Origin of the sequence: Pseudomonas ulcerans, from assembly GCF_036324125.1 — a bacterium.
Lineage (GTDB): Bacteria > Pseudomonadota > Gammaproteobacteria > Pseudomonadales > Pseudomonadaceae > Aquipseudomonas > Aquipseudomonas ulcerans.
The window spans coordinates 225,742-270,748 of record NZ_JAZDQN010000004.1 but is presented as its reverse complement, the minus strand read 5'-3'; the positions used below and the strand labels follow the sequence as shown (position 1 = coordinate 270,748).

The window sequence follows — 45,007 nt, the reverse complement described above, 5'->3', positions numbered from 1 at the left end:
GGTTCACCCGCGATTGCAGTGGTGAACTCACCACCGTAATCGCGGGTGAACCCGCTCCCACAAGGTCCGCGTCGTTTTTCAGTGCTGGCTGAACTGCGAAGCCAGTTCGCGCAGCATCACTTCCGCTTCCAGCACCTTGTTCACCACGTCCTCGGCCTTTTCGCGGCTGATGTTCAGGCGCTCCAGCAATTCGTCCGGGATGGCCTCGTCCGGCCCCGAGCCGATGCCGCGGGCACGCAACAGGCGCACCGACAGGCACACCAGGTTGGCGAACGGCGAATGGTCGCGGGCATAGTAAGGGTCATTCTGGAAGCGCAGCGCAGTGGCCAGTTCGTCCGGCATGTCCCAGAAGCGCATCAGCCAGGCGCCGATCTGCTCGCGGCTGATGCCCAGCAGATGCTGCTCGACATAGCTGTGGCAGACGTGCGGGTTGACCTCCAGGTGGCGGCAGATCAGCGAGAAATGCGGCGGGAACACGTGGGCCAGCAGCAGGTAGCCGAAGTTGTGCAGCAGCCCCGCCAGGTAGGTCAGGCCGGCTTCCGGACGTTCGGCCCGCGGCATGGCGCGCGTCAGCCCTTCGATCACCGCGGCGGTGTAGATCGATTGCTGCCAGTACGGCGTGGTGTGTTGCGGATGGTCCTTCGGCAGGCTCAGGGTCTTGCCCAGGGCCAGGCCCAGCGCCAGGTTGATCACCAGGTCGAAACCCAGCACGCGGACGATGGCGTCTTCCACCGAGCGGATCTTGCCCGGCGAGGCGTAGTAGGGCGATGCCGCCCAGCTCACCACCTGGGCCGCCAGCGCCGGGTCGGTTTCCACCACGCCGGTGATGTCGTCGATGGTGGCGTTGGGATCGACCCGCAGCTTGATGATCTTCTGCGCGGTCTCGGCCAGCGGCGGAATCTCGATGGTCGACTCCAGGCGCTGCTGGATGCGTCGTGCGGTGAAGGCCTGGACCGCCTGGGTGATTTCCTCGCGGTCGTCCGCCGGGCGGTCGAGGTTGGGGTGGATCTGGCTCAGCAGCTCGCCGAACTTGCCGGCGCTGGCCTTGCTGAGCATCTTGCGGAAGTCGTCGCGCTCGATTTCCAGCAGCAGCCCGGCTTCACCCGAGTGCACCAGCAGGGCCGGCGGCTTGAGCACGCTTTCTTCGTACAGGCAGGGCGAGCTGGTCAGTGCCGGAATGCCCGGGAGGATCTTCAGCCCGTGCTTGTCGAGCATGTGCTGCAGACGCTCCAGTGGCACGGCGGCCAGCGTGCGCCCGGTCAGTTCGGTCAGGCGGCTGAGGTCGAGCAACTGGTTCTGCGGGAACAGCACCATCAAGGCACCCACCGAGTCGTCCAGCAGGACGGCCTGGATGCGGGTTTCAGGCGGCAACTGCGGGTGATCGGCCACTTCGCGGTAGGCGACACCCAGCTTGTCGAGCAGCAGCCGGATAACAGACGGAACCTGTGGGGTTGCGGTATCGAGGGCAACTTCAATCATGGTCTGTATCCAAATTCTTTACAGTGGCAAGAGTATAACCAGCCTGACCGGCAGGCTGGATCCAATTCCGCCGAAGACGTCACACTTGGCCGTATTGCTGGCCATGACGCAGCCAGCGTTCCAGTAGCGGGCTGACGTGATCGGGCCAGCGCGCCAGCAGGGCCTGGGCCGCGTCGCGCACGGCAGGCAGCAGGTCGGCGTCGCGCATCAGGTCGGCGACCTTGAACTGCAGCAGGCCGGTCTGGCGGGTGCCGAGCATTTCCCCGGGGCCGCGCAGCTCCAGGTCCTTTTCGGCGATGACGAAACCGTCATTGGTCTCGCGCATGATCCCCAGGCGTTCACGACCGATCTGCGACAGTGGCGGGTGGTACAGCAGCACGCAGTGACTCACTGCGCTGCCGCGCCCGACCCGGCCGCGCAACTGGTGCAACTGGGCCAGGCCCAGGCGCTCGGGGTTCTCGATGATCATCAGGCTGGCGTTGGGCACGTCGACGCCGACCTCGATCACCGTGGTCGCCACCAGCAATTGCAGGCGACCTTCCTTGAATTCAGCCATCACCGCGGCTTTTTCCGCGGGCTTCATGCGACCGTGGATCAGGCCGACGCGCAGCTCGCCAAGGGCGCTGGAAAGCTCCTCGAACGTGGTCTCGGCGGCCTGGCAGGTCAGTTCTTCGGATTCTTCGATCAGGGTGCACACCCAATACGCCTGGCGCCCCTCGGCGCAGGCGGCGCGGACCCGCTCGACCACCTCGAAGCGGCGACTGTCGGCCACCAGCACGGTATTGACCGGGGTACGTCCTGGCGGCAGTTCGTCGAGGATCGAGGTGTCGAGGTCGGCGTAGGCGCTCATCGCCAAGGTCCGCGGGATCGGCGTGGCGGTCATGATCAACTGGTGCGGGCAGAACTGGCCGCCGACACCCTTCTGGCGCAGGGCCAGGCGCTGCTGCACGCCAAAGCGGTGCTGTTCGTCGATGATCGCCAGGGCCAGGTTGTGAAACTTCACTTCTTCCTGGAACAGCGCGTGAGTGCCAACCACCATCGGCGTACCCGTGGCGATCTGCTCCAGCGCCGCGACGCGGGCCTTGCCCTTGAGCTTGCCGGCGAGCCAGGCGACTTCGATGCCCAGTGGCTCCAGCCAGCGCTTGAAGGTGATGAAGTGCTGTTCGGCGAGGATCTCGGTAGGCGCCATCAGCGCCACCTGGTAACCGGCCTCCAGGGCCTGCAGCGCGGCGAGGGCGGCGACCACGGTCTTGCCGGCGCCAACGTCACCCTGGACCAGGCGCAGCATGGGTTCCTGCTGGCTCAGGTCGTAGGCGATCTCGTTGCCGACCCTTTGCTGCGCGCCGGTCGGCGGGAAGCCCAGGTTGGCGAGGAACTGCCTGGGCAAGCGGCTGGCCTTCGGCAATACCGGCGCGCGCAGGGCCCGTAGGCTTTCCCGCAGGCGTTGCTGCGAGAGCTGGTGGGTCAGCAGTTCTTCGAAGGCCAGGCGATGCTGGGCCCAGTGCTGGCCCTCGGCAAGTTCGTCGACGTCGGCATCCGCCGGCGGCTGGTGCAGGTAGCGGATCGCCTCGTCCAGCGGACCAAGGTGATAGTCACGGGCCAGCTCGTCCGGCAGCCAATCCGGCAGGCTGCGCGGGCCGAGCAGCGCCAGGGTCTGCTGGCTCAGCTGGCGCAGGCGCTGCTGGGTCAGGCCCTCGGTGGTCGGGTAGATCGGCGTCAGGGTCTGGTCTACCGGAGGTGGCGGCTCGTTGCCGTTGAGCACGCGGTATTCCGGATGGTAGATCTCCAGGCCCGAAGCTCCGGGCCGGGCTTCGCCGTAGCAGCGCACATGGGTGCCGCGCTTGAGCGCGTCCTTCTGCGCCATGCTGAAGTGGTAGAAGCGCAGGCTGAGCACGCCGCTGCCGTCACCCAGGCGCACCACCAGGCTGCGGCGCTTGCCCATGACCACGTCGGCACCGCTGACCACCCCTTCGATCACCGCATCCTGGCCCGGACGCAGGGCGCCGATGGGCACCACGCGGGTGCGGTCCTGGTAGCGCAGCGGCAGGTGGAAGAGCACGTCCTGCAGGTTCTCCAGGCCGACCTTGGCCAGCTTTTCGGCCAGGGCTTCGCCAACGCCTTTCAGTGCCGTGACCGACACATGGGACAACTCGGTCATGACAACGACCTACTCGCCCGTGAGTGGCTTGGCCACGGAGCAGAGGCGGATCGAATCGGCGAGGATCTCGATGGCCTTGGGCCGCGGGAAGCTTGCGCGCCAGGCGATGGCCACGGTGCGGAATGGCGCCGGTGGGCTCAGCGGACGGACTTCGATCACCCCGGGTGCGTAATGATGGCTGTGCACCGCCGACAGCGGCAGGATCGACACGCCCAGGCCGGAGGCGACCATGTGCCGGATGGTTTCCAGCGAACTGGACTCTACCGTGGTGTGCTTGGCCCCGTCGTTGCCCTTGCCCAGGGTCGGGCAGGCTTCAAGGACCTGGTCGCGGAAGCAGTGGCCCTCGCCGAGCAGCAGCAGGCTCTTGTCGTTGAGCAGGCTGGCGTCGATGGTCGCCTGCTGGGTCCACGGATGGCCACTAGGCATCAGCACGTAGAACGGTTCGTCGTACAGCGGCAGGGTCAGCACGTCGGCTTCGTTGAACGGCAGGGCGATGATCACTGCGTCCAGTTCCCCGTTGCGCAGCTTGTCACGCAGCACGTGGGTGAAGTTTTCCTCGATGTACAACGGCATCTGCGGGGCGACCCGGTGCAACTGCGGAATCAGGTGCGGGAACAGGTAGGGACCGACGGTGTAGATCGCCCCGACCTTGAGCGGCGCGGTCAGCTGGTTCTTGCCGGCCTGGGCCAGTTCGCGAATACCCTGGGCCTGCTCGAGGACCTTCTGCGCCTGGGCGACGATGCTTTCGCCGACCGGGGTCAGGCGCACCGCGCTCTTGCTGCGCTCGAAGATCAGTACGCCCAGCTCGTCCTCCAGCTTTTTCACGCCCACCGACAGGGTCGGCTGGCTGACATGGCAGCGTTCGGCGGCATGGCCGAAGTGCTGTTCCTGGGCAAGAGTGACGATGTAGCGTAGTTCTGTGAGGGTCATAGCATGCGTCCATGAAGTAGCGGCCCCAGCATAGCGGCTGCAACCGATAGACGCACCTTATCAGACTTGGGTCAGTGCGACAGAAACGACGATCTTGGCCGAAAAAAAGCCGGCCGCATCAGCGGCCGGCTTTCAGTTGCGGGGCTCAGCGCTTGTCCAGCGAGTAGACGAACGGCGCAACCACTTCGATGCTGCCGTTGTTCAGCAGCTCCTTCGGTGGTGGCGGCACCGGCTGGGCCTTGCGGATCATCTCCAGTGTCGCGCGGTCCAGCGCGGCGCTGCCCGAACCACCGGCCAGCGAGTAGGAGAGGACCTTGCCTTCGGCATCGACCACGAAACGCAGGCGGTTGATACCTTGCAGGCCGCGACGACGGGCGTCTTCCGGGTAGCGCTTGAACTTGCCCAGGTGACGCAGCAGGTCGCTTTGCCAGGTCGGCAGGGCGTTGCTGTTGGTCGCGATGCTCGGTGCCGGGGCTGCCGATTTCTGCGCCGGAGCGGTGCTCGGCGGGGTGTCGGCGACTTCCTGCTCGACCGGTTTTTCCTTCGGTTCTTCCTTCTGCTCGGGCTTCGGCGGTTGTGGCTTGGCCTTCGGCTTGGCAGGTTTCGGAATGGCGATTTTCGGTTTCGGTGCCTCGACCAGCTTCGGCAGCGGCGGTTCTTCCACAGGTGCGGGCGGCTGTGGCGGGGTCACCACCTTGGGCGGTGGCGGCGGTGCCGGTTCCGGCAGCGGCGCCATCTCGATCATCATGGCCGCGGGCGGCAATTCGATAGCCTGTGGTGTCGACCAGTTCAAGGTCAGCACGATGGCAATGGCATGCACTGCCAGTACGAGTAACAGGCTACCGCCGTAACGCCCCAGCTTGTACCGGGTCTCGATCATTTCTTCGCTGCCGTCTCAAGCCCGACCAGGCCGACCTTGAGATAGCCGGCGGCGCGCAGAATGTTCATGACTTCCATCAGATCGCCGTAGTCCACGCCCTTGTCGGCCTGGAAGAAGATCGTGGTTTCCTTGTCGCCCTTGGTCTTGGCATCCAGCATCGCGCCGAGCTGGTCCTGCTGCTGGACCAGGTCTTCGCCCAGGTACAGCTTCTGGTCGGCCTTGACGCTGAGGAATACCGGTTTCTCCGGCCTCGGTGCGGGTTTCGCCGTCGAGGCAGGCAGGTCGACCTTGATGTCGACCGTCGCCAGCGGTGCCGCGACCATGAAGATGATCAGCAGCACCAGCATCACGTCGATGAACGGCGTTACGTTGATTTCGTGGTTCTCGGCGAGATCGTCGCCACCCTCGTTAAGATGCAGGCCCATGGCTTACCCCACTTTCACCATGTGCGGCTGAGCGGAACGCTCGCCTGGCTGGTGGTCCAGGTCACGGCTGACCAGCAGCAGGACCTGCGCCGAAGCGTCGGACACCTGCGCCTTGTAGCCGGCGATGGAGCGGGCGAAGACGTTGTAGATGACCACGGCCGGGATGGCTGCAACCAGGCCCAGGGCGGTGGCCAGCAGGGCTTCGGCGATACCCGGGGCGACCACAGCGAGGTTGGTGGTCTGGGTCTTGGCGATGCCGATGAAGCTGTTCATGATGCCCCACACGGTACCGAACAGACCGACGAACGGCGCGGTGGAACCGATGGTGGCGAGTACGCCGGTGCCGCTGGACATGTTGCGGCCGCTGGCGGCAACCAGGCGCTCCAGGCGGAAGCTCACGCGCTCCTTGATGCCTTCCTTCTCGCGGGCGTTGGCCGACAGGTGCATTTCTTCCAGGGCGTCATGCACCAGGACATGCGCCAGGGTGCCCGGCTGGTCGGTTTTCTCCGACGCGTCCTTGAGGGTGGCGGACTTCTTCAGCACTTCGATCTCGCGGCGCAGGCGGCGCTTGGCACCCAGCAGCTCGAAGCCTTTGGCGATCCAGATGGTCCAGGTGATGATCGAGGCGATGGCCAGGCCGATCATGACCGCCTTCACCACCACGTCGGCGTTCTGGTACATGCCCCATGGCGACAGGTCGTGGCCCATGCCCAGGGTGGTGTCTTCGGCCAGAGGCTCGCCGTCCGCATTCAGCGGCTGGTCGGCCGCGCCTTCCACCGGAGCGGCGGCCGGGTCGACCGGAGCAGTTGCGGCATGTTCGGCACCCGGCGCGACCGGAGCGGCACCTTCCGCTGCCGGAGTGGCTGGCGCAGCGGCAGCAGCAGGGGCTGCCTGGGCGGCGGTCGGCTCGTCGGCCATGGCGACTGGCGTCAGCATCAGGCTGAACATCAGCGCGGCGATGGCGCGCAGGGAGCGCGACGTGGTTGGCGAAGCGGAAGGTTGGATACGTGTCATGCTGGCCGGACCTGATGAAGATGAATGGGTGGATGGTCTTCAGGGCCTCGAAACAGGCCGAGAACAAAAAAAGGGTGGCCATTATTGCAAGTAATTCTTGTTAGCAGAAGTAATAAAGTAGCTTTTTTTACAGTGGTCGCTAGCCGCCTATCGATTTTGGCGGGATAGTGCGGGTCAATCGTTACGGGAGTTTCAGCATGTCTACCCCTTCAGTTCTGGTCGTCGGTTGTGGCGATGTAGGTGGTCGTCTGGCCAGGCAAATGCTGGCGGACGACTGGTCGGTGAGTGGCTTGCGGCGCAATGTCGGGGCGTTGCCGGAGGGTGTTGTCGCCATTGCCGCCGATCTGGAGCAGCGCCAGGTGCCGGCCGGCTGGCCGAGCGCCAGCCCGGATTACCTGGTCTATTGCGTGGCCGCGAGCCAGCATGACGAGGCCGGTTATCGCTCGGCCTATGTCGAGGGATTGCGCAATGTGCTGGCCTGGCTGGCCGAGCGTGGGCAGAAGCCGCGCCGGTTGCTGTTCGTCTCCAGCAGCAGTGTTTTCGCCCAGCAGGGTGGCGAATGGATCGATGAAACCGCAGAGACCGCGCCGCAGGAGTATTCCGGACGGGTGATGCTGGAGGCCGAGCGGCTGGCGCTGGACAGCGGCATCCCGGCCAGCGTGGTGCGGCTTACCGGGATCTACGGGCCGGGGCGTGAATGGCTGTTGAGCCAGGTACGCCAAGGCTATCGGGTCGCCGAGGAGCCGCCGCTGTACGGCAATCGCATCCATGCCGAGGACGCGGCGGGCCTGCTGGCGTTCCTGCTACGTGCGGATCATGCCGGGACGCCGCTGGACGATTGCTATATCGGTGTGGACGACGCACCCGCACCACTGGCCGAAGTGGTGGCCTGGTTACGCGAGTACATGGGGGTTACCGAGTGGTCGGAACAGCAGCGGGTGCGGCGTACCGGTAGCAAGCGCTGCAGCAATGCACGGGCCCGGGCGCTAGGCTGGGCGCCGGCTTATCCCAGCTATCGCGAAGGCTATGCGGCGATTCTGGAGGGCCGAGGCTAGCTGGTCGCGAGGTTGCTGGGGCGGGTCTACTTGCGCTCCAGCAACCAGCGCCGTGCACCCGGCCGCAGTTCCGGCATCTCGTCCGGCTGCGCTTCGTTGATGGCCTGGAAGATCTCCAGTTGCTTGCCATCGCGCTTGAAGATCCACGGGTTGCCCTGCTGGTTGCGCTCCAGCCAGAGGCTGTCGTACTTGCCGGTCATGGTCGCGCAGTCGCCCGAAAGGCACAGGGCATAGCGGTCGAGGTTGGGCAGGCCGTCGAGGCTGCCGTTGTCGCGGAAGCGCACGGTGCCGCCCTGGCCTGGACCTTCCAGAACACGCCAGTCGCCTTTCATGTAGGCACCGTAGAGGGCCTTCTCGAAGGTGGCGCCTGGCGGAATGTCGGGGTCGATCACGTTGGTGCTGCGCTGGAAGTGCTGCTCCGGGGCCCACTCACTGGTGGCCTGGACCAGTTCCTTGCCGTCCAGCGTGAGGTTTTCCACCTGGTCGCCGTCCAGTTCCACCTGCCAGTGGTTGTCGTCGACCGCCTTCAGGCGCCCCTCGACCAACTCGAAGCCATTGCTGTAGCTGGCCTGGTTCGCAGCAACGTTGACCTTCCACTCGAAGTTCGGACCGTTGCGCTCCAGCGCGTAGCGCAGGCCGGTGCCCTTGGAGGCAGCATCGATCGCGGCCTGGTTGATCCAGATGCCGTTGTAGTCTTCGGGTTTGTGGCTGGCACAGCCGCCGAGCAGTGCGGCAACCAGCGAAAGGGCAAGCGCGTGGCGCATGACGGGGTCCTTCAGGAAAAAAGCGCGGCGAGCCGGACGGCTCGCCGCAGGGGTATCACTCGAGAACCAGGATCGCGTCCATCTCGACCTGCGAGCCGCGTGGCAGGGCGGCGACACCGATGGCCGCGCGCGCCGGGTACGGCTGTTCGAAGTAACGGCCCATGACTTCGTTGACCTTGGCGAAGTGGCCCAGGTCGGTCAGGAAGATGTTCAGCTTGACGATGTCCTTGAACGAACCGCCAGCGGCCTCGGCCACGGCCTTCAGGTTCTCGAAGACCTGGACGGTCTGGGCCTCGAAGCCTTCGACCAGTTCCATGGTTTTCGGATCGAGTGGGATCTGGCCCGACATGTACACGGTGTTGCCGGCCTTGATCGCCTGGGAGTAGGTGCCGATGGCGGCAGGTGCCTTGTCGCTGTTGATGACGGTCTTGGTCATGGTGACTCCTTGCAAGGGAAGGGCTACGCGCGCATGCGGGTGATTCGGATGACGCCCGTCAGCGCGCGCAGTTTCTTGATCACGCGGGCCAGGTGCACGCGGTCGTGCACGCTGACCACCAACTGGACGACGCTGATGCGACCATCGCGCTCATCCATGCTGATTTTCTCGATATTGCCATCGGCAGCGTTGACGCTGCTGGCGAGCAGGGCGATCAGGCCGCGCTGGTGCTCCAGCTCGACGCGCAGCTCCACGTTGAATTCGCCGGTGACGTCCTTGGCCCAGGACAGCTGGATGCATTTTTCCGGGTTGTGGCGAATCTCGCTGATGTTGCGGCAGCTTTCCAGGTGCACCACCATGCCCTTGCCCGCCGACAGGTGACCGACGATCGGGTCGCCCGGGATCGGCGTGCAGCACTTGGCGTAGCTCAGCACCAGGCCTTCGGTACCGCGGATGGCCAGCGGACCCTCCGGGTTCGGCAACTGCTCTCCCTCGGTGGACAGCAGGCGTCGCGCCACCACGTAGGCCATGCGGTTGCCCAGGCCGATGTCTTCCAGCAGGTCCTCGATCAGCTCCAGGCGGTACTCGCCGAGCATGGCCTGGATGCGCTCCGGCGGGATCTTGTCGAGGGCGCTGTCGAAGCCGTTGAGCACCTTGTTCAGCAGGCGTTCGCCGAGGTTGATCGACTCGGAGCGACGCTGCAGCTTGAGGGCGTGACGGATGTGCGTGCGCGCCTTGCCGGTGACCACGAAGTTGAGCCAGGCCGGGTTGGGCCGGGCGCCCGGGGCGCTGACGATCTCGACGGTGGAGCCGCTTTGCAGCGGTTCCGACAGCGGCGCCAGGCGGCGGTTGATACGGCAGGCGATGCAGCTGTTGCCGACGTCGGTGTGCACCGCGTAGGCGAAGTCGACCGCAGTGGAGCCCTTTGGCAGCTCCATGATGCGGCCCTTGGGCGTGAACACGTAGACCTCGTCCGGGAACAGGTCGATCTTCACGCTCTCGATGAATTCGAGGGAGTTGCCCGCACGTTGCTGCAGTTCCAGCACGCCCTTGACCCACTGCCGCGCGCGGGCATGGGTGCCCTTGGGCTGCTCGTCGTCGCTCGACTTGTACAGCCAGTGCGCGGCAATGCCGTTGTTGGCCATCTCTTCCATCTCGCGCGTGCGGATCTGGATCTCGATGGGCACGCCGTGCATGCCGAACAGCGTGGTGTGCAACGACTGGTAGCCGTTGGCCTTGGGAATCGCGATGTAGTCCTTGAAGCGACCGGGCAGCGGCTTGTACAGGTTGTGTACGGCGCCGAGCACGCGGTAGCAGGTGTCGACCTTGTCGACGATGATGCGGAACGCGTAGACATCCATGATCTCGTTGAAGGCGCGGCGCTTGCCGCGCATCTTCTTGTAGATGCCGTAGATGTGCTTCTGCCGCCCGCTGACCTCGCCCTCGATGCCGTCGACGGCCAGGCAATGGCTCAGCGACTCTTCGATCTTGTTGACGATTTCCTTGCGGTTGCCGCGGGCGCGCTTGACTGCCTGGTAGATGCGCGCCGAGCGCATCGGGTACATCGCCTTGAAGCCCAGGTCCTCGAACTCGATGCGCACGCTGTGCATGCCGAGGCGATTGGCGATGGGGGCGTAGATTTCCAGGGTTTCCTTGGCGATGCGCCGGCGTTTCTCGCCGGACAGCACCTCAAGGGTACGCATGTTGTGCAGGCGGTCGGCCAGCTTGACCAGGATCACGCGGATATCGCGGGCCATGGCCATGGCCATCTTCTGGAAGTTTTCCGCCTGGGCCTCGGCCTTGGTCTCGAAGTTCATCTGAGTCAGCTTGCTGACGCCATCGACCAGCTCGGCGACGGTCTCGCCGAACTGCGAACTGAGGGCTTCCTTGGCGATGCCGGTGTCTTCGATCACGTCGTGCAGCATGGCTGCCATCAGACTCTGATGGTCCATGTGCATGTCGGCGAGGATGCTGGCGACGGCCAGCGGATGCGTGACGTACGCCTCGCCGCTGCGGCGGCGCTGGCCGTCGTGGGCCTGCTCGGCGTAGAAATAGGCCCGGCGGACCAGGTTGACCTGGTCGGGACCCAGGTAGGTCGACAGACGATCGGCGAGGGCATCTATGCTCGGCAAGATTCGACCTCCTGCCGAGGATTGGGGACCCGCGCCGTACAACGTCGACCAGGCATGGACTTAGACGGCCTCGTTGGCCTCGTCCTCGAACGCAGTGAAGACTGGGTCCTCAGTGACGATCTCTTCGGCGGCGATGAACTCGGGGGTCACGAAACCTTCGGCGATTTCGCGCAGTGCAACAACGGTAGGCTTGTCGTTTTCCCAGGCCACTTTCGGCTCTTTGCCGCCGGTAGCCAGTTGACGGGCACGCTTGGTGGACAGCATGACCAGCTCAAAGCGGTTATCAACGTGTTCCAGGCAGTCTTCAACGGTTACGCGGGCCATGGTGTTCCTCAAGTAGCAAATGCGGTGTACTGCCCGGATGGGCGAGCGGACTCGACAGTTTAAAAAATCACCAGCCTTTAGGGAAGCGCTGATTTCGGCGTCGAGCCCCGGATACGCTGACGATACCTACTTGTAAGCGTCTATTTCAATAGTCTTCGCCTATCGCTCAGATCAAGGCGTTGCGCAGGCGCGGTGTCAGCTCGTCGAACAGGGTCTGCACCGAGCGCAGGGCGCGGCAATCCGGGCGGGTCAGCAGCCACAACTGGGTGTCGCAGCCGGGCAGGGCGTCGCTCAGTTGCTCGACTCCCGGCAGGGTATGAGCCATGTAGTCCGGCAGCGCCGCCACGCCCATGCCGGCGGCGACCAGTTGGGCGATGGAGGCGATGCCGCTGCAGCGATAGCGCGGCAGCACGCCGGGGAATTTCTCGCTGCGCCAGACCACGGTGGGGTGGTCCTGCATGGAATCGTCGGGGGCGATCCACGGCACGTTGGCGGGGGATTCGTTCAGGCGTTCGCGAAACTCCTCGCGACCGCAGACGACATAGGACGCTGAACCCAGGCAGCGTCCTACAAGATGTTCCGGTGGCGTATTGGTCAGGCGCAATGCCAGGTCGGCGTCGCGGCGGCTGAGGTTGGCGAAGGTGTTGGAGGTCGCCAGTTCCAGGGTCAGTGCCGGGTAGGCCGGCATGAACTCGGCCAGTGCCGGCAGCAGCAGGCTGTGCAGCACCGCGTCGGTGCAGGTCAGGCGTACCGTGCCGCTGACCACCTGCTCGCCATGGGCCAGGGCCACCCGCGCCGCGTCCAGCGCCTGTTCCGCGCGCTCGGCCTGTTCGGCCAGGGCCTGGGCGGTGCCGGTGGGAATGTAGCCCTTGCGGCTTTTCACGAATAGCGCCGTGCCCAGCGCCGCCTCCATCCGCCGGATCGAGCGGAAGACCGTGGAAACGTCGACCTTGAGCAGTTCCGCCGCTTTCGCCAGGGAGCGTCCACGGACCAGGGCGAGAACCAGGGAGAGGTCGGCATGGCTGATCTGATATTGCATTGGTGCACTCTTCGCTTGCCTAAACGCCAATGTCTGTTTGCGTGACGGCCATTCTATAGTGCGAACGTGGCCGTCAAGCAAGGTTTGTCGCGCCCCCAGATCCTCGATGGACTACCGAGAACAAGACCAGCCATCGCCGCCCCGAATACCCGCGTTACCTCCCTACATCGCTGCCCCCAATAAAAACTCCAAAGGATGCCTAAGCCATGACGTCGGTCTCCCCGTGCGCCATCCCCGTTGACGAAATGGGCGAATTTCTCAAGGCCCACCCAGAGGTGCAGTTCGTCGATCTGCTGATCGCCGACATGAATGGCGTGGTGCGCGGCAAACGCATCGAGCGGGCGAGCCTGGTCAAGGTCTATGAGAAGGGCATCAACCTGCCCGCGTCGCTGTTCGCCCTGGATATCAATGGTTCGACCGTGGAAAGCACCGGCCTGGGCCTGGATATCGGCGACGCCGACCGCATCTGCCACCCGATTCCCGGCACCCTCAGCTTCGAACCGTGGCAGAAGCGCCCCACCGCGCAATTGCTGATGACCATGCACGAGCTGGACGGCACGCCGTTCTTCGCCGATCCGCGGGAAGTGCTGCGCCAGGTGGTGAGCAAGTTCGATGACATGGGCCTGACCATCTGCGCCGCGTTCGAGCTGGAGTTCTACCTGATCGACCAGGACAACCTGAACGGTCGCCCGCAGCCGCCGCGTTCGCCGATCTCCGGCAAGCGCCCGCAATCGACCCAGGTCTACCTGATCGACGACCTCGACGAATACGTCGACTGCCTGCAGGACATGCTCGAAGCCGCCAAGGAGCAGGGCATCCCGGCCGACGCCATCGTCAAGGAAAGTGCCCCGGCGCAGTTCGAAGTGAACATGCACCACGTCGCCGACCCGATGAAGGCTTGCGACTACGCCCTGCTGCTCAAGCGGGTGATCAAGAACATCGCCTACGACCATGAGATGGATTCCACCTTCATGGCCAAGCCCTACCCGGGCCAGGCTGGCAACGGCCTGCACGTGCACATCTCGCTGCTGGACAAGGCCACCGGCAAGAACATCTTCAGCAGCGACGACCCGGAGCAGAACGACGCCCTGCGCCACGCCATCGGTGGCGTGCTGGAAACCATGCCGGCGTCGATGGCCTTCCTCTGCCCGAACATCAACTCCTATCGCCGCTTCGGCGCGCAGTTCTATGTGCCCAATGCGCCGAGCTGGGGCCTGGACAACCGTACCGTGGCGGTCCGCGTTCCGACCGGCAGCAGCGATTCGGTGCGCATCGAACACCGCGTGGCCGGCGCCGACGCCAACCCCTACCTGATGATGGCCGCGATCCTCGCCGGCATTCACCACGGGCTGAGCAACAAGATCGAGCCGGGTGCGCCGGTCGAGGGCAATTCGTACGAGCAACTGGAACAGAGCCTGCCGAACAACCTGCGCGACGCCCTGCGCGAGCTGGACGACAGCGAAGTGCTCAACCAGTACATCAGCCCCGAATACATCGATATTTTCGTCGCCTGCAAGGAAAGCGAACTGGCGGAGTTCGAGGTGTCGATTTCCGACCTCGAATACAACTGGTACCTGCATACGGTCTGATGCCCGGAGAAGAACAATGACAATCCCCTCTCGCGAACACTGGGAAAGCCTCTCCCGGGACCTGCATATCGAAGGCCGCGCCTTCATCGACGGTGAATACCGCGACAGCGCCTCCGGCGCCACCTTCGACTGCACCAGCCCGGTGGATGGCCGTGCCCTGGCCGCCATCGCCAGTTGCGATGCCGCCGATGCCGACCTGGCCGTGGCCGCGGCTCGTCGCAGCTTCGACAGCGGCGTATGGGCCAACCAGGCCCCGGCGCAGCGCAAGCGCGTGCTGATCGCCTTCGCCGACCTGCTGCTGGCCAACGCCCAAGAGCTGGCGCTGCTGGAAACCCTCGACATGGGCAAGCCGATCGGCGACTCCCTGAGCATCGACATTCCCGCGGCGGCCAATTCGATCCGCTGGATGGCCGAGGCCATCGACAAGGTCTACGACGAAGTCGCGCCGACGCCCCATGACCAGCTTGGCCTGGTGACGCGCGAGGCCGTGGGCGTGGTCGCGGCCATCGTGCCGTGGAACTTCCCGCTGATGATGGCCTGCTGGAAGCTGGGGCCAGCCCTGGCCACCGGTAACTCGGTGATCCTCAAACCGTCCGAAAAATCCCCGCTGACCGCCATCCGCGTCGCGCAGCTTGCGTTGCAAGCCGGCATCCCGGCGGGCGTGCTCAACGTCCTGCCGGGCTACGGCCATACCGTGGGCAAGGCCCTGGCCTTGCACATGGACGTCGACACGCTGGTGTTCACCGGATCGACCCGCATCGCCAAGCAACTGATGGTCTATGCCGGCGAGTCGAACATGAAGCGCGTGTGGCTGGAGGCTGGCGGCAAGAGCCCGAACATCGTCTTCGCCGACGCCCCGGACCTGCAGGCCGCTGCCGACGCTGCGGCGGCCGCCATCGCCTTCAACCAGGGCGAGGTGTGCATCGCCGGTTCGCGCCTGCTGGTGGAGCGTTCGATCAAGGAGCGTTTCCTGCCGATGGTAGTGGAGGCGCTCAAGGCCTGGAAACCGGGGCATGCCCTGGATCCGCAGACCCGCGTCGGGGCACTGGTCGATACTACCCAGCTGGACACCGTGCTCGGCTACATCGAGGCCGGCAAGGCCGATGGCGCGTCGCTGGTCAGCGGTGGGCGCCAGGTGCTGGAAGACACCTGCGGGGTGTATGTCGAGCCGGCGATTTTCGATGGCGTGACCAATGCCATGCGCATCGCCCGTGAGGAAATCTTCGGCCCGGTGCTGTCGGTGATCACTTTCGACAGCGCCGAGGAAGCCATTGCCATCGCCAACGACTCGCCTTTCGGCCTGGCGGCGGCGGTGTGGACTGCAGACATCTCCAAGGCCCACCGCAGCGCCCGTGCACTGCGCGCCGGCAGCGTGTGGATCAACCAGTACGACGGCGGCGACATGACCGCACCGTTCGGTGGTTTCAAGCAGTCAGGCAACGGTCGCGACAAGTCGCTGCATGCCTTCGACAAGTACACCGAGCTGAAGGCGACCTGGATCAAGCTGTAAGACATCTCTGAGACGCCGCCGACCCTGTGGGGCGGCGCCGACTTCGTCAAGAGAGGCTGAATCGATGAAAACCCCTTTGATCGGCGTCACCTCATGCCGACAGATGCTCGGTCACACTGCCTCCCACACCGTGGGCGACAAGTACGTCGAGGCCGCCGGGTTCGCCGGCGTGCCGCTGATCCTGCCGGCGCGCGATCAGGCGCTGGACCCGCAACGCCTGCTGGAACGCCTCGACGGCATTCTTTTTACCGGTTCGCCTTCAAATATCGAGCCGCATCATTACAATGGCGCCCCCAGCGCGGAAGGCACCCGGCACGACATCCCGCGTGACCGCCTGACCCTGCCGCTGCTGCGCGCGGCCATCGCCGCCGGCGTGCCGGTGTTCTGTATCTGCCGCGGTTTCCAGGAGCTCAACGTGGCCTTGGGCGGCTCCCTGCACCAGCGTGTCCATGAGCTGTCTGGCTACCTGGACCACCGCGAACCGCATGACGCCCCGCTGGAAGAACAATACGGTCCACGGCACCTGGTCAGCGTCGAGCCCGGCGGGCAATTCCAGCGACTGGGTTTGCCGCAAAGCTTCATGGTCAACTCGTTGCACGGCCAAGGCATCGACCGTCTGGCTGACGGGCTGCGGGTCGAGTCCCTGGCGCCGGACGGGTTGGTGGAAGCGGTTTCCATGGAGGACGCCCCCGGCTTCGTGGTCGGGGTGCAGTGGCATCCGGAATGGCGTTATGCCGAAAACCCGGTTTCGTTGCGTCTGTTCGAGGCGTTCCGTGCAGCCTGCCAGGCCTACGCCGGGAAGTGACCCGGCAGTTTCATCGAGTGCGGGCATTCCCCAGGGATGCCTTGAAAAACAATACCAATAGCGACGACATCTACTCATGAGCGAATTCGAAGCAAGCCTGTCCTCGAGTCCGGCGGGGCTGGCTCGCAAGGCATCCAAGGGGTTGGCCAAGGGCCGCCTCGGACTGCTCGCCAGTATCGTGCTCGGCATCTCCACCATCGCCCCGGTGTACACCCTCACCGGCGCCCTGGGTCCCACGGTGCGGGAAGTCGGCCAGCACCTGCCGGCCGTGTTCATCGTCGGCTTCCTGCCGATGCTGCTGGTCGCCCTCGGCTATCGCGAACTCAACGCGGCGGAGCCGGACAGCGGCACCTCCTTCACCTGGTCGGCCCGCGCCTTCGGCCCGATGATCGGCTGGATCGGCGGCTGGGGGCTGGTCACCGCGACCACCATTGTGCTGTCCAACCTGGCCGGCGTGGCGGTGGACTTCTTCTATCTGTTCCTCGGGCAACTTGTCGGCAGCCACGAGGTGGCTGCGCTGAGCGATAACCTGCTGGTCAACGTGGTCACCTGTTGCGTGTTCATCGCCATGGCCGTGTGGATCTGCTGCCGCGGCATCGGCACCACCATGACCGTGCAGTACGGCCTGGTGGCCTTGCAGTTGCTGGTGCTGATCGGCTTCGCCTTCGCGGCGTTCGGCGGGTCGACGGAGCCCCCGCCGATGGACTTCGATATCAGCTGGTTCAACCCGTTCGGCGTTGAGTCGTTCTCGGCCTTTACCGCCGGGCTGTCGCTGTCGATCTTCATCTTCTGGGGCTGGGACGTGTGCCTGACCATGAGCGAGGAGTCGGTGGGCAGCGACGAAATTCCTGGCCGGGCTGCGACCCTGACCGTACTGCTGATCCTCGGCCTGTACCTGGTCACCGCGATTGCCACCCTGCAATTCGCCGGGATCAGCGAGGAAGGCCTCGGCCTGGGCAACCCGCGTATCCAGGAAAACGTCTTCGCCCACCTGGCTGGCCCGGTCATGGGGCCGCTGGCAATCCTGATGTCCATTGCCGTGCTGGCGAGCACTGCCGCGTCGCTGCAGTCGACCTTCGTTTCCCCGGCGCGGACCCTGCTGGCCATGGGTTACTACGGCGCCGTGCCGGAGCGCTTCGCCCGCATCTGCCCGCGCTCGCAGACCCCGCGCTACGCCACCATCTGCGCCGGCGTCGCCGCAGGCGTGTTCTACGTGACCATGCGCACCCTCAGCGAAAACGTACTGGCCGACACCATCACCGCTTTGGGCATGATGATCTGCTTCTACTACTCGCTGACCGCTTTCGCCTGTGTCTGGTATTTCCGCCACAGCCTGTTCGACAGCCTGCGCCACTTCTTCATGCGCGGCCTGTGCCCGCTGCTGGGCGGAGTGATTCTTTCGGTGATCTTCGTGCAGACGGCCATCGACAGCGCTTCGCCGGAATTCGGCAGCGGCTCGCATGTGGGCGGGTTGGGGCTGGTATTCGTGATCGCGATGATCATCCTGCTGCTGGGCATCGTCCTGATGCTGCTGTCGCGTCTGCGCGCGCCGGCGTTCTTCCTTGGCATGACCTTGCGTCGTCATGCCACCATCCCCAGCCGCCGCTGAAGCGGCCGGGGCGGCGAGGGCTCAAGCCAGCAGTTGCTTGAGCAGCTCGCCGTGGCGCTGCTGCTGACCGTCGCGCTGCAAGCGGTTGGCGCGGAACACGGCTTTCAGGTCTTCCAATGCGGTGGCGAAATCGTCGTTGATGATGACGAACTCGTACTCGTCGTAGTGCTCCATCTCGCTGACGGCTTCGCGCATCCGGCCTTCGATGATCTCGTCGCTGTCCTGGCCACGGTTGGTCAGGCGCTGGCGCAGGGCCTGTTGGCTCGGCGGCAGGATGAAGATCGAGCGGGTGCCCGGCATCAGCTTGCGCACCTGCTGCGCGCCCTGCCAGTCGATTTCCAGGATCAGGTCGTGGCCCTGGTCCAGAGTCTGTTGCAGTGCCTGGCGCGAGGTGCCGTAGCAGTTGCCGAAGACCTCGGCCTGTTCGAGGAAGTCGCCCTGGGCGTTCATGCGGTCGAATTCGGCGCGGTCGACGAAGTGGTAGTTCACCCCGTCGTGCTCGCCCGGACGCATGGCGCGGGTGGTGTGCGAGACCGACACGCGGATGTGGTTCAGGTCGTCGGTCAGGGCCTTGACCAAGCTGGTCTTGCCGGCGCCGGACGGCGCGGAAATGATGAACAGGGTGCCGCTGCTGTGTTTCATGATGGGGGTGGCCTTACTCGATGTTCTGTACTTGTTCGCGCATCTGCTCGATCAGGACCTTGAGGTTCACTGCCGATTGCGTGCTGCGCGGGTCGAAGGCTTTGGAGCCGAGGGTGTTGGCTTCGCGATTGAGTTCCTGCATCAGGAAGTCCAGGCGCCGGCCCGCCGCACCGCCGGACTTGAGCACGCGACGCACTTCGGTGACGTGGGTGCTGAGGCGGTCGAGCTCTTCGGCGACATCGCTCTTCTGTGCCAGCAGGACCATTTCCTGTTCCAGGCGCTGCGGGTCGAGTTCGGCCTGCATGTCGGTGAAGCGGTCGAGGATCTTCTGCCGTTGCGCCGCGAGCATCTGCGGGACCAGGGCGCGCAGGGTGGTGACTTCCTGGCTCATGCTGTCCAGGCGCTCGTTGATCAGGCGGGCCAGTTCGGCGCCTTCGCGGTTGCGGCCGTTCTTCAGCTCTTCGAGGGCATTCTCGAACAGGTTGAGGGCTTCCTGGTTCAGCGCCTGCGGGTCGCTGGCATCTGCCACCAGCACGCCGGGCCAGGACAGCACGGTCAGCGGGTTCAGCGGCGCAGGATTCTTGATCAGCGCGGCCACGGTCTCGGCGGCTTCCACCAACTGGCGGGCGCGGTCCTGGTCGACCTGCAGCGACTTGCTGGCGTTTTCCTCGGTGAAGCGCAGGGTGCACTCGACCTTGCCGCGGGACAGGCCCTGGCGCAGCGCCTCGCGCACGGAGCCTTCGAGGTCGCGGAAGGCTTCAGGCAGGCGCAGGTGCGGTTCGAGGTAGCGGTGGTTGACCGAGCGCAGTTCCCATATGAGGGTGCCCTGGGTCCCGGCTCGTTCGACACGAGCGAAGGCGGTCATGCTGTGCACCATGGGAAGTACCTCGCAGATAGATGAAGGGGAAAGCCGACAGGCTGCAAAGGCGCAGGATTGTAACGCAGTGCGCAGTCCGGTCCCATCCACTGATGTTACAAACCGCCGGAACAGGGGTGGGTGAATCCCGACCGGGGGAACACAATGAATGGACCGCTAACTCCCTCAGGCATGTCCACTGCGCGCCTTGCGCTCTATAATGCTCGGCAGATTCGAACCCCCAGTACAGGTATCCCTTATGAAACGTCCAAGTGGTCGCGCCGCCGATCAGCTCCGCTCGATCCGCATCACCCGCAACTACACCAAGCACGCCGAAGGGTCGGTACTGGTCGAGTTCGGCGACACCAAGGTCGTCTGCACGGTCAGCGTCGAAAATGGTGTCCCGCGCTTCCTGAAAGGCCAGGGCCAGGGCTGGCTGACCGCCGAGTACGGCATGCTGCCGCGCTCCACTGGCGAGCGTAACCAGCGCGAGGCCAGCCGTGGCAAGCAAGGCGGCCGCACCCTGGAAATCCAGCGCCTGATCGGCCGTTCGCTGCGCGCCGCGCTGGACATGAGCAAGCTGGGCGACATCACCCTGTACGTCGACTGCGACGTGATCCAGGCCGACGGCGGGACCCGCACCGCCTCGATCACCGGCGCGATGGTCGCCCTGGTCGATGCCCTGCGCGTGGTCAAGAAGCGTGGCGGCCTGAAGGGCGGCGACCCACTCAAGCACATGATCGCCGCGGTCTCCGTGGGCATGTACCAGGGTGAAGCGGTCCTCGACCTGGACTATCTGGAAGACTCCGCCGCCGAAACCGACCTGAACGTGGTCATGACCAGCGCCGGCGGCTTCATCGAAGTCCAGGGCACCGCCGAAGGCGCGCCGTTCCAGCCGGAAGAGCTGAACGCCATGCTGGCCATCGCCCAGAAAGGCATGGCCGATCTGTTCGAGCTGCAGAAGGCCTCGCTGGCCGATTGATCCGCAAATTGCGGACAACAAAAAGCCGACCCCAGGGTCGGCTTTTTCGTGGCTGCGTGACGATCAGATCGTAAGCGTCCAGTCGTAGTCCACGATCAGCGGCGCATGCTGCGAGAAGCGCGGCTGGCGTGGCAGGCGTGCGCTGCGCACGAAGCGGCGCAGGCCGGGAGTCAGCAGCTGGTAGTCGAAGCGATAGCCCAGGTTGAGCATCTCCGCCTGTTCGTTGTCCGGCCACCAGCTGTACTGGTCACCTTCGCGGCTGACCTCACGCAGGGCGTCGACGTAGCCCATGTTGCCGACGATCTCGTCCATCCAGGCGCGCTCAGGGGCGAGGAAGCCCGGCGACTGCTGGCTGTCGCGCCAGTTCTTGATGTCGAGCTTCTGCTGCGCCACGTAGAGCGAGCCGCAGTAGATGTATTCACGGCGTTTGCGCCGCTGCTTGTCCAGGTACTTGGCGAAGTCGTCCATCAACTTGAACTTCTGGTTCAGGTCTTCGTCGCCGTTCTGCCCGGAAGGCAGGAGCAAGGTGGCAATACTGACTTTGTCGAAGTCGGCCTGCAGGTAACGCCCATAGCGGTCGGCTGTCTCGAAGCCCAGGCCGCTGATGACTGCCTTGGGCTGCAACCGCGAATAAAGCGCCACGCCGCCTTGGGCGGGTACTTCTGCGTCGCAGGCATAAAGGAAGTAGCCATCTAGCTGAAAAGCCGGGTCATCGAGTTCAAAGGCCGAGGCGCGGGTATCCTGAAGGCAGATGACGTCGGCATTCTGGGCTTGCAGCCAGCTGAGCAACCCTCGCTCGACCGCAGCCTGAATGCCATTCACGTTCACACTGATGATCCGCATAAATGGCCCCAAAAATCTCGTGCGTGTATGATACCCGAGCTGTACTCAATTAGCTAAATCCGTGGTATCCGGGACTCCTCATGCAGCCGTATCAGCGCGAATTCATCCGTTTTGCCATCGATCGCGGGGTTCTGCGCTTCGGTGAGTTCACCCTCAAGTCGGGTCGTACCAGCCCCTATTTCTTCAATGCCGGCCTGTTCAACAGCGGTTCGGCCCTGGCCCAGCTCGGGCGTTGCTACGCGGCGGCGATCGTCGACAGCAAGATTCCCTTCGACGTACTGTTCGGCCCGGCCTACAAGGGCATTCCCCTGGCGGCGGCGACCGCAGTGCAACTGGCCGAGCAACACCAGCTCGATGTGCCATGGTGCTTCAACCGCAAGGAAGCCAAGGACCACGGCGAAGGCGGCAGCCTGGTCGGCGCACCGCTGGCCGGTGAAGTGCTGATCATCGACGACGTGATCACCGCCGGCACCGCGATCCGCGAAGTCATGCAGATCATCAAGGCCCAGGAAGCCCGTGCCGCTGGCGTACTGATCGCGCTGAACCGCGAAGAGCGTGGCAATGGCGAGCTGTCGGCGATCCAGGAAGTGGAGCGCGACTTCGGTATCCCGGTGGTCAGCATCGTCTCGCTGACCCAGGTCCTCGAGTTCCTCGCCGACGACCCGCAGCTCAAGCAGCACCTGCCGGCGGTAGAAGCCTACCGCGCGCAGTACGGTATCTGATTGCAGCGAACATGAAAAAGGCGACCGATTGGTCGCCTTTTTCTTTGCCCGCGTGACGCGTTACTGACGCGGCTTGCGGTTGGTGATCAGGGTGCCGACGCCGCTGTCGGTGAAGATTTCCAGCAGCACGGCGTTCGGTACGCGACCGTCGATGATGTGCGAGCTATGAACGCCGCCCTGGACCGCTTCCAGTGCACAGCGGATCTTCGGCAGCATGCCGCCGTAGATGGTGCCGTCGGCGATCAGGCCGTCGACCTGCTCGGTGCTCAGGCCGGTCAGCACGGTGCCTTGCTTGTCCATCAGGCCGGCGATGTTGGTCAGCAGCATCAGCTTCTCGGCCTTCAGCGCCTCGGCGACCTTGCCGGCGACCAGGTCGGCGTTGATGTTGTAGGACTCACCATTCGGGCCCACGCCGATTGGCGCGATGACCGGGATGAAGTCGCCCTTCACCAGCATGTTCAGCAGGTCGGTGTTGACGCCCACGACTTCGCCAACGTGGCCGATGTCGATGATTTCCGGGGTGGTCATTTCCGGGGTCTGGCGGGTGACGGTGAGCTTCTTCGCGCGGATCAGCTCGGCATCCTTGCCGGTCAGGCCGATGGCGCTGCCGCCATGACGGTTGATCAGGTTGACGATGTCCTTGTTCACCTGGCCGCCGAGAACCATTTCCACCACGTCCATGGTCGCCGCGTCGGTAACGCGCATGCCATCGACGAAACGGCTCTCGATCGACAGGCGATTGAGCAGGTCACCGATCTGCGGGCCGCCGCCGTGCACCACCACCGGGTTGATGCCGACCGCCTTCATCAGCACCACGTCGCGAGCGAAGCCGGTCTTCAGCTCCTCGCTCTCCATCGCGTTGCCGCCGTACTTGATCACCAGGGTCTTGCCGACAAAGCGTCGGATGTAAGGCAGCGCTTCGGACAGTACCTTGGCGACATGGGTAGCGGCATCGCGATCGAGGGTCATGCAGGGCTCCAGTTGGAACAAGTGGTTCGGTCAGAACGGTAGTTGCAGGTCGGGGGCTACGCGCTTGATCTGCGCATGGAATATAGCCTTGATTCGCTGCAGTTCGGCTTCATTGTCGGCCTCGAAGCGCAGGACCAGCACCGGTGTGGTGTTGGACGCGCGGACCAGGCCCCAGCCGTGGGGATAGTCGACCCGCACACCGTCGATGGTGGTCAGGTCGGCCACGCCCCAGTCGGCGTCGCGTTGCAGTGCATCAATGATGCTGAATTTACCCTCGTCGGTCACATCAATGTTGATCTCGGGGGTGGAAATGTCATTCGGGAAGCCGGCGAACAGGGTTTCGGCGTCCACCGGGGCCTTGCTGAGGATCTCCAGGAGGCGTGCGGCACTGTAGATGCCGTCGTCGAAACCGAACCAGCGCTCCTTGATGAAGATATGGCCGCTCATTTCGCCGGCGAGCAGGGCACCGGTTTCCTTCATCTTCTTCTTGATCAGCGAGTGGCCGGTCTTCCACATCCGCGAGGTGCCGCCGTACTCGGCGATCAGCGGGGTCAGGCGGCGGGTGCACTTGACGTCGAAGATGACCTCGGCGCCCGGGTTGCGCGCCAGCACGTCCTGGGCGAAGAGCATCAGCAGGCGGTCGGGGTAGACGATGCTGCCGGCGTTGGTCACCACGCCGACGCGGTCACCGTCGCCATCGAAGGCCAGGCCCAGGTCGGCCCCGGTTTCCTTGACCTTGGCGATCAGGTCGACGAGGTTTTCCGGCTTGCCCGGGTCCGGGTGGTGGTTGGGGAAATTGCCGTCCACTTCGCAGAACAGCGGGATGACCTCGCAGTTCAGTGCGGCCAGCAGCTGCGGGGCGTTGACCCCGGCGGCGCCGTTGCCGCAGTCCACCACGACTTTCAGGCGCCTGGCCAGCTTGATGTCGCCGACGATCTGCTGCTGGTAGCGCGGCAGGATGTCGACCTTCTCGACCTTGCCGTCACCGCGGGTCAGGTCGTTGGTCCTGAGGCGGGTCAGCAGGGCCTGGATCTGTTCGTTGGCCAGGGTGTCGCCGGCGATGACGATCTTGAAACCGTTGTAGTTCGGCGGATTGTGGCTGCCGGTGAGCATGACCCCGGACTTGCCGGCCAGGACATTGGCCGCGTAGTACAGGGCGGGAGTCGGCACCAGGCCGACATCGCTGACCTGGCAGCCGGCGTCGACCAAGCCCTTGATCAGCTGTTCCACCAGCATCGGGCCGGACAGGCGTCCGTCGCGGCCGACCGAGACATTCGGTTCCCCCTGGGCCAGGCTCTGCGCACCGATGGCGCGGCCGATCCAGTAGGCCGTCTCGGCGTGCAGGGTGTCACCGACCACGCCACGGATATCGTAGGCGCGGAAGATGCTTTCAGGCAGTGCGGGTACCAGGTGGGCCATATCGTTCATCACGGGACTCCAGTCTCGAAGGCTTGCGGGCGTATGGAACGCTTGGACGGCCTTTCTGCCGGAGAGTTCGCCCCTGGCCGGAAGCCAGGGACGATCGGTGGATCAATTGGTGCCGGAATGCCCGAAGCCGCCGGCGCCGCGCTGGGTCTCGTCGAAGGATTCGACGATGTCGAAATGTGCCTGTACCACGGGGACCAGCACCAACTGCGCGATGCGCTCGCCGACGGCGATGGTGAAGGCGCTCTGGCCGCGGTTCCAGCAGGACACCATGAGCTCGCCCTGGTAGTCCGAGTCGATCAGGCCGACCAGGTTGCCGAGGACGATGCCGTGTTTGTGGCCCAGGCCGGAGCGAGGGAGGATCATGGCCGCCAGGCCCGGATCGCCGATGTAGATCGACAGGCCGGTGGGGATCAGCAGGGTCTGGCCCGGTTCAAGGACGGTGTCTTCCTTGAGCATGGCGCGCAGGTCGAGGCCGGCCGAGCCCGGGGTGGCGTATTGCGGCAGCGGGAATTCGCCGCCGATGCGTGGATCGAGAATCTTGGCTTGGAGAGCGTGCATTGAATCAAACCTGGTTGAGGCGTTCGGCAATGAAAGCGACCAGCTGGCGGGCGATCTTGCCCTTGCTGGTCTGCGCGAACAGGGTTTCGTGGAGCTGGCGGTCGATCACGCTGCAGGCGTTTTCCTCGCTGTTGAAGCCAATGCTGGGGTTGGCCACGTCATTGGCGACGATCAGGTCGAGGTTCTTGTCCTTGAGCTTGCGTGCGGCGTAGTCGAGCAGGTGTTCGGTCTCGGCGGCGAAGCCGACGCTGAACGGGCGGTCCGGGCGGGTGGCGATGGTGGCCAGGATGTCCGGGTTGCGCACCATCTGCAGCAGCAGGCCGTCGCCGGTCGTAGGGTCTTTCTTGAGCTTTTGCGGGGCGACGACTTCCGGACGGTAGTCCGCGACCGCGGCCGAGGCGATGAACAGGTCGCAGGGCATGGCCGCCTCGCAGGCTGCGAGCATGTCGCGAGCGCTGACCACGTCGATGCGGGTGACCCGGTCCGGGGTCGGCAGGTGCACCGGGCCGGTGACCAGGGTCACCCGTGCGCCGGCTTCCACTGCGGCTTCGGCGAGGGCGAAGCCCATCTTGCCGGAGCTGTGGTTGGTGATGTAGCGAACCGGGTCGATGTTTTCCTGGGTCGGGCCGGCAGTGATCAGCACGTGCTTGCCGGTCAGCGACTCGCGCTTGAAGCATTCGGCGGCGAGCCAGGCCAGGTCGGTGGCTTCGAGCATGCGCCCGAGGCCGACGTCGCCGCAGGCCTGGCTGCCCGAAGCCGGGCCGAAGACCTGGATCGAGCGGTCCTGCAGGGTTTCCAGGTTGGCCTGGGTGGCAGGGTCGCGCCACATGGCCTGGTTCATCGCCGGGGCCACGGCGACCGTGGCGTCGGTGGCCAGGACCAGGGTGGTCAGCAGGTCGTCGGCCACGCCCTGGGCCAGGCGCGCGATCAGGTCGGCGGTGGCGGGGGCGATCAGCACGAGGTCGGCCCACTTAGCCAGTTCGATATGGCCCATCGCCGCTTCGGCAGCGGGATCCAATAGGTCCATGTGCACGGGGTGCCCGGAGAGCGCCTGCATGGTCAGCGGGGTGATGAATTCAGCACCGCCGCGGGTCATGACGACGCGCACCTGGGCGCCGTGTTCCAGAAGTCGGCGAACCAGCTCGGCGCTCTTGTAGGCGGCAATGCCGCCGCCGACGCCGAGGACGATGCGTTTCCGATACAGCCGCTGCATAGGCCTGCCTTTTTCTGATGGAGGTTTGCACGCAACGCCGACGCCTCCCCAGGCCGGGCGTTGCGCAAAAAAGTGGCGGCTAAGATAGCACAGGGCTCAAACCGGTAGCAGTCACGTACGGACAGAGGGATTGGTCATGAGTATCAGGGATTGGCCCGCGGCGGAACGACCACGGGAGAAGCTGTTGGAACTGGGTGCGGCGAGCCTGTCGGATGCCGAATTGCTGGCGATTTTCCTGCGGGTCGGGGTACGCGGCAGGAGTGCGGTGGACCTGGCCCGGGATGTGTTGGGGCACTTTGGCGGGCTGCGCGGTTTGCTGGAAACCGACTGCCGCAGTTTCAGTGCCGAGCCGGGATTGGGAGCGGCGAAGTACGCGCAGTTGCAGGCGGTGATGGAAATGGCCCGGCGCTATCTGGGCCAATCCATGACGCGCGGCTCGGCGCTGGAAAGCCCGGCGGCGGTGCGTACCTACCTGAAGGCGCAGTTGCGCCATGAAGCGGACGAGGTGTTCGGTTGCCTGTTCCTCGATACCAAGCACCGGCCGCTGGTATTCGAAGTCCTCTTTCGCGGCTCCATCGACAGTGCGGCGGTGTACCCGCGGCAGGTGGTGAAGCGGACCCTGGCGCACAACGCCGCCGCGCTGATCCTCTGCCACAACCACCCCTCCGGCAATCCCGAGCCCAGCCAGGCCGATATCCGTCTTACCCATCGCCTGATGGACGCGCTGGAGACGATCGACGTGCGCATTCTCGATCACTTCATCGTCGGTGATGGCGAGCCGCTGTCGATGCGTGAACGGGGGTGTTTCTTCAGCGCCCCGACCTGACAGCCGCGTCGCCTAGGGGTTCTCAGCGCTCCACGTTCACGCCAGCGAAAGACTGACGCCCGAACGGATTCACCTCATACCCCTGCACATCCTTACGCAGCAGCACCGCAGCGGTCGGGTGAGCCAGCGGCAGCCACAGCGCCTGCTGCTGGATCTGCGCCTGGGCCTGCTGGTACAGGCGGCTGCGCACGCTCTGGTCGTTGGTGGTCTTGCCGGCGCTGATCAGTTGGTCCAGGCGCGGATCGCAGTAGCGGGCGAAGTTGGTCCCGGAGGTCACCGCCGCGCACGAGAATTGCGGGCTGAGGAAGTTGTCCGGGTCGCCGTTGTCGCCGGCCCAACCCATGAACAGCAGGTCGTGCTCGCCGGCCTTGGCCCGGCGGATCAGCTCGCCCCATTCGATCACGCGGATTTCCGCCTTGATCCCGACCTTGGCCAGGTCCGCCTGCAGCAACTGGGCGCCGAGGCTCGGGTTGGGGTTGAGCAGGCTGCCGGACGGACGGGTCCAGATCGTGGTGCTGAAGCCCTCCGGCAGGCCGGCTTTCTTCAGTAGTTCCTGGGCCTTGGCCAGGTCCGTCGGGTAGCCCGGCAGCGATTTGTCATAGCTCCAGGTATTCGGCGGGAACGGCCCGTTGGCAGGCACCGCGGTGCCTTCGAACACGGCCTTGAGGTAGTTGTCCTTGTCGAAGGCGAGGTTGATCGCCTGGCGTACTTCCGGCTTGTCCAGTGGCGGGTGCTGGCTGTTGATGGCGAGGAAGGCGGTCATGAAGGCTTCGGTCTTCTCCACCTTCAGGCTGCTGTCCTCGCTGGCCGCGGCGATATCCAGCGGCTTGGGCGACAGGGCGATCTGGCACTCGTTGCGCCGCAGCTTCTGCAGGCGCACGTTGGCGTCCGGGGTGATGGCGAAGATCAGTGGATCGACGGCAGGCTTGCCGTTGAAGTAGTCCGGGTTGGCCCGGTAGCGGATCACCGCGTCCTTCTGGAAGCGGTTGAACACGAACGGCCCGGTGCCGACCGGCTGGCTGTTGAGCTTCTCCGGCGTGCCGGCCTTGAGCAGTTGGTCGGCATACTCCGCCGGGTAGATCGAGGCGAAGCCCATGCTCAGGGTGGCGAGGAAGGTGGCGTCCGGGTGGCTCAGGGTAAAGCGCACGCTCAGCGGGTCCGGGGCGTCGATCTGCTTGATCAGCTCGGGCAGTTGCAGCGATTGGGCATGGGGGAAGCCGCTCTGGGCGATCTTGTGCCAGGAATGCGCCGGGTAGAGCATGCGCTGGAAGCTGAACAGCACGTCGTCGGCATTCAGGGCGCGGCTCGGCTTGAAGTACGGGGTCGTGTGGAACTTCACGTCCGGGTGCAGCTTGAAGGTATAGACCAGGCCGTCGTCGGACACCGTCCAGCTGTCCGCCAGGCTTGGCACCACCTTGCCGGCCTTCGCGTCGAACTCCACCAGGCGGTTCATCAGTACGTCGGCCGAGGCGTTGGTGGTGGTCAGCGAGTTGTACTGGACCACGTCGAAGCCTTCGGGGCTGGCCTCGGTGCACACGCTGAGCGCGGCAGCCTGGGCCAGGGTGGGGCCGAGCAGGGCGGTGAACAACAGGGATAGAACGGCGGGACGCATGGGTACTCCTTGGCTGAACGACGACCCATCTGCCAGTGCAGTCTGGAAAAGTCCTACCCTAGTGCCCCGGATTACAAATCGCCAACACCTTTTTCAACGAATTTCACGACGAGCGGTAATAAGCGCCGCAGGCCGTTTGCCGCGCCGTGCGGGGCGCGAAGCGTGTTTGCACAATCACATTCTGTGTTGTTGTACTCTGGCGTTTCTGGTATAAAGCAGCGCTCTTTTCTAGGGGCCCGGTGTGCAGCACCCTCGGGTGTAGCCGGTAAGACCCTGAAGAATCAAGGCGCCTGGCGCCAAAGACTGAGAGATTAAGCGGCCAACCCATGCCGGGTTGGGCATGTGGTTTTAGAGGGCTGAGGCATGTCGAGAGTCTGTCAAGTTACTGGTAAGGGTCCAGTAACCGGGAACAACATTTCCCACGCAAACAACAAAACCCGTCGTCGTTTCCTGCCGAACCTGCAGCATCATCGCTTCTGGGTCGAGTCCGAGAAGCGTTTCGTGCGTCTGCGCGTTTCCGCCAAGGGCATGCGCATCATCGACAAGCGCGGCATCGACGCCGTTCTGGTCGACATTCGCCGTAACGGCATCAAGGTCTAAGGGAGAACGTCATGCGTGAACTGATCCGTTTGGTGTCGAGCGCCGGTACTGGCCACTTCTACACCACCGACAAGAACAAGCGCACCACTCCGGACAAGATCGAGATCAAGAAATACGATCCGGTCGTCCGTAAGCACGTGATGTACAAGGAAGCCAAGATCAAGTAATTGATCCGGCTTGCGAAAAAAAACCCGTATCCCACCGGATACGGGTTTTTTTTCGCCTGTGGTTTTTCCTTGGGCAAAAAAACGCCCGGTGCCAGTGGCACCGGGCGTCCTGTGGCGAGAGGGATCAGCCGAAGCGGAAGCCGGTGATCACGCCATTGCCGCCAGCGACCACATGGATGCGCGACTCGTCGTATTCCATGGTGGACACATCCATCGGGCCGACAACGCGGGCGCGGCCAGTCAGCCCGGTGATCTCGGCCTTCATTGCGCTGGTGTACTCACAGCCGACCAGGCTGGCCAGGGCTACTACTACTTCATCATTGGTCATGGTGTCTTCTTCCTTGTAGAGGGGTGTCCGGTTGGACCACGCCATGATCCACAAGCCTGCATGCCCAAAAGCGCTACTTATCTATTTTTGCTCGAACATCACGTAGATCTTGCGGCACGGCTCCAGCACCTCCCAGGTGCCCTTGAACCCGGCGGGAATCACGAAACGATCACCGGCACGCAGGGTCTTGGCCTGGCCCTGTTCGTCGCGCAGCACCGAGACGCCCTGAACGATCTCGCAGTATTCATGCTCGGTGTAGTTGACCGTCCACTGGCCGACCGCGCCTTCCCAGACGCCAGCAGCGAACTGCTCGCATGGGCTGGCGTAGTGGTTGTAGACCGCCTGCTCCGGATCGCCCTTGAGGATCTTTTCGGCGGCGGGACGATAGCGTTCGGCTTCGGTCAAGACCTGAGCAAAATCAACGATCTGCTGGATATTCATGGAGCGGGCTCACCTGGTTGTTAAATAAAATGAACATCACTAGGCTTTTGGCAGCTTAATGTCAAATATATTGATAATCCTGGCCCCAGTAGTTTAGGGTGTCGGATGCTGTAGAGCGATGACAGCTCCGGCGGAAATTTCTGACAGTGTCGATGACCTCTCGCACGACGCTGCACATCAACAAGAGGAGTTTGCTATGACCACCCTGACGCGTGCGGATTGGGAACAGCGTGCCCAGCAACTGAAGATCGAAGGTCGTGCGTTCATCAACGGCGAATACACCGCCGCCGTTTCCGGCCAGACTTTCGAGTGCATCAGCCCGGTCGATGGCCGCCTGCTGGCGCACATCGCCAGCTGCGATGAGGCCGACGCCCAGCGCGCCGTGGAAAACGCCCGCGCCACCTTCGAGTCGGGCGTCTGGTCGCGCATGGCTCCGGCCAAGCGCAAGGCCACCCTGATCCGCTTCGCCGGCCTGCTCAAGGCAAACGTCGAAGAGCTGGCCCTGCTGGAAACCCTGGACATGGGCAAGCCGATCGGCGACTCCTCGACCATCGATATCCCCGGCGCCGCCAATGCCCTGGCCTGGAACGGCGAAGCCATCGACAAGGTGTACGACGAAGTCGCCGCCACCCCGCACGACCAGCTCGGCCTGGTGACCCGCGAGCCGGTAGGCGTTGTCGGCGCCATCGTGCCGTGGAACTTCCCGTTGCTGATGGCGTGCTGGAAGCTCGGCCCGGCCCTGGCCACCGGTAACTCGGTTGTCCTGAAGCCGTCGGAAAAATCCCCGTTGACCGCCATCCGTATCGCCCAGCTGGCGGTGGATGCCGGCATCCCGGCGGGCGTCCTCAACGTCCTGCCAGGCTACGGCCACACCGTGGGCAAGGCCCTGGCCCTGCACATGGACGTCGATACCCTGGTGTTCACCGGTTCGACCAAGATCGCCAAGCAACTGATGGTCTACGCTGGCGAATCGAACATGAAGCGCGTCTGGCTGGAAGCCGGTGGCAAGAGCCCGAACATCGTCTTCGCCGACGCCCCGGACCTGAAGGCCGCCGCCGAGGCTGCTGCCAGCGCCATCGCCTTCAACCAGGGCGAAGTCTGCACCGCCGGTTCGCGCCTGCTGGTGGAGCGTTCGATCAAGGACCAGTTCCTGCCGCTGGTGCTGGAAGCCCTCAAGGCCTGGAAGCCGGGCAACCCGCTGGACCCGGCGACCACCGTCGGCGCCCTGGTCGACACCCAGCAACTGAACACCGTGCTGGGCTACATCGAGTCCGCCCACACTGACGGCGCCAAGCTGCTGGTCGGCGGCAAGCGCATCCTCGAAGAGACTGGCGGCACCTATGTCGAGCCGACCATCTTCGACGGCGTGAACAACGCCATGCGCATCGCCAAGGAAGAAATCTTCGGCCCGGTGCTGTCGGTGATCACCTTCGACACCGTCGAAGAAGCCATCGCCATCGCCAACGACACCCCGTACGGCCTGGCCGCCGGTGTGTGGACCTCGAACATCAGCAAGGCCCACCAGACCGCCAAGGCCCTGCGCGCCGGCAGCGTCTGGGTCAACCAGTACGACGGCGGCGACATGACCGCGCCGTTCGGTGGCTTCAAGCAATCCGGCAACGGCCGCGACAAGTCGCTGCACGCCCTGGACAAGTACACCGAGCTGAAAGCTACCTGGATCAAGCTGTAATCCACTGGCGCGGCGGCAACGTCGCGCCAGCCGATCCGGTCATGCAGCCGGGCCGTGCCGAAAGGCCGGCCCGGCTGTGTCGTCTGTGCTGTCCGGTAATTCTTCAAGGAGTGTGAGATGCGTTGGGGGACTTATTTCGCCGTGCTGGCAGCCGTACTCAGTGTCGGCCTGGCGCTGGGGGTCAGCATGCCGCTGGTGTCCTTGCGCCTGGAAGGCTGGGGCTACGGCAGCTTCGCCATCGGCGTGATGGCGGCGATGCCGGCGATAGGCGTTTTGCTCGGTGCCAGCCTGGCCAGTCGCCTGGCCGCGCGATTCGGCACGCCGGGCCTGATGCGCCTGTGCCTGTGGGCCGGCGCGCTGTCCATCGGTGCCCTGGCGCTGTTGCCCAGCTATCCGGTCTGGCTGGTGCTGCGCCTGCTGATCGGCGTGGTCCTGACCATCGTCTTCATCCTCGGCGAAAGCTGGATCAACCAACTGGTGGTGGAGCAATGGCGCGGCCGCCTGGTGGCGCTGTACGGCAGCAGCTACGCCCTGAGCCAGCTGGCCGGGCCCTTGCTGCTGGGCGTGGTCGGCTCGGATGACGACCTCGGTTTCTGGATCGGCGTCGGCCTGTTGATCGTCTCGCCGCTGCTGCTGTTCGGCCGCGGTGGCGCACCCAGCACCGAGGCCGCCAGCGTGACCTTCCGCGACCTGTTCGGCTTCTGCCGCAACCTGCCGGTGATTGCCTGGGCCATTGCCCTGTTCGCCGCGTTCGAGGCGATGATCCTGACCCTGCTTCCGGTGTACTGCCTGCAGCAGGGCTTCAGCGCAGAGGTTGCCCTGTTCATGGTCAGTACCGTGGTGGTGGGCGATGCGGTGCTGCAACTGCCGATTGGCGCCCTGGCCGACCATATGTCCCGGCGCACCCTGTTCAGCGGCTGTGCGGTGACCTTGGCGGCATCCAGCCTGATGATTCCGCTGTTGCTGCAAACGCCGCTGATCTGGCCGCTATGGGTACTGTTCGGGGCCAGCGCCGGCGGGTTGTTCACCCTGTCGCTGATCCTGATCGGCGAGCGCTATCGCGATGACGCGCTGGTGCGGGCCAATGCCCATGTGGCGCAGCTCTGGGGTATCGGCTGCCTGATCGGGCCGCTGGCGGCGGGGGCGGGGAGCCAGTGGTTGAGTGGGCATGCGTTGCCGTGGTTCATGGCTATCGGTGCGTTCATTCTGGTCTTGCTGGCGCGGCGGCCGCGGGCGTTCGAGGAAGCTACCGCCTAGAGCATCTTCTCCAGTCCCACCGCCTTGGCGATCCACGCATTGAACCGCCGCCACAGCCCTCCAGGTTCAGCGGTCAGCACATGCTGCTGGCCATTGTCCTCGGTCACCCACACCAGCTTGCCGTCACGCAGTTCCACTTGGTACGCCACCGCCGGCGCCATACCCTGGATCGCCAGGTCGCGGGTGTACTGAGCCAGTTCGGGGCTGTCCACCAGCACCCCGACCTCGGTATTCCACAGCACCGAGCGCGGGTCGAAGTTGAATGAGCCGATGAAGGTCTTCTGCCGGTCGAAGACGATGGCCTTGCTGTGCAGGCTGGAATCCGAGGCGCCGCTGAAGCGGTAGCGCGGCTGGTTGTGGTCGCCGGGCTGGCGGCGCAGTTCGAAGAGTTTTACGCCGTGCTCCAGCAACGCCCGACGATAAGGCGCGTAGCCGCCGTGGACCACCGGTACATCGGTGGCTTCCAGGGCGTTGGTCAGCAGGTCGACCTGGACGCCGGCGTCGGCGCGGCTGGTCAGGTACAGCAGGCCTTCTTCCCGCGGTACGAAATAGGCCGAGACCAGGATCAGTTCCTTGCGAACCCCGTTCAGTTCCGGCGCCAGTTGCCGGGTCATCAGCAGTTGCGGGTCGGGCTCGTCGTCCGCCAGGACCTTGCTGGGGGCATCCCATAGCGCCTGGCTGTGGGCCCAGATCAGTTCGTTGCGCCACACATCCAGGCGTGGCTCGGTCTGGTAGGCCATCAGCCGGTCGTACAGGGCCGTGCGTTGGGTGCGCGCCTCGGCCAGGTAGGTTTCCAGGCGCTGGCGGCTGGCGCGCAGGTCTTCGCTGTCCGGCTGGCTGTAGAGAAAGTCGCCGATGGGTTTGCTCAGGGCGCTGTTCCAGTACTGGTCGAAACTGTGCCCCAGCTGTTCGGCCACGGGGCCGACGCCGAGCAGGTCGATGTCGGTGAAGTTGAGGTTGGGCTCGGCATCGAAATAGGCGTCGCCGATGTTGCGTCCGCCGACGATGGCCATGCTGTTGTCCACCAGCCACAGCTTGTTGTGCATGCGCCGGTGCTGGCGCGACAGGTTGAACAGCCGGCCCATGGCCCGGGTGACACCGGTGGCGCGACCCAGCTGCAGCGGGTTGAACACGCGGATCTGGATGTTCGGGTGGGCGGCGAGGGTGCCGATCAGGCCGTCCTGGCCATCGCTGGCAGTGTCGTCGAGAAGGATCCGCACGCGCACGCCGCGATCCGCCGCTGCCAGTAGTTCATGGACCAGCGCGCGGGTGCTGAGGCCGTCGGCGACGATGTAGTACTGCAGGTCGATGCTGCTTTGCGCGTTGCGGATCAGCTCGGCGCGGGCGCGGAACGCCTCGTTGCTGTTGGGCAGCAGGCGGAATCCGGAGCGCCCGTCATGGGCCTCGGCCTGGCGCTGCACCGAGCGGCCGAAGGCGGACTGGCTGGCGGGGATCGCCTGGCTGACATCCCGGGGCACGCTGACGCTGGCGCAGCCACCGAGAGCGAACATGAGGGTCAGCAGGAAGGGCAGGAGCCGGTGGCTGGTCAAGGCTGGATTCCGTGAGCGCGGGGCAGTTGAACTGTAGACCGCGTTCAACAGCGAAACGTTACCCGTGCTTCGCTTCTTCGCCCAGTAGACGAATGGCGTTTTCCCCAACCTTGCGCACCGCCGCCTCGATGGTTGGCGTCGGCCGTGCCGCGTAGTTCATGCGCAGGCAGTTGCGGTGCTTGCCCGAGGCGGAAAAGATGCTGCCCATGGCGATCTGTACGCCCTGGTCGAGCAGCAGGCGATTCAGTTTCAGGGTGTCGCATTCTTCGGGCAACTCGACCCACAGCAGGAAACTGCCCTGGGGCCGGCTGACCCGGGTGCCGGCGGGGAAGTAGCGGGTCACCCAGTCGATCATCTGGTCGCGACTGCGCTGGTACTGGCTGCGCATGCGCCGCAGGTGCGGCTGGTAATGGCCGGCTTCGATGAAGTCGGCGATCGCCAGCTGCGCTTGGGTCGCGGTGCTGCCGGTGCTGATGTACTTCATGTGCAGCACCCGCTCCAGGTAGCGGCCGGGCGCCACCCAGCCGATCCGCAGGCCGGGTGCGAGGGTCTTGGAGAAGGAACTGCAGAGCAGGACGCGTCCGTCGTCGTCGAAGGACTTGATCGTCCGTGGCCGTGGGTAGGTGTAGGCCAGGTCGCCATACACATCGTCTTCGAGGATCGCCACGTCGAAGCGCTGGGCCAGGTTGAGCAGGGCGCGCTTGCGGGCCTCCGGCATGATGTAGCCGAGCGGGTTGTTGCAGCTCGGCGTCACCTGGATCAGCTTGATCGGCCATTGCTCCAGCGCCAGCTCCAGGGCTTCGAGGCTGATGCCGGTGAGCGGATCGGTGGGGATCTCCATGGCCTTCATGCCCAGGCCCTTGAGCGTCTGCATGGCGCCGTGGAAGCTCGGCGAATCCACCGCGACGATATCGCCTGGCTCGCACACTGCGCGGATGCTCGCCGACAGCGCTTCGTGGCAGCCGGTGGTGATCACCAGGTCGGCGGCATCCACGGTGCAGCCGGAGTCGAGCATCAGCCGCGCGACCTGCTCGCGCAGGGCCTGGGTGCCGCTGATGGTGTCGTAGTACAGGCCGGGCATGTCCTGCCGTCGGCTGAGCTGGGCGAGGCTGCGCAGAAGGGGTTTCAGGGTCGGGCTGTTGACGTCGGGCATGCCCCGGCCAAGCTGGACGATGTCCTTGCGCGGCACGCTGCGTATCAGCTCCACGACATGCTCCCACTGGGAGATATCCACAGGCCGCTGCGCCGGGCGACCCACTGCCGGCAAGGCGGGCAGGGTGCGGTTCTGCGGGACGAAATAGCCCGATTTCGGTCTCGGCGCCACCAGGCCGTTGTCCTCCAGCAGGCGATAGGCCTGCTGCACCGTACTGAGGCTGACCCCATGCTCCAGACTCAGGGCGCGTACCGACGGCAGGCGATCGCCCGGACGATACAGACCCTGCTCGATGCGGGCGCCGAGCAGCTCGGCGAGATTGACATAGAGGGTCATGGGCGTACTCCGGGAAAAAGCCGTAGGAAACAACCAGTACAGATTTCGGAAAAATACATCATTCAGAGAGGAAATGGCGAAATCTGTATGAAGAAAATTCCGAGCGATTGAATCTGTAACGTATTTCCCCTTGCGCGCATGCTTTCTCCACGGTCTACCAACCCTGGAGGAACACGCAATGAACGGGCTGAGCGATGTGCGCTTGAAACTGTATGGCAGCGAACTGGAGCGGGCTCAGCGCGAAGCCAAGCTGCGCGCGCCACGGTTCCTGGGCACCCTGCGCTTGTGGGTGCATCGCTGGGAGACCCGGCGGGCGCTGCTGGAGCTCACGCCCGCGCAGTTGAAGGACATCGGCCTGAATCGCGGGGATGCGATCGAGGAAGGGCTGAAGCCGTTCTGGAGGGACTGATCAGACCAGCTCCTTCAACCGGTGCCACAACATCCCCAACGCCAGCAGCGGCGAGCGCAGGTGTTTGCCGCCGGGGAAGGTGATGTGCGGCACCTTGGCGAACAGGTCGAAGCGCCCGCTCTGCTGGCCACTGATGGCTTCGCCGAGCAGGCGCCCGGCCAGGTGGGTGGCATTCAGCCCATGACCGGCGTAGGCCTGGGCGTAATACACATTGGGCTGTTCGCGCAGGCGGCCGATCTGCGGCAGGCGGTTGGCGCCGATGCCGATCATTCCACCCCACTGGAAGTCGATGCGCACATCGGCCAGTTGCGGGAACACCTTGAGCATCTTCGGCCGCATGTAGGCGCCGATATCCTGCGGGTCGCGCCCCGAGTAGTGGCAGGCGCCGCCGAACAGCAGGCGACGGTCGGCGGAGAGACGGAAGTAGTCCACCGTCACCCGCTGGTCGCACACCGCCATGTTCTGCGGCAGCAATTGTCGCGCGCGGTCCTCGTCCAGCGGCTCGGTGGCGATGATGTAGCTGCCGGCCGGGAGGATCTTGCCGCCCAGTTCGCGATTCAGGTCGTTGAGGTAGGCATTGCAGCTCAGCACCAGGGTGCCTGCGCGGACGCTGCCTTGCCCGGTATGCACCTTGACCTCGCTGCCGTAGTCGATGCGGGTGACGGCGGAACGTTCGAAAATCCGCACGCCCAGCCCGCTGGCCACGGCCGCCTCGCCGAGCGCCAGATTGAGCGGGTGCAGGTGGCCGGAGCCCATGTCCACCAGGCCGCCGGCGTACTGGCTGGAGCCGATCACCGTGTGCATCTGCTCCGGCGGGACCAGGCGCAGTTCGTGCCGGTAGCCAAGGGCGCGCAAGGCTTCGGCGTCTTCGGCGAAGCCGTCGAATTCCCGGGGTTTGTTGGCCAGGTCGCAGTAGCCCCAGGTCAGGTCGCAGGCGATGGCATGGCGCTCGACACGCTGGCGGACGATCTCCACTGCTTCCAGGCCCATCAGTTGCATCTGTTTCACGCCCTCGGCACCGATGACCGGCGCGAACTGCTCAAGACCGTGCCCGACACCGCGAATCAACTGCCCACCATTGCGCCCGCTGGCACCCCAGCCGACCTTGCGGGCTTCCAGCAGGATCACGCTGAAACCGCGTTCGGCCAGTTCGATCGCGGTGTTCAGCCCGGAATAGCCGGCACCGACCACACAGACGTCGCAGCGCTGTTCGCCGGCCAGTTGCGGGTAATCCGGCTGGGGGACGCTGCTGGCGGCGTAGTAGGAAGCGGTGTGCATGGGCGTCGTCCTGGAGTCATTGTCTGGGCAAGGCGGGCAGCATAGGCGGTGCTTTCGGGGCTAGGCAACCGTCAGGCAAAATGGCGGCTTTCTCCCCCTTGGCGGTTCCACTCCATGGCCTGCAACAGTCACAAAATCCGCTTTCTGCGTGAGCAGATTCCGTCGTTCGAGTGCGTGCCGGGGTGTCATGACTGCTGCGGGCCGGTGACGACCTCGGCTGAGGAAATGGCCCGGCTGCCGCGCAAGAGTGCCGAGGAGCAGGAGGCAGCGCTGGCTGAACTGAACTGTGTGCACCTCGGGCCGCAGGGTTGCACGGTGTATGAAGAGCGGCCACTGATCTGCCGTTTGTTCGGGACCACGCCGCGCCTGCCTTGCCCCCGTGGGCGAGGGCCGGACGAGATGATCGATCCGGGGGCGGAGCGCCTGGTGCATCAGTTCATCGCCACCACCCGGCAGGTCCTGGTTTAGGGCCTCTGCGCCAATCTCAATCCGGAATTGGCAGGTTCAAGCTCTCCTTCACCTCCTCCATCACGATATAGCTCTTCGACTCCCGCACATGGGGCAGCTTGAGCAGGATGTCGCCAAGCAACTTGCGGTACGACGCCATTTCGGAAATCCGCGCCTTCACCAGGTAGTCGAAGTCCCCCGACACCAGGTGGCACTCCAGCACATGCGGCAGCTTGAGCACCGCCCGGCGGAACTCTTCGAAAGTGTCCCCCGACTTGTAGTCCAGGCTGATCTCGACGAACACCAGCAGGCTGCCCTTGAGGTGCTGCGGATTGAGCCGGGCGTTGTAGCCCATGATGATGCCTTCGCGCTCCAGGCGGCGGACGCGCTCGGTGCAAGGGGTGGTCGACAGCCCGACTTTCTCGCCCAGCTCGGTAAAGGAAATGCGCCCGTCGGTCTGCAGGATGCGGAGGATGTTGCGGTCGATCTTGTCCAGCTCGCGCTTGCTCTGGTGCTGGGTTCTCATAGTGGATGCCCCTTTGTAAAAGCCGACTTTGCCGAGAATTCTCGCCAAATATAGGCTTTTATATAGTGAAATGCACTGGCCCGAGTTTTTTACACTGCGCGCATTCATGCCTTTCACAATAAATAGCTGCGGTGCGCCGCTTCGAGGGTAATCAACATGCGCGTTCTGGTACTGGGCAGTGGTGTAATCGGGACCGCGAGTGCCTACTATCTGGCCCGGCAAGGTTTCGAGGTGGTGGTGGTCGATCGCCAGCCGGCGGTCGCCATGGAAACCAGTTTCGCCAACGCCGGCCAGGTCTCGCCGGGCTACGCCTCGCCCTGGGCCGCGCCAGGCGTGCCGCTGAAAGCCATCAAGTGGCTGCTGGAGCGCCATGCGCCCCTGGCGATCAAGGCCACCGGCGACGTCGACCAGTACCTGTGGATGGCGCAGATGCTGCGCAACTGCACCGCCAACCGCTACGCGGTGAACAAGGAGCGCATGGTCCGCCTGTCCGAGTACAGCCGTGACTGCCTCGACGAGCTGCGTGCCGAAACCGGCATCGCCTACGAAGGCCGCACCCTCGGCACCACCCAGCTGTTCCGCACCCAGGCCCAGGTCGATAACGCCGCCAAGGACATCGCCGTCCTCGAACAGGCCGGCGTGCCCTACGAGCTGCTGGATCGTGACGGCATCGCCCGGGTCGAGCCGGCCTTGGCCAACGTCTCCGATATCCTTGCCGGCGCCCTGCGCCTGCCGAACGACCAGACCGGCGACTGCCAGCTGTTCACCACCCGCCTGGCGGAAATGGCGGTCAAGCTCGGCGTCGAGTTCCGCTTCGGCCAGAACATCCAGCGCCTCGACTTCGCCGGCGACCGCATCAATGGCGTCTGGATCGACGGCAAGCTGGAAACCGCCGACCGCTACGTGCTGGCCCTGGGCAGCTACTCGCCACAACTGCTCAAGCCGCTGGGCATCAAGGCCCCGGTGTACCCGCTCAAGGGCTACTCGCTGACCGTGCCGATCACCAACCCGGACATGGCGCCGACCTCGACCATTCTCGACGAGACCTACAAGGTCGCGATCACCCGCTTCGACAACCGCATCCGCGTCGGCGGCATGGCCGAGATCGCCGGTTTCGACCTGTCGCTGAACCCGCGTCGGCGTGAAACGCTGGAGATGATCGTCAACGATCTCTATCCTCTCGGCGGCGACCTGCAGGCGGCCGAGTTCTGGACCGGCCTGCGTCCGACCACCCCGGACGGCACGCCGATCGTCGGTGCCACGCCGTTCCGTAACCTGTTCCTCAATACGGGTCACGGTACCCTCGGCTGGACCATGGCCTGCGGTTCCGGTCGTCTGCTCGCCGACCTGATGGCGCGCAAGAAACCGCAGATCAGCGCCGAAGGCCTCGACATTTCCCGCTACGGACATCACCAGGAGACCGCCAAGCATGGCAATCCAGCGCCAGCTCACCAATGACCGCATGAGTCAGATCGTCGCCCACAACGGGACCGTCTACCTGGCGGGCCAGGTGGGTGACGACATGAACGCCGGGATCGAACAGCAGACCCGCGAAACGCTGACCAATATCGAGCGCCTGCTGGACCTGGCGGGCACCGACAAGACCCGCCTGCTTTCGGTGACCATCTACCTGAAGGACATCGATGCCGACTTCCAGGGCATGAATGCGGTGTGGGACAAGTGGCTGCCCAAGGGCGTCGCCCCGGCTCGCGCCACCGTCGAAAGCAAGCTCTGCGAGCCGGAGATCCTTGTCGAAATGTCGGTGGTCGCCGCGCTCTCGTAACGATCCTCTCTTCACCCGGTGCCCTGGCTTACAGGTCGTTGCGGCACCGGGCCTTTTATTCCAAACAGACTGCCAGAAGGCTGCCGTCATGCGTCCCGCCCGTGCCCTGATCGACCTCCAAGCGCTTCGTCACAACTACCAATTCGCCCGCAAGCTGTCCGGTGCCCGTGCCCTGGCCGTGATCAAGGCCGATGCCTACGGGCATGGCGCGGTGCGCTGCGCCCTGGCCCTGGAGGCCGAGGCCGATGGTTTCGCCGTGGCCTGCATCGAGGAGGCACTGGCGCTGCGCGAGGTAGGGATCAAGGCGCCGGTGCTGCTGCTCGAAGGCTTCTTCGAAGCCAGCGAGCTGGAGCTGATCGTCAAGCATGACTTCTGGTGCGTGGTGCATTCGCTGTGGCAGCTGGAAGCGATCGAGAAGGCCAGCCTGGCGAAACCGATCCAGGTCTGGCTGAAGATGGACACCGGCATGCACCGCGTCGGCCTGCATCCACGTGACTACCAGGCGGCGTACCAGCGCCTGCAGGCCAGCGGCAAGGTGGCGAAGATCGTCCTGATGAGCCACTTCGCCCGTGCCGACGAACTGGACAGCAATGCCAGCAACGAGCAGGTCGCGGTATTCGAGGCGGCGCGCCAGGGCCTCAAGGCCGAAGTCAGCCTGCGCAACTCGCCGGCCGTGCTGGGCTGGCCGCAGATCCCCAGCGACTGGGTACGCCCGGGCATCATGCTGTATGGCGCCACGCCCTTTGAAACCGCCCAGGCCGAGGCCGAGCGCCTGCAACCGGTGATGACCCTGGAATCGAAAGTCATCAGCGTGCGTGAGCTGCCGGCCGGCGAGCCGGTGGGCTACGGCGCGCGCTTCGTCAGCCCGCGGCCGACCCGGGTCGGCGTGGTCGCCATGGGCTACGCCGACGGTTATCCGCGTCATGCGCCCACCGGTACCCCGGTGCTGGTGGCGGGCAAGCGCAGTCAGCTGATCGGTCGGGTGTCCATGGACATGCTGTGCATCGACCTCACCGATGTCCCCGAAGCCGGCCTCGGCAGCCCGGTTGAGCTGTGGGGCAAGAACGTGCTGGCCAGCGACGTGGCGACCCAGGCCGGCAGCATCCCCTATCAGATCTTTTGCAACCTGCGCCGGGTGCCCTTGGTCTATACCGGAGAGTGAGCGCCATCGCTGACGAGCTGCGGGTCGAAGTGTTGTAAATACTGAACGCTGTTGCGATGATGGCGCACATTTCGACCCCATTTCGTTCCTCAGGAGGGCTCAAGCTTTGGACGTCGGTGAACGACTACAAGCCATTCGCAAGCTCAAGGGCCTGTCCCAGCGGGAGCTCGCCAAGCGCGCGGGCGTGACCAACAGCACCATCTCGATGATCGAGAAGAACAGCGTCAGCCCGTCGATCAGCTCGCTGCGCAAGGTGCTGGGTGGCATTCCGATGTCGATGATGGAGTTCTTCTCCGAGGACCTGCTCCCGGAGAACCCGACGCAGATCGTCTACAAGGCGCATGAACTGATCGACATTTCGGACGGTGCGGTGACCATGAAGCTGGTGGGCAACGGCCATCCGAGCCGCGCCATCGCCTTCCTCAACGAAATCTACCCGCCGGGCGCCGACACCGGCGAAGAAATGCTCACCCACGATGGCGAAGAGACCGGCATCCTCCTCGAAGGCAAGCTGGAGCTGGTGGTGGGCTTCGAAACCTTCATCCTCGAAGCGGGCGACAGCTACTATTTCGAAAGCACCAAGCCGCACCGTTTTCGTAACCCCTACGATGAGCCGGCCAGGCTGATCAGCGCGGCCACCCCCGCGAACTTCTGACACCCAGGGTGGCGCGGCTGATTGTCGCGGATAAACCCATTTGTTTTATAGGGTTGTTTCGGCGAGTCAGGGTTCCCGCTATACTTGCGCCGCCTGCGATTCCGTGGCCGCGGGCGTGACTAGCCACCATGAGGGTGTACGTGTGAATCCAATCAAGAAAATGCTGGCTATACCAGCTACCGTAGTGGCCCTTTGGGCAGTCAGTGCCCAGGCTACGACCAACGATGACATCGCCAAACGTCTGGAACCTGTCGGCCAGGTCTGCGTCCAGGGCCAGGAATGCAAGGGCATGGAAGTGGCGGCCTCCGCGGGTGGCGGCGGTGCCAAGACCCCGGATGAGATCATCGCCAAGCACTGCAACGCTTGCCACGGCGCCGGCCTGCTGGGCGCGCCGAAGATCGGCGACACCGCCGCCTGGAAAGAGCGCGCCGACCACCAGGGTGGCCTGGACGGTATCCTCGCCAAGGCCATCACCGGCATCAACGCCATGCCACCGAAAGGCACCTGCGCCGACTGCTCGGATGACGACCTGAAAGGCGCCATCAAGAAGATGTCCGGCCTGTAAGTCCTGCGAACATCGTAACGAAGCCCGCCCTGCGCGGGCTTCGTCGTTTCTGGGCTACTGTGCAGTAATTCGTACACCCGCCCGGTCCAAGTTGTCTCAACGGGCACCATCGGGAGGCGGCAGCGTGCGCAGGCATTCGATCGAGGACGCGGTAGAAGAGGTGCTGGCGCGCTTGCCGGCGCACATCCACATGGGCCTGCCGCTGGGGCTGGGCAAACCCAACCGCTTCGTCAACGCGCTGTATGCGCGGGTGCGCGAGCTGCCGCAGCGGCGGCTGACGATCTACACGGCGTTGTGCCTTGGCCGGCCGGAACTGGGCGACGGGCTGCAGCGGCGTTTTCTCGAACCCTTCGTCGAACGGGTTTTCGCTGATTATCCCGAGCTGGACTTCCTCCACGACCTGCGCACCAGCCAGCTGCCGGCGAACATCCGCGTCGAGCAGTTCTTCCTCCAGCCCGGCAGCCTGCTGCACAGCGTGCAGGCGCAGCAGGACTACGTCAGCAGCAACTACAGCCATGCGGCGCGGGACATCAACGGCAAGGGCCTGAACCTGATCGCCCAGATCGTCGCCGAGGACCCCTCGCGTCCCGATCACCTGAGCCTGAGCTGCAACCCTGATATCACCCTCGACCTGCTGCCGATGATCGAGCGGCGCCGCGCCGCCGGCGAGACCGTCCTGCTGCTCGGCCAGGTGCACGCCGAACTGCCGTACATGCCCGGCACCGCCGAGCTACCGCGGGAGGACTTCGACCTGCTGATCGACGAGCCCGAGCGGACCCGGCTGTTCTCCACGCCGAACATGCCGGTGGGTATCCAGGATCACCTGATCGGCCTGCATGCCAGCACCCTGGTGCGCGATGGCGGCACCTTGCAGATCGGCATCGGCGCCATGGGCGATGCCCTGGCCGCGGCGCTGCTGGCGCGACAGGCGGATAACCCGGGTTACCAGGCCTTGCTCGGCGAGCTCGATCTGTCGCCGTGGCAGTCGCTGATCGAACGGGAGGGCGGGGTGATGCCGTTCGCCGACGGTCTCTATGGCTGCAGCGAGATGTTCGTCAACGGCCTGCTGGCGCTGCTGGAGGCGGGCATCGTGCGGCGTCCGGTGTATGCCGACGAGGCGCGTCAGCAGGCGGCCCTCGACGGTGCTCCGGACAGCATCGACGGCGTGCTGGTACATGGCGGTTTCTTCCTCGGGCCGCAGGCGTTCTACCAGCGCCTGCGCGAGCTGCCGATGGAGGTGCGTGGGCGCATCGCCATGGGCGCGATCAGCTTCATCAACGAGCTGTATGGCCAGGAGTCGCTCAAGCGCCTTCAGCGCCGCGATGCGCGGTTCATCAACACGGTGTTCACCATGACCCTGATGGGCGCCGGGGTGGCCGACCAGCTGGAAGACGGGCGAGTGCTCAGCGGGGTGGGCGGGCAGTACAACTTCGTTGCCCAGGGCCATGCGCTGGAGGGCGCGCGCTCGATCCTGCTGCTGCGCTCGTGGCGCGAGGCGGGCGGCGAGGTGAACTCGAACATCGTCTGGGACTACGGCCACTGCACCATTCCCCGGCACCTGCGCGACGTGGTGGTGACCGAGTACGGCATCGCCGACCTGCGCGGGCAGACCGACGCCGAGGTGATCGCCCGGTTGCTGGCGATCAGTGATTCGCGCTTCCAGCCGCACCTGCAGGCCGAGGCGCAGAAGGCCGGCAAGCTGGCGGCGGATTTCCAGCTCGATGCGCGTTATCGCGACAACACCCCGCAGCGCCTGGCGGGGGTGCGCGAGCGGCATGGGCGGTTGTTCCCGGAATACCCGCTGGGCTGCGACTTCACTGCCGAGGAACGGGACCTGCTGCGGGCGCTGAACTGGCTGAA

At 64.8% G+C, this 45,007-nt stretch carries 44 protein-coding genes and 1 pseudogene (1 of these 45 cut by a window edge); 20 read left to right on the top strand and 25 right to left on the bottom strand.

Annotation, left to right across the window (positions count from 1 at the left end; translation table 11 throughout):
* Positions 1–78: 78 nt before the first annotated feature.
* The 6 genes from V0R59_RS06195 to exbB all read right to left on the bottom strand — a co-directional run bounded on the left by V0R59_RS06195 (position 79) and on the right by exbB (position 6,886).
* The gene (locus tag V0R59_RS06195; protein WP_330072817.1) at positions 79–1,479 is read right to left on the bottom strand and encodes an aminoacyl-tRNA deacylase and HDOD domain-containing protein; all 1,401 of its coding nucleotides are present in this window, start codon (positions 1,477–1,479) and stop codon (positions 79–81) included.
* A gap of 79 nt (positions 1,480–1,558) precedes the next feature.
* Positions 1,559–3,637: an ATP-dependent DNA helicase RecG gene (recG, locus tag V0R59_RS06190; RefSeq protein ID WP_330072816.1), complete on the bottom strand. Its 2,079-nt coding sequence runs from the start codon at positions 3,635–3,637 to the stop codon at positions 1,559–1,561.
* 9 nt (positions 3,638–3,646) lie between these two features.
* Complete coding sequence (locus V0R59_RS06185) at positions 3,647–4,567, bottom strand: hydrogen peroxide-inducible genes activator (protein ID WP_330072815.1); 921 nt, start codon at positions 4,565–4,567, stop codon at positions 3,647–3,649.
* A gap of 145 nt (positions 4,568–4,712) precedes the next feature.
* Positions 4,713–5,447: an energy transducer TonB gene (locus tag V0R59_RS06180; RefSeq protein ID WP_330072814.1), complete on the bottom strand. Its 735-nt coding sequence runs from the start codon at positions 5,445–5,447 to the stop codon at positions 4,713–4,715.
* Positions 5,444–5,872 (bottom strand): TonB system transport protein ExbD, encoded by a 429-nt coding sequence (exbD, locus tag V0R59_RS06175; protein WP_330072813.1) that lies wholly within the window; start codon positions 5,870–5,872, stop codon positions 5,444–5,446. Before exbD ends, V0R59_RS06180 begins: the two co-directional genes overlap by 4 nt.
* A gap of 3 nt (positions 5,873–5,875) precedes the next feature.
* Positions 5,876–6,886, bottom strand: a complete 1,011-nt coding sequence (exbB, locus tag V0R59_RS06170; protein ID WP_330072812.1) for a tonB-system energizer ExbB — start codon at positions 6,884–6,886, stop codon at positions 5,876–5,878.
* 197 nt (positions 6,887–7,083) lie between these two features.
* Here exbB and V0R59_RS06165 point away from each other — a divergent pair, with 197 nt between their 5' ends.
* Positions 7,084–7,941 (top strand): NAD-dependent epimerase/dehydratase family protein, encoded by an 858-nt coding sequence (locus V0R59_RS06165; RefSeq protein ID WP_330072811.1) that lies wholly within the window; start codon positions 7,084–7,086, stop codon positions 7,939–7,941.
* A gap of 26 nt (positions 7,942–7,967) precedes the next feature.
* Here the strand turns inward: V0R59_RS06165 and V0R59_RS06160 are convergent, their stop codons facing one another.
* From V0R59_RS06160 to V0R59_RS06140, 5 genes are all read right to left on the bottom strand, one after another.
* On the bottom strand, positions 7,968–8,705 hold the full coding sequence (locus tag V0R59_RS06160) for a hypothetical protein (RefSeq protein WP_330072810.1): 738 nt from the start codon (positions 8,703–8,705) through the stop codon (positions 7,968–7,970).
* A gap of 55 nt (positions 8,706–8,760) precedes the next feature.
* Positions 8,761–9,141 carry a RidA family protein gene (locus V0R59_RS06155; protein ID WP_330072809.1) on the bottom strand — a complete coding sequence of 127 codons (381 nt, stop codon included), beginning with the start codon at positions 9,139–9,141 and terminating at the stop codon, positions 8,761–8,763.
* A 23-nt stretch (positions 9,142–9,164) separates the two neighbouring features.
* The gene (gene spoT, locus V0R59_RS06150; protein ID WP_330072808.1) at positions 9,165–11,273 is read right to left on the bottom strand and encodes a bifunctional GTP diphosphokinase/guanosine-3',5'-bis pyrophosphate 3'-pyrophosphohydrolase; all 2,109 of its coding nucleotides are present in this window, start codon (positions 11,271–11,273) and stop codon (positions 9,165–9,167) included.
* 60 nt (positions 11,274–11,333) lie between these two features.
* Positions 11,334–11,597, bottom strand: coding sequence for a DNA-directed RNA polymerase subunit omega (rpoZ, locus tag V0R59_RS06145; protein ID WP_330072807.1), 264 nt, complete (start codon positions 11,595–11,597; stop codon positions 11,334–11,336).
* Between the two features lie 166 nt (positions 11,598–11,763).
* The gene (locus V0R59_RS06140) at positions 11,764–12,636 is read right to left on the bottom strand and encodes a LysR family transcriptional regulator (RefSeq protein ID WP_330072806.1); all 873 of its coding nucleotides are present in this window, start codon (positions 12,634–12,636) and stop codon (positions 11,764–11,766) included.
* A gap of 206 nt (positions 12,637–12,842) precedes the next feature.
* Here V0R59_RS06140 and V0R59_RS06135 point away from each other — a divergent pair, with 206 nt between their 5' ends.
* From V0R59_RS06135 to V0R59_RS06120, 4 genes are all read left to right on the top strand, one after another.
* Complete coding sequence (locus V0R59_RS06135; RefSeq protein WP_330072805.1) at positions 12,843–14,225, top strand: glutamine synthetase family protein; 1,383 nt, start codon at positions 12,843–12,845, stop codon at positions 14,223–14,225.
* 16 nt (positions 14,226–14,241) lie between these two features.
* Entirely contained in the window at positions 14,242–15,735 is a 1,494-nt protein-coding gene (locus tag V0R59_RS06130; protein WP_330072804.1) for an aldehyde dehydrogenase, read from the top strand.
* Positions 15,736–15,799: 64 nt separating this feature from the next.
* Complete coding sequence (locus V0R59_RS06125; protein ID WP_330072803.1) at positions 15,800–16,540, top strand: gamma-glutamyl-gamma-aminobutyrate hydrolase family protein; 741 nt, start codon at positions 15,800–15,802, stop codon at positions 16,538–16,540.
* Positions 16,541–16,616: 76 nt separating this feature from the next.
* Complete coding sequence (locus V0R59_RS06120; RefSeq protein ID WP_330072802.1) at positions 16,617–18,149, top strand: APC family permease; 1,533 nt, start codon at positions 16,617–16,619, stop codon at positions 18,147–18,149.
* A gap of 21 nt (positions 18,150–18,170) precedes the next feature.
* On the opposite strand, the gene gmk is transcribed toward V0R59_RS06120, so the two are convergent.
* Together gmk and V0R59_RS06110 are read right to left on the bottom strand one after the other, a co-directional pair.
* Positions 18,171–18,791 carry a guanylate kinase gene (gene gmk, locus V0R59_RS06115; RefSeq protein ID WP_330072801.1) on the bottom strand — a complete coding sequence of 207 codons (621 nt, stop codon included), beginning with the start codon at positions 18,789–18,791 and terminating at the stop codon, positions 18,171–18,173.
* Positions 18,792–18,804: 13 nt separating this feature from the next.
* Entirely contained in the window at positions 18,805–19,668 is an 864-nt protein-coding gene (locus tag V0R59_RS06110; protein ID WP_330072800.1) for a YicC/YloC family endoribonuclease, read from the bottom strand.
* Positions 19,669–19,906: 238 nt separating this feature from the next.
* Between V0R59_RS06110 and rph the strand changes: the two genes are divergently transcribed.
* On the top strand, positions 19,907–20,629 hold the full coding sequence (rph, locus tag V0R59_RS06105) for a ribonuclease PH (protein WP_330072799.1): 723 nt from the start codon (positions 19,907–19,909) through the stop codon (positions 20,627–20,629).
* 63 nt (positions 20,630–20,692) lie between these two features.
* Here the strand turns inward: rph and V0R59_RS06100 are convergent, their stop codons facing one another.
* A complete protein-coding gene (locus V0R59_RS06100; RefSeq protein ID WP_095158959.1) occupies positions 20,693–21,472 on the bottom strand; it encodes an exodeoxyribonuclease III in 780 nt (259 codons plus the stop codon).
* 80 nt (positions 21,473–21,552) lie between these two features.
* Here V0R59_RS06100 and pyrE point away from each other — a divergent pair, with 80 nt between their 5' ends.
* Positions 21,553–22,194, top strand: a complete 642-nt coding sequence (gene pyrE / locus V0R59_RS06095; protein ID WP_330072798.1) for an orotate phosphoribosyltransferase — start codon at positions 21,553–21,555, stop codon at positions 22,192–22,194.
* 60 nt (positions 22,195–22,254) lie between these two features.
* On the opposite strand, the gene argB is transcribed toward pyrE, so the two are convergent.
* The 4 genes and pseudogenes from argB to coaBC form a co-directional block, all read right to left on the bottom strand.
* Positions 22,255–23,163, bottom strand: coding sequence for an acetylglutamate kinase (gene argB / locus V0R59_RS06090; protein WP_330072797.1), 909 nt, complete (start codon positions 23,161–23,163; stop codon positions 22,255–22,257).
* A gap of 30 nt (positions 23,164–23,193) precedes the next feature.
* Positions 23,194–24,600: pseudogene (locus V0R59_RS06085) on the bottom strand (phosphomannomutase/phosphoglucomutase); the annotation flags it as partial.
* 93 nt (positions 24,601–24,693) lie between these two features.
* On the bottom strand, positions 24,694–25,149 hold the full coding sequence (gene dut / locus V0R59_RS06080; protein WP_330072796.1) for a dUTP diphosphatase: 456 nt from the start codon (positions 25,147–25,149) through the stop codon (positions 24,694–24,696).
* A gap of 4 nt (positions 25,150–25,153) precedes the next feature.
* A complete protein-coding gene (gene coaBC / locus V0R59_RS06075) occupies positions 25,154–26,362 on the bottom strand; it encodes a bifunctional phosphopantothenoylcysteine decarboxylase/phosphopantothenate--cysteine ligase CoaBC (RefSeq protein WP_330072795.1) in 1,209 nt (402 codons plus the stop codon).
* A gap of 136 nt (positions 26,363–26,498) precedes the next feature.
* On the opposite strand from coaBC, the gene radC reads away from it, so the two are divergent.
* Positions 26,499–27,188, top strand: coding sequence for a RadC family protein (radC, locus tag V0R59_RS06070; protein WP_330072794.1), 690 nt, complete (start codon positions 26,499–26,501; stop codon positions 27,186–27,188).
* Between the two features lie 22 nt (positions 27,189–27,210).
* On the opposite strand, the gene V0R59_RS06065 is transcribed toward radC, so the two are convergent.
* Positions 27,211–28,800 (bottom strand): ABC transporter substrate-binding protein, encoded by a 1,590-nt coding sequence (locus tag V0R59_RS06065; protein ID WP_330072793.1) that lies wholly within the window; start codon positions 28,798–28,800, stop codon positions 27,211–27,213.
* A gap of 363 nt (positions 28,801–29,163) precedes the next feature.
* Between V0R59_RS06065 and rpmB the strand changes: the two genes are divergently transcribed.
* Both rpmB and rpmG read left to right on the top strand, forming a co-directional pair.
* On the top strand, positions 29,164–29,400 hold the full coding sequence (gene rpmB / locus V0R59_RS06060) for a 50S ribosomal protein L28 (protein ID WP_037058999.1): 237 nt from the start codon (positions 29,164–29,166) through the stop codon (positions 29,398–29,400).
* 11 nt (positions 29,401–29,411) lie between these two features.
* Positions 29,412–29,567: a 50S ribosomal protein L33 gene (gene rpmG, locus V0R59_RS06055; RefSeq protein WP_003242516.1), complete on the top strand. Its 156-nt coding sequence runs from the start codon at positions 29,412–29,414 to the stop codon at positions 29,565–29,567.
* A 124-nt stretch (positions 29,568–29,691) separates the two neighbouring features.
* Here rpmG and V0R59_RS06050 read toward each other — a convergent pair whose 3' ends face one another.
* On the bottom strand, positions 29,692–29,895 hold the full coding sequence (locus V0R59_RS06050) for an I78 family peptidase inhibitor (RefSeq protein WP_330072792.1): 204 nt from the start codon (positions 29,893–29,895) through the stop codon (positions 29,692–29,694).
* A gap of 81 nt (positions 29,896–29,976) precedes the next feature.
* Positions 29,977–30,336, bottom strand: coding sequence for a cupin domain-containing protein (locus V0R59_RS06045; RefSeq protein ID WP_330072791.1), 360 nt, complete (start codon positions 30,334–30,336; stop codon positions 29,977–29,979).
* A gap of 196 nt (positions 30,337–30,532) precedes the next feature.
* Here V0R59_RS06045 and V0R59_RS06040 point away from each other — a divergent pair, with 196 nt between their 5' ends.
* Both V0R59_RS06040 and V0R59_RS06035 read left to right on the top strand, forming a co-directional pair.
* Positions 30,533–32,026: an aldehyde dehydrogenase gene (locus V0R59_RS06040; protein ID WP_330072790.1), complete on the top strand. Its 1,494-nt coding sequence runs from the start codon at positions 30,533–30,535 to the stop codon at positions 32,024–32,026.
* 117 nt (positions 32,027–32,143) lie between these two features.
* Entirely contained in the window at positions 32,144–33,283 is a 1,140-nt protein-coding gene (locus tag V0R59_RS06035; protein WP_330072789.1) for an MFS transporter, read from the top strand.
* Here the strand turns inward: V0R59_RS06035 and V0R59_RS06030 are convergent.
* A complete protein-coding gene (locus tag V0R59_RS06030) occupies positions 33,280–34,794 on the bottom strand; it encodes a phospholipase D family protein (RefSeq protein ID WP_330073016.1) in 1,515 nt (504 codons plus the stop codon). The genes V0R59_RS06035 and V0R59_RS06030 overlap by 4 nt on opposite strands.
* A 97-nt stretch (positions 34,795–34,891) precedes the next feature.
* A complete protein-coding gene (locus V0R59_RS06025) occupies positions 34,892–36,322 on the bottom strand; it encodes an aminotransferase-like domain-containing protein (RefSeq protein ID WP_330072788.1) in 1,431 nt (476 codons plus the stop codon).
* A 178-nt stretch (positions 36,323–36,500) separates the two neighbouring features.
* On the opposite strand from V0R59_RS06025, the gene V0R59_RS06020 reads away from it, so the two are divergent.
* Entirely contained in the window at positions 36,501–36,731 is a 231-nt protein-coding gene (locus V0R59_RS06020) for a DUF1127 domain-containing protein (RefSeq protein WP_330072787.1), read from the top strand.
* Here the strand turns inward: V0R59_RS06020 and V0R59_RS06015 are convergent, their stop codons facing one another.
* Positions 36,732–38,009 carry an NAD(P)/FAD-dependent oxidoreductase gene (locus V0R59_RS06015; RefSeq protein ID WP_330072786.1) on the bottom strand — a complete coding sequence of 426 codons (1,278 nt, stop codon included), beginning with the start codon at positions 38,007–38,009 and terminating at the stop codon, positions 36,732–36,734.
* Between the two features lie 114 nt (positions 38,010–38,123).
* Between V0R59_RS06015 and V0R59_RS06010 the strand changes: the two genes are divergently transcribed.
* The gene (locus V0R59_RS06010; RefSeq protein WP_330072785.1) at positions 38,124–38,477 is read left to right on the top strand and encodes a YkgJ family cysteine cluster protein; all 354 of its coding nucleotides are present in this window, start codon (positions 38,124–38,126) and stop codon (positions 38,475–38,477) included.
* Positions 38,478–38,493: 16 nt separating this feature from the next.
* Here the strand turns inward: V0R59_RS06010 and dadR are convergent, their stop codons facing one another.
* Complete coding sequence (gene dadR / locus V0R59_RS06005; RefSeq protein ID WP_042121505.1) at positions 38,494–38,982, bottom strand: transcriptional regulator DadR; 489 nt, start codon at positions 38,980–38,982, stop codon at positions 38,494–38,496.
* A gap of 156 nt (positions 38,983–39,138) precedes the next feature.
* On the opposite strand from dadR, the gene dadA reads away from it, so the two are divergent.
* The 6 genes from dadA to V0R59_RS05975 form a co-directional block, all read left to right on the top strand.
* Positions 39,139–40,440 (top strand): D-amino acid dehydrogenase, encoded by a 1,302-nt coding sequence (dadA, locus tag V0R59_RS06000; RefSeq protein WP_330072784.1) that lies wholly within the window; start codon positions 39,139–39,141, stop codon positions 40,438–40,440.
* Entirely contained in the window at positions 40,412–40,765 is a 354-nt protein-coding gene (locus V0R59_RS05995; protein WP_330072783.1) for a RidA family protein, read from the top strand. Before dadA ends, V0R59_RS05995 begins: the two co-directional genes overlap by 29 nt.
* Before the next feature lie 88 nt (positions 40,766–40,853).
* Entirely contained in the window at positions 40,854–41,927 is a 1,074-nt protein-coding gene (alr, locus tag V0R59_RS05990) for an alanine racemase (RefSeq protein ID WP_330072782.1), read from the top strand.
* A gap of 106 nt (positions 41,928–42,033) precedes the next feature.
* Positions 42,034–42,582: a cupin domain-containing protein gene (locus tag V0R59_RS05985; protein WP_330072781.1), complete on the top strand. Its 549-nt coding sequence runs from the start codon at positions 42,034–42,036 to the stop codon at positions 42,580–42,582.
* Between the two features lie 160 nt (positions 42,583–42,742).
* Entirely contained in the window at positions 42,743–43,147 is a 405-nt protein-coding gene (locus V0R59_RS05980; RefSeq protein ID WP_330073015.1) for a c-type cytochrome, read from the top strand.
* A gap of 190 nt (positions 43,148–43,337) precedes the next feature.
* Positions 43,338–45,007: the 5' portion of an acetyl-CoA hydrolase/transferase C-terminal domain-containing protein gene (locus V0R59_RS05975; RefSeq protein ID WP_375547337.1), read on the top strand. The gene runs 175 nt beyond the window's last position; the window shows 1,670 of its 1,845 coding nt (coding positions 1–1,670); it begins with the start codon at positions 43,338–43,340; its stop codon lies beyond the right edge, outside the window.

What these genes read in the sequence shown, in the direction of transcription:
- coaBC (WP_330072795.1), bottom strand. Translation starts at nt 26,362, where the DNA reads ATGCAGCGGCTGTATCGGAAACGCATCGTCCTCGGCGTCGGCGGCGGC.
- V0R59_RS06110 (WP_330072800.1), bottom strand. Translation starts at nt 19,668, where the DNA reads ATGGTGCACAGCATGACCGCCTTCGCTCGTGTCGAACGAGCCGGGACC.
- V0R59_RS06160 (WP_330072810.1), bottom strand. Translation starts at nt 8,705, where the DNA reads ATGCGCCACGCGCTTGCCCTTTCGCTGGTTGCCGCACTGCTCGGCGGC.
- V0R59_RS06185 (WP_330072815.1), bottom strand. Translation starts at nt 4,567, where the DNA reads ATGACCCTCACAGAACTACGCTACATCGTCACTCTTGCCCAGGAACAG.
- V0R59_RS06040 (WP_330072790.1), top strand. Translation starts at nt 30,533, where the DNA reads ATGACCACCCTGACGCGTGCGGATTGGGAACAGCGTGCCCAGCAACTG.
- V0R59_RS06020 (WP_330072787.1), top strand. Translation starts at nt 36,501, where the DNA reads ATGAACGGGCTGAGCGATGTGCGCTTGAAACTGTATGGCAGCGAACTG.
- radC (WP_330072794.1), top strand. Translation starts at nt 26,499, where the DNA reads ATGAGTATCAGGGATTGGCCCGCGGCGGAACGACCACGGGAGAAGCTG.
- dadA (WP_330072784.1), top strand. Translation starts at nt 39,139, where the DNA reads ATGCGCGTTCTGGTACTGGGCAGTGGTGTAATCGGGACCGCGAGTGCC.
- rpmG (WP_003242516.1), top strand. Translation starts at nt 29,412, where the DNA reads ATGCGTGAACTGATCCGTTTGGTGTCGAGCGCCGGTACTGGCCACTTC.
- exbD (WP_330072813.1), bottom strand. Translation starts at nt 5,872, where the DNA reads ATGGGCCTGCATCTTAACGAGGGTGGCGACGATCTCGCCGAGAACCAC.
- V0R59_RS05995 (WP_330072783.1), top strand. Translation starts at nt 40,412, where the DNA reads ATGGCAATCCAGCGCCAGCTCACCAATGACCGCATGAGTCAGATCGTC.
- dadR (WP_042121505.1), bottom strand. Translation starts at nt 38,982, where the DNA reads ATGAGAACCCAGCACCAGAGCAAGCGCGAGCTGGACAAGATCGACCGC.
- V0R59_RS06155 (WP_330072809.1), bottom strand. Translation starts at nt 9,141, where the DNA reads ATGACCAAGACCGTCATCAACAGCGACAAGGCACCTGCCGCCATCGGC.
- V0R59_RS06140 (WP_330072806.1), bottom strand. Translation starts at nt 12,636, where the DNA reads ATGCAATATCAGATCAGCCATGCCGACCTCTCCCTGGTTCTCGCCCTG.
- gmk (WP_330072801.1), bottom strand. Translation starts at nt 18,791, where the DNA reads ATGAAACACAGCAGCGGCACCCTGTTCATCATTTCCGCGCCGTCCGGC.
- pyrE (WP_330072798.1), top strand. Translation starts at nt 21,553, where the DNA reads ATGCAGCCGTATCAGCGCGAATTCATCCGTTTTGCCATCGATCGCGGG.
- V0R59_RS06035 (WP_330072789.1), top strand. Translation starts at nt 32,144, where the DNA reads ATGCGTTGGGGGACTTATTTCGCCGTGCTGGCAGCCGTACTCAGTGTC.
- V0R59_RS06065 (WP_330072793.1), bottom strand. Translation starts at nt 28,800, where the DNA reads ATGCGTCCCGCCGTTCTATCCCTGTTGTTCACCGCCCTGCTCGGCCCC.
- V0R59_RS06100 (WP_095158959.1), bottom strand. Translation starts at nt 21,472, where the DNA reads ATGCGGATCATCAGTGTGAACGTGAATGGCATTCAGGCTGCGGTCGAG.
- V0R59_RS06130 (WP_330072804.1), top strand. Translation starts at nt 14,242, where the DNA reads ATGACAATCCCCTCTCGCGAACACTGGGAAAGCCTCTCCCGGGACCTG.
- V0R59_RS06195 (WP_330072817.1), bottom strand. Translation starts at nt 1,479, where the DNA reads ATGATTGAAGTTGCCCTCGATACCGCAACCCCACAGGTTCCGTCTGTT.
- V0R59_RS06015 (WP_330072786.1), bottom strand. Translation starts at nt 38,009, where the DNA reads ATGCACACCGCTTCCTACTACGCCGCCAGCAGCGTCCCCCAGCCGGAT.
- V0R59_RS06120 (WP_330072802.1), top strand. Translation starts at nt 16,617, where the DNA reads ATGAGCGAATTCGAAGCAAGCCTGTCCTCGAGTCCGGCGGGGCTGGCT.
- V0R59_RS06050 (WP_330072792.1), bottom strand. Translation starts at nt 29,895, where the DNA reads ATGACCAATGATGAAGTAGTAGTAGCCCTGGCCAGCCTGGTCGGCTGT.
- V0R59_RS06165 (WP_330072811.1), top strand. Translation starts at nt 7,084, where the DNA reads ATGTCTACCCCTTCAGTTCTGGTCGTCGGTTGTGGCGATGTAGGTGGT.
- rpmB (WP_037058999.1), top strand. Translation starts at nt 29,164, where the DNA reads ATGTCGAGAGTCTGTCAAGTTACTGGTAAGGGTCCAGTAACCGGGAAC.
- V0R59_RS06045 (WP_330072791.1), bottom strand. Translation starts at nt 30,336, where the DNA reads ATGAATATCCAGCAGATCGTTGATTTTGCTCAGGTCTTGACCGAAGCC.
- V0R59_RS06010 (WP_330072785.1), top strand. Translation starts at nt 38,124, where the DNA reads ATGGCCTGCAACAGTCACAAAATCCGCTTTCTGCGTGAGCAGATTCCG.
- exbB (WP_330072812.1), bottom strand. Translation starts at nt 6,886, where the DNA reads ATGACACGTATCCAACCTTCCGCTTCGCCAACCACGTCGCGCTCCCTG.
- argB (WP_330072797.1), bottom strand. Translation starts at nt 23,163, where the DNA reads ATGACCCTCGATCGCGATGCCGCTACCCATGTCGCCAAGGTACTGTCC.
- V0R59_RS05980 (WP_330073015.1), top strand. Translation starts at nt 42,743, where the DNA reads ATGCTGGCTATACCAGCTACCGTAGTGGCCCTTTGGGCAGTCAGTGCC.
- V0R59_RS06030 (WP_330073016.1), bottom strand. Translation starts at nt 34,794, where the DNA reads ATGTTCGCTCTCGGTGGCTGCGCCAGCGTCAGCGTGCCCCGGGATGTC.
- recG (WP_330072816.1), bottom strand. Translation starts at nt 3,637, where the DNA reads ATGACCGAGTTGTCCCATGTGTCGGTCACGGCACTGAAAGGCGTTGGC.
- alr (WP_330072782.1), top strand. Translation starts at nt 40,854, where the DNA reads ATGCGTCCCGCCCGTGCCCTGATCGACCTCCAAGCGCTTCGTCACAAC.
- V0R59_RS06125 (WP_330072803.1), top strand. Translation starts at nt 15,800, where the DNA reads ATGAAAACCCCTTTGATCGGCGTCACCTCATGCCGACAGATGCTCGGT.
- V0R59_RS06180 (WP_330072814.1), bottom strand. Translation starts at nt 5,447, where the DNA reads ATGATCGAGACCCGGTACAAGCTGGGGCGTTACGGCGGTAGCCTGTTA.
- V0R59_RS06135 (WP_330072805.1), top strand. Translation starts at nt 12,843, where the DNA reads ATGACGTCGGTCTCCCCGTGCGCCATCCCCGTTGACGAAATGGGCGAA.
- rph (WP_330072799.1), top strand. Translation starts at nt 19,907, where the DNA reads ATGAAACGTCCAAGTGGTCGCGCCGCCGATCAGCTCCGCTCGATCCGC.
- rpoZ (WP_330072807.1), bottom strand. Translation starts at nt 11,597, where the DNA reads ATGGCCCGCGTAACCGTTGAAGACTGCCTGGAACACGTTGATAACCGC.
- V0R59_RS06025 (WP_330072788.1), bottom strand. Translation starts at nt 36,322, where the DNA reads ATGACCCTCTATGTCAATCTCGCCGAGCTGCTCGGCGCCCGCATCGAG.
- dut (WP_330072796.1), bottom strand. Translation starts at nt 25,149, where the DNA reads ATGCACGCTCTCCAAGCCAAGATTCTCGATCCACGCATCGGCGGCGAA.